Genomic DNA, 57671 nt, shown 5'->3' with positions numbered 1-57671 from the left:
GCAATATTCCATGCGGTTGGAGATTGTATAATGCCTAGAGAGGGTGTTTTTACAGAAGTAATAGTAGGCGGAGAAATAAAAGTTGGAGATGAAGTTGAAGTGATTGAAGCAGATCCAAACAGACCGCTTACAGCAGCGGTAATAACAGTTAGCGACAAGGGGTCAGTTGGATTGAGAAAAGACGAAAGTGGACCTATTATCACTAAGGGTCTTGAAGAACAGGGTTTCCTTGTAAAAGAGGAAATTATTGTTCCAGACGAACAAAATAAGATTGAACAGCAGTTGATTAGACTAGCAGACCAGAGGCAGATAAATCTGATTATAACGACTGGTGGAACAGGTTTTGCTTTTAGAGATGTGACTCCTGAGGCTACAAATGCTGTATGTAATAAGATGGCAAACGGAATAGCGGAGGCTATTAGAGCCTACTCAATGCAGTATACAAAAAGAGCCATGTTTTCTAGGGCTGTTAGCGGCATAAGAAATTCTACTCTAATAATAAATCTGCCAGGTAGCCCAAAGGCTGTTAGTGAAGCGTTAGAATTTCTTTTGCCAAATCTGAACCACGGTTTAGAGATTTTAAAGGGAACGGCTAGAGAATGTGCTAGAAAGTAAAAAATAGTGAAAAAGAGATATTAATTTTATAATACAAAACGAAAAGTATAAGTATTTAATTAAATTGGTGAAATAAATAAAAAATACTTTGTATAATAGGGGAGGTAAAAATGAGAGAAAATTCAATAAAAAGGTTGTCAGTAATTTGCTTATTATTATCAGTATGTATGTTTGTTGCTACAGCAATGACAGCATGCTCAAAAAAAGAGGCTAAAGAAGAAAATTCTGTTAAAAAATCGGAAAAACAAGAAATTAATTTATTTATTGCAGCTAGTTTAACAGATTCAGTAGGTGAAATAGTTAAGGATTTTGAAGCGAAAAATCCAAATGTAAAAGTAGTCATAAATGCTGATTCTTCTGGAAAGCTAAAGAGTCAGATATTAGAAGGTTTTGACTGTGATATATTTTTAAGTGCTTCACCTAAGGAAGTTGATGAATTGAAAGGTAAAGGCTTAATAATAGATAATTCAACTAAAGATCTTTTGGAAAATCAATTAGCAGTTATTGCAGCCAAGGATTATTCTGGCCCAGTAAAAGGATTAGAAAATATTAAAGAGGCCAAGTCTATAGCACTTCCATATGCGAGTGTTCCAGCTGGATTTTATGCTAGAAAAGCTTTGATACACGATAAACTTATTAATGTACAAATGAAGGAAAATGCTACAAAAGATGAAGAAAAGGCAATTATAAAAGCAATTGAAGGAAAGACTATTTCAAATGATTTAGGTGGTGTGGTAATAAGTGAAAAGGATAATGTAAGTTCAGCTTTAAGTGCAGTAGCCGAAAAATCAACAGAAGTAGGATTTACATATGTAAGTGATGCCAAGAGAAATGATGGTGTAAAGATTATATCTGAAATCGGAATAGATAAAACAGGAAAAATAAAATATCCAATAGCAAAAATTAAGTCTAAAAAGTCTAACAAGGATAAGGAAGAAATAATAGAAAAATTATATAAAGCATTGATAAGTGATAATGCTAAGAAAGTATATGCAAAATATGGATTCAAGACTAATTAATTGAGGAGCGGTTTAACATTGGAGAAATTATTTGAAATATTTACAAACTTAGATTGGAGTCCATTAATAATATCTATAAAGACAGCAATCGTTGCGACAATAATTTCTTTCTTCATTGGAGTGCATCTCGCTAAGAAAGCCATGTCTTTTAGTAAAAAAAGAAAGGCTTTTTTAGATGGGATAATGTCTTTACCTATAGTATTGCCACCAACTGTAGCAGGTTTTATATTGCTGATTATATTTAGTAAAAGAAGATTTTTGGGAAGTTTTTTGTTGGAAAACTTTGATATAAGTGTATTGCAAACATGGTTAGGTTGTATACTGGCTGCTACAGTAATAGCATTACCTTTAATGTACCAAAATGCAAGGGCTGCTTTTGAACAGGTAGATCAAAACTTAATTTATGCAGCTAGGACACTAGGGATAAGCGAGAAAAAAATTTTTTATAAAGTTTTACTTCCAGTAGCAGGTCCTGGATTAATAGCAGGTTCTATCTTATGTTTTGCGAGAGCTATGGGAGAATATGGTGCAACTTCAATGGTTGCAGGTAATATACAAGGAAAGACAGGAACTGTATCTCAAACAATAGCTATGGTAATAAATGATGGAGATTATTTAAAAGCAGGAGCATGGGTAATAATTGTGTTGATTATATCCTTTGTAATAATTTATATGACAAATATTGTATTAAATAAAAAATAATATGGGTGGAAAGAAAAATGATGGACTTATCAATTGATATAAAATCAAAATTACATAGTTACAATATGGATATTTCATTAAAAACAAGTGCAAAAAGAGTTGGTATTCTCGGAGAATCTGGTGCGGGAAAGAGCATGTTACTTAAGTATATATCAGGTATAATAAGTCCAGATGTTGGTATTATCAAGATTAATGACATAATTGCTTTTGATTCAACTAAAAAAAATAATATAAAACCACAAAAAAGAGATGTAGCTTATATGTTTCAAAATTACGCTCTTTTTCCAAATATGAATGTGAGAGAAAATATTGAGATAGTCTTGAAGGGAAATAAGGAATTTAAAAAAAATAAGGCTTTTGAATATATGAAAAAGTTTCATATAAGTGACTTGGCTGATAAAATGCCAAAAGATTTATCTGGAGGGCAGCAACAGAGAGTAGCGTTGGCAAGAATTATGGCATATGAACCCCAAATTATTCTATTGGATGAACCATTTTCAGCCTTGGACAATGACCTAAAAGATAAGTTACAAATTGAACTCGAAGAGATGCTTTCTGATTTTGATGGTATGGTCATAATGGTATCGCATAGCAGGGAGGAGATTTATAGATTTAGTGATGAACTTGTCATAATTGAAAATGGAAAAGTAGTAGAACAAGGTCCTACAAAAAAAGTATTTAATAAACCAAAAACTTTAGCCGGAGCTAAAATGGTTGGAGTAAATAATATTATCTCAGCATATGTAGATGATGATTGCGACATTACTATTCCTGATTTTGATATAAAAATTGAGCGTGAAAATATTAGCAATGATATTAAATATATAGGAATAAGAGATACAGATTTCAAATTATTATCAAAAGATAAAATTGATAATAATACTATAGATGGAAAAGTTGAAAAAATTTATAGAGGCTTAGAAAGCACGATGATATATTTTTCTGTGATAAGAAAATCTAAAAATTATGAAGAAACTAAAATTTCAGAAAAAAATTATTGTATAAAATTAAACAATTTAGAAGCGGAAAAATACCTAGAGAATAATTCGGATTTGAAAATTTCAATGGATAGAGAAAAAATAGTTTATATCGAAAGTTGAAAATAAAACTATTTAATTTTAAAATTAAACAATTATCATGATACAGAAAATTACTTTTTTAAAGAATGTAATTGTAATATTCACACAATTATTATATAATTAAAGTGAAATCTATGCACAAATTCATTTTTATGAAATAGTATTTCGTTCAGAATGCGAAAGCGTAAATTAAAAGGGAGGCTTAAAGAATGAATATTTTAAGTAATTTTCAGTATCATGCACCTAAAACTAAGGCAGAAGTTTTAGACTTGCTGGCAGATATTGGCGACAAATCAAAGATGCTTGCTGGGGGCACTGATTTAGTTATTATGCTAAAGGAGAAAATGATTCAGACGGAAAACGTTATCAACATCGCGGACGTTAAGGAATTATCAGGCATTAAATTTACTGATAATGGGGTAGAAATCGGAGCATGTACAACTATCTCTGAAATCGAAAACTCTAAAGAACTTGTTGAAAAGTATGGTGCATTAGTTTATGCAGCTAGTCAGTTAGGTTCTTATCAGGTAAGAACAATGGCAACTATAGGTGGAAATATTTCTCACTCATCACCATGTGGAGAAACACCAGCACCTTTATCAGCTTTGAATGCTACAGTTGTGATTGAAAGCAAGAGAGGGGAAAGAACTGTAAAGCCTGAAGATTTTATACTTGGTAATCGTCAAAATATATTAGAAAAAGATGAGATGGTAACAAAATTTATAATACCAGAACCTGTAGCTCATTCAGCTGCTACTTATGGTAATATAGGTTTAAGAAACGCTATGGAAATAGATGCCGTAAATATGGCTGTAAATATAGAATTAGAAGATGATAAGAAGACTATTAAAAGTGCAAAACTTATAATGGGATCAGTAGCACCAAAGCCTATTGTTTCTGAAGGAGTTCCATCATTACTTGTTGGAAAAGAATTAAACGATGAGTTGATTGAAAAAGTTGGAGAAGCAGCTATGAGCGAAGCTACACCAATTTCTGATGTTAGAGCATCTGCTGAATACAGAAAAGATGTTGTAGGAGCTTTAGCTAGAAGATTGACTAAAGAAGCATATAATAAGGCAATGGAGGCGTAGAAATGAAACAATTAATCACTTTGAATATTAATAATCAGAACTATGATGTAATAGTTACTCCAATGGATCTTTTGGTTGATGTAATCAGGAAAGCGATTGGTTTAACTGGTACAAAGAAAGGTTGTGGTCAGGGAGACTGTGGAGCATGTACAGTCTTGATAGATGGACAGCCTAAACTATCTTGTTTAACACTAGCTATTACATGTGCAGATAAGAAAATAATAACAATTGAAGGAATTGCTAATGAAGATGGAACTTTACATCCAATTCAGGATGCTTTCCTTGATCATGGTGCAGTACAGTGCGGTTTTTGTACACCAGGCATGATATTATCAGCTAAAGCATTAATAGATAGAAATCCAAATCCTTCTCAGAAGGAGATTAAGACAGCTATTTCAGGAAATACTTGTAGATGTACTGGATATATTAATATCGTTTCCGCTATAGAGTCTTATGCAAATTTAGTTGCAGAAAAGGGGGCTAAATAAGATGGGAAAGATGTATGAAGTATCAAATAGATATAATAATTATAGAGACTATACAAAAGAATTTACTGAAGTAGGAAGAAGTATACGTAGACCAGATGGTGCAGATAAAGTAAAGGGAAAAGTTCAGTATACTGATGATTTGACTTTACCAAGAATGGTATATGGTAAGCTACTTAGAAGTAAGCATGCACATGCTAATATAGTAAAAATTGACTATAGCAAGGCTATGGAATTAGAAGGTGTACTTGGTGTTATCACTGGAGAAGACTGTCCAATACCTTATGGTATAGTACCTCACAATGCCAATGAACATGCACTAGCTGTAGGAAAAGTAAGAAACTGGGGAGAACCAGTAGCAGCAGTAGCAGCAGTAACTGAAGAAATTGCTGAAAAAGCCCTAGAATTAATAGAAGTTGAATATGATGTTCTAGAAGCTATTGTTGACCCAAGAGAAGCAGTAAAGAGAGATGATCTAAGAATACATGAAGATGCTCCAAACAATATCTCTTATGAAGGAATCCAGGTTTATGGAGATCCAGACAAAGCATTAGCAGAATCTGACTATGTATTAGAACAAGATTACTATTCTTCATATGTAAATCATGGATTTATAGAGCCACAGTCTGCACTTGCAGATTTTGATGTTGCAACAGGAAAGCTACATCTTTATGCAACTTGTCAGGTTCCTCACTATACTCATCAGCAGTTAGCTAAGGTTCTTGAAATGCCTTTAAGCAAAATAAGAATAACAGTTCCACTAATAGGTGGTGGATTTGGTGGTAAGGGTGTTGCTTCTCAAGCAGATTTCTGTTCAGCACTTTTATCTAGAAAAGTTGGTAGACCAGTAAAGATAACTTACGAAAGAAGTGACGTATTCGCTACTAACAATGGTAGACATCCTTGCTATATGAAGATGAAGCTTGGTTTTGACAAAACTGGTAAAATAACAGCCTGTGATTTCACAAACTTAATGGATGGTGGAGCATATGCTGGTTGGGGTATTGTTGTTTTATTCTATACAGCATCAATGGTACATATACCATACATGATACCAAATGTAAGATTTGACGGTAAGAGAGTATATACTAACAAACCTACATGTGGAGCATTTAGAGGTCTAGGTGGAGTACAGCCAAGATTCGCTATGGAACAGATGTTAGATCAAGCTGCAGCACACTTCGGTATGGATCCATATGAAATAAGAATGTTAAATGCTGCTGAATCAGGATATACTGCAATGAGTAAAATGTATGTACCTCATACAGAATACAAAAAATGTTTAACAGAATGTGTTGAAAAATCAGGATATAAAGAAAAACATGGAAAATTACCATTTGGTAAAGGTATTGGTCTTTCTGGTGGATACTATATTTCAGGAACATCTTATACATTATACTTATCATACAAGCCACATACAGTAGCAACTATAAAAGTTGATGAAGAAAATGATGTAACTGTATACTGTGGAGCTACTGATATAGGTCAGGGTGTAGATATGGTAATGGCTCAGATGGCTGCTGAAACTCTAGGTGTACATACAGAAGATGTTACAGTAATACCAAGAGATACAAAAATATCAACATTTGACTTGGGAACATTTGCCAGCCGTCTAACATTTGCTACAGGTTGGGCAATTAGACAGGCAGCGGAAAAAATAAATGCTGAACTTAAGCCAGTAGCTGCTGGAATGCTAGGAATACGTGGTGACGAAGTAGAAGTTCAAGGTGGAGAATTCTATAATATCTACAAACCAAATAAGAGAGTACCTTGGAGAGATGTAGTATCTTCTTACATACAGACAAATGGACCTCTTACTAAGACAGGACAGTTCACGCCTCCAAGAAGAAAGGGTATCCAGCAAGGTGGTAACATCGGACACTCTCCATCATTTGGATTTAGTGCACAGATAGCAGAGGTAGATATAGATCTTGAAACAGGTAAGGTAAATGTAGTAAAGATTACTGAAGCAGGAGACTGTGGTGTAGCTATCAACCCACAAAGTGTAGAAGGTCAGGTACATGGATCTATAGGAATGGGTCTAGGACAGGCTCTATATGAAGAAATGAAGATTGCTCCAGATGGAACTTTCTGTAATCCTTCATTCCATGACTACAAGGTACCAACAGCTCTAGATATGCCAGAAATAGATGCAAATATAGTAGATGCTTATGACCCATCAGCTCCATACGGTGCTAAAGAATCAGGTGAAGGTCCAATTCAGCCAACAATACCTGCTATATTCAATGCTGTATATGATGCTATCGGTGTTAGATTTACTGAAATGCCTTTAACTCCTGAAAAGGTATTAAATGCTATTAAGGAACAAAAAGCTAAAGGTGTATTTTAAGTAATATAAGAAAAATATATAGAAAATATAAAATAATTAATCTGTATCGGTGTCGCTATATTGGTGGCACCGGTATATATTAAGTGGGGGGAAATAAATGCGTGAAATAAAATTTAGAGCATGGGATGATGAAAATAAAATAATGTATTCTCCAGAAGAATTAGAACAAGAGGGTGCATCAGAATTAGAAAAAACAATATATGGATACCTTTCATTTGGTGCTGTATTGATTTATGATTTTAAGAATCCTGAAGAACCAATAGAATTACTTCCACTTCAGAGTACAGGTTGGTATGACAATGAACAAAGAGAAATTTACGAAGGTGATGTTGTAGTAAATGACACTGGAGTTTATCAGATTATGTGGAGTGAAGAAGTAGCAGGATTTATATTAATAGGCAATGATGGATCAATGTCAATGGGAGGTCCATATATGTCAGATACATTTAAATTAAAAGGAAATATCTATCAGAATCCAGAATTGTTGGATTTTGACGTAAGATAAAGAGAAGTTATGATGTTAGATTTAAAAGATAATGAATTTTTTATAAAAGCAGATACTATGTCTGTGGATTTCTATCTTGAAGATGATATGTTTGAGATAGAAGGTAAATTTTCGGTAGAAGGTGATGATGCATATATTATAGTAATAGATGCAGTAAGTCATATGTTAAAAATTGCTGGAAATAAATTAAAAATTGGAAAGAAATACGGAAGGTTTACAGCTTCTAGAGTAGAAGATGGTAAAACTTTCGATTTAGAGATAAATAGAGTTTTTATACCATTAGAAAATCCGAGTGTGGAAGATTTTCAAAAAGAATTTGATAAAGGTACAAAACAATTTTTTAATAAGATGGATGACACACTTATTTGGTATGACATTGAAACAGAAAAATGGAATATTGAAGTCAATAAGATAAATATGTTCTGCAGTGGAGATAGATATCAATATGATACCATAGGTCAGATGTTTGAAGATAAAAAAGATTATTTGGCTGGTAAATGGCAGTGCATATATTTTAGTGCCGAAGTTGAAGAAGATGAAGAGGAGTTTTAACATGGGTAAGCATATTATAGAAAAAGACTACCATCGTTTGGATCCAGTGGGTCAAAGTGATATGTGTGCAGATTGTTCAGCAGGGTGTAAAATTAGCTGTAGTAGAAAAATGGCACATAATATGGGTAATGATGTTTCTTATATTATAGACGATTCTGTTGAAAAAGAAGTAAAAATAGACAGACTTTATGATGTAATAGTAAAGGATGTAGATAGTATACCTTGCGACTTGAAAACTCAAAAGCTAGTTTATGATGTAAATGGAAAGTTAATTGAAGGTGAGTTGAAGACTCCTTGGCCGATGAATTGGATATATGAAGTTGTATCTAACTTTTTAGCAGAAGATGATCATTTATCAGGAACTAAAAGTGTTAGGTTTGTAAATCCAGAAGAAAAAGATCAACTATTAATCTGTGATGTAGTAAGTTATGTCCAAAGACGCTAAAATAGAAAAGGTAATGAATAATGAAAAAAGAGATTTCTTTTTCTAAAGAATACTGTCCATCAAAGAGCGAATGTCTAGATATATTAGAGAAATATGGCACACCAAAGCACGTACAAGAACACTGTATTGCAGTTAGCGAAGTTTCTAGTACTATTGCTAATGAGCTAAAAGAAAAAGGTTTAGATATAAATGTAGAACTAGTAAAATCAGCAGGATATCTACACGATATTGCTAGAGTACATAAGATTCACGAAAAAGTGGGATCGGAATATTTAAAATCAATAGGCCTAGAAGACGTGGCAGAAGTGATAAAAGACCACACAAAACACAAAATAAATTCAGATATTAGAATGCTGGATGAAGAAGATATTTTGTGTATAGGAGATAGGTTGGTAATTGAAAATAAATATGTCGGATCTGAGAAAAGAATGGAATATATTATGTCCAAGGCTATATTGAAATATGGTGAGGACAGCAAAGATAGACTCGATAAGATTAAAGATAATTTTGTGGGATTTGTAAGAGGATTGGAAGATTTTATTGGGGAAGATATTGGGGATATAGTTCCGGATGAAATTAGATAAGTTAATGTAGCGATTTTTTTCATATACCGTGATATAGTCCATTATAATATAAATAATTTATTGTAATGGGCTTTTATATAAATTCTTAAACTATTCTAAATATTATGTCCAATATATTGAAATCAATCAAAATCAGGTATACACTTAAAATTGTAAAGTATGTAATGATTTGCATATAGGGGGATTTATTATGAATGAAAGTAAGAGCAATTTATTAAAGTTTTTTCTTGTAGCTTATGGATTACCAATTTTGTTGACACCTTTTTTGTATATTGCGAATAAAAAAGGTGTGAGCACAGAAACATTTCCACTTGCTTGGATGTTTTTTCCAGCCTGTGGTGTTGTAATTGGTAAATTGAGTTATAAGTCAGTAGAATTAAAAAAATGGACTAAAATTTTCTTTATCTGTTTTGTAGTTACCACATTTTTAATGGCTTTATTTGCGATTTTAAGTGCTTTTTTGAATGCTAAGTTTTTTATTTATGGACAAAATATTTTATTAATTTCTATGAGTTTACTTGCTTTTGCTTTTATTTTATATATGAATGTAGAAGAAAGAGAAAGTAATGGTTTAGGATTTAATATAAATTTTAAAATAGCCATAAAATTTATATTAATATATATTATAATGTATATTTTTACTATAATAGTTTCATCTAAAATAACAGGAGATAATTTGCCAAAAATTCAAAATATTAATTTCTTGTTAATAATATACTTGCCAATTCAATTTATTTTGACATCGATGTTATTTTTTGGAGAAGAATATGGTTGGAGGTATTATCTACAGCCTATTATGCAGAAAAAATTCGGTTTGAGATTAGGAGTAATTTTTTTTGGGATAATATGGGGTCTATGGCATGCACCTTTAGATTTTTTCTTCTACAGTTCAAGTACAGGTATCCAAACCTTGGTCAATCAAATAATTTTATGTATTGCTTTAGGTATATTTTTTGCATGGGCTTATATGAAAACAAAAAATATTTGGTTAGTAGCATTCATGCATTGTTTACACAATAATATGTATGGTTTATTTACTAATGGAGAGTTAGAAGGTATACAAAATTTGACTTGGAAAGATGTATTAATAAGCGCTTTAATTATGTCTGTAATATATTTACCAATATTACTTACTAAAGAATTTAGAAAAAGTAATAGCAAAGTTGTATAATAAATCAATATTACATATTTGGAAGATGAATTTGTTAATCTTAGAATGAAGTTAGAATTAAAGAAATGATATTAATTTTATTGGGTATTTATTTTCTATAAGTAGAAAAGAGGTATGCTATGAATTATTTGTTTTTAATTATAGGTTTTGTATTATTAATAGCAATAATATTTGATGTAATTTGGACAACTCTCTGGGTTGATGGAGGTGGAGGACCACTAAGCAACTTGGTTGCCGATTTTATATGGTATATTTTTGGAAAATTAGACAAAAAGGGAACTGGTTTTAAAAAGTTTGTAGGACCTGTTGTCCTTATGCTTGTTTTGGTATTTTGGATAAGTGTATTATGGATAGCCTGGACATTAATTTTTGCTTCTTTTAAAGGAGGCGTAGAAAATACAGCTAGAAATGACGCAATTACAATGGTAGATTATTTATATTATGCAGGCTATGTCTTATTTACTCTAGGAAATGGAGAAATAACACCTACCAACGGTACAGTTCAATTACTTACATCTTTGGCATCGGCTTCTGGGATGCTCAATTTATCCTTGGCAGTTTCCTACATACTTTCTATGATTAGCGGAGTAATAAAAAGGAGATCTTTTGCTACTACTATTTCAGGAATGGCAAAATCACCTGAAGAATTAGTATTAAATATGTGGGATGGAGAAAAGTTCTATAATTGTGATATGATTTTTCATACACTAGCAGACCAACTTAGTGAGATATCTTTTGAGCAAAGAGCTTTTCCATTGCTTAATTATTACCATTCATCAGACAAATATAAGTCTATAGCATATACAATGCCGATTTTATACGATTCACTCAATATACTTGAGTATGGAGTAAAATCAAAGGAAGTAATCAATCCACTAATACTTAAAAATATTAGATCTACTATAATAGATTTTCTAGAATCATTTGTAAAATTTACTGAAAAAGAAGATAAGGACTCTGTATTTATAACATTTCCAAAGCTCAATTTATTAAAAGAAGCTGGTATTGAAGTAGTTAGTGAACAAGAATTTGAAATGAAGCTAAAGGAATTAAAAAGATGCAGAAAGCAAATATCACATATTTATTGGGATAATTGGTCAGGATTAAAACCTTATGAGAGTGATCATACTACAGAAACTATTTAGGGCTCTTTGTCAAATAACGTTGATGAAGAATCACTAAAAAAATTATGCGGCGGAATCCGACACATTTGATGTGTTGATTCCGCTGTTTTTAGCTATTTTATATATATTTCTTAATAATAGTCTATTTCTCATGTTTTTGAAGCTCTTGAATCCGTAGGATACTCTTTTAAAGGATTTAATTAAATTGTTTTCTCCTGTCGGAGACAATATCATATATTTTATCAGTGTCTATATCAGTTAAATTAACACTTATAGAAGCATCCACCCTTACTGTAGATTTGAACTTTTATGAATACCTATTGTGGGTATGTCTATAGCAAGTTTTTCAGGTAGATAAAATTTATTTATTTTGATTTTTGCTGAACTTAGTATTTTTATCACTGTTTTCAGTAAGTTCAGACTTAGCTATGAAGGTTTTATTACAGTGTTTACAATAAAATATTTGATTTTTAATACTTAGAAAAGCAGGACTATTACTTATTCTGTTTATAAGTATTTTTACAATTTGGCTTCCATTTTTACTATTGAATAGTCTTCGTTTACGCAACCACAATGAGGACAGCAGTCTGGAATATAGGTTAAAATTGCGTGAATCACTTTATATTATATATTTTTTATTACCTTAGAAGAAATTTTTCCAGTTAATTTAGTTTTTGTCCCTAATTACTAAAAGATTTGTTATACTATTACTTAAAAAATGTTCATTCCTCCTTTAAATATTGTTTTGTGGTGATTCAATTTTACAACGGGTTTGACATGTTTTTAATTATTTTACAAAAAATAATAACGCTGACAGTAATATTTCAATTTTCGTCTAACGACGATTATGGATTTTTTATTACCATCAACGTTATAAATTATATAGCCTTCATTTATCTTATCTTTTAATGGCAGTTGCATCTTGAAGTTTAAAATATTGACCGTCTTTTATAGTTGCCATTCGATTATCTGTAAAGCAATCATTATTAACAATTGTATTATTATCGCTAGGTGAGGTACTTACCTCAAAATATGCATTTTCATTGTTAGCAGTAATATTATACTCTCCCGCAGGTATATCAAATCCTACTTTATATTGGCCATCTTTATATTCCTTGCCATCAAATTTTTTAGCTTTTGATGCTGGAACAGCATAACAATTATCTAATTTAACATATTGACCATCTTTTGCAAATATATATGAAAAAGTTTTTGGGAGATAATTATATATAATGCTGTCAGATTTTCCTTTAATATCTTTGGTTATTTCCATATAAGCGTTTTCATTTTCAGCGAAAATTTTGTATTCCCCAGCTTTCATATCTTTTCCGACTTGATAATGACCAGACATTATTGTACCATCAATTACTTTTTTGAAATCTTCAGGAATTGAATTTTTATCATCATTATTGGAATGAATATTACTATCTGTAACAGTAGTGACACTAGTAGTTTGATTATATGGTTTTAAAGTATTAACCAAAATTAATACAATAACTATTGCTATAAATCCTAAGCAACCAATCTTTATTATACCAAAATTATTAGGTATTTTTTTCTTAGCTGAATCACTAGAAAAAGAAATTGGTTTATAATTTATACTATATATTGATGATGTACTTGAATTTTCTCTTAATAAATCCTCTTTTTTTCTATTGAATTCTTCTTGTGTTATTATACCATCATCTAATAAACCTTTTAATTTTCTTAATTCATTTTCATTGAGTTTACTCATAAAAATACTCCTATTATTTAGTTTTTAGCTCTTCTGTATCCTGCATTTATTGCATCTTGTTCACTATCAAAGTAAACAACATTGTTTTCACTAATCTTATTCTAAGATCTTCCACCCGGTACATGATAAATCATAGAGCTTGAATTGCCTTTGATTTTACCTTGTGTAGTATCCGCAGTATACTGGTGTCCAAAAGCTTCTTCTGTTGCTGTACTTTGTGAAGTTGCATTTTGGTTTGAAGAATCAACATTATTTATTTCTTGGTAAGTTGTTTTTGAATTGAATTCTGTTTCAGCTGTTTGATTCCATAAACCTAATGATTTGCTTTGGGCTTCATTTTGCAGACTAGCAAAAATAGAGCTGTATTTACTATCTGGTTGATAAGTTGATGCATGTGCATATCCTTCTTTTACAAGTTTTGCATTATACATACTTGTTATGATTTCCTCTTGGCTTGGTTCATTACTTGATGGTCTAGCTATCCATACATATCTTAATAATCTCCCATATTTATCCGTATCTGATACATCTTTTTGTAAATATACTGTTTTGTCTGAAAGATTATTTTTTGTAAAGTCGCTTGCTTCTTTTCCATAGAATTGAACTGATTTGCTTGGATGAAATGTTTCTGGTGTATCAATACCTATCATTCTTAGCTTATAAGTTTGATTATTAACTAAAACTTCAATGGTATCTCCGTCCACAACTTTAGACACTTTCGCTTCAACAAAAGTGTTGTTTTCTTTTTTTTCTACTTTCTTTTCTTCTACTTTTGTCGTTTGATTTTCAACTTTGCTAATCTCTTTTTGAGATGTAACTGGTTTGGCGGTTGCTCCAGCCCCAATAAAGGATACTAAAAAGACAACAGTAGTTGTAATAAATACTTTCTTTGCTTTTCCTTCTTGTAGAGGATTTTTTCGAGATTTTATAAGTTTAAACCCCGAGACAAAAAAATAAAGTAATGATAAAAACATAATAAGATTAAATATAACTGACATTTTATAACCCCCTTGTATATAATTAATTCAAGAATACCATCATGGGAAATTGTTTTCAAGAATTTATATAAATTTGTATATTATTTGTAATTTTTTGACTATAGTATTTATTAGAGTTTTTCAATTAAATCATTTATCAATGCTTTATATTCTTTAATAAATGATATTTAATAGCTATATTTTATAAAATTTCATATAAAAAATATTATAGGGTATTAATACAATTAAGTAATTTACAACTTTTTAATTTTTAAATTACACAATTGTATTAGTAAAGGAGATTATCATGAAAAAGAAAAGCTCAAGTATATCAATTATTTTGTTTATACTGACGATTTTAGCAAATTATGTTAGTGCGAAAGGTTTAATCCCAAATTCCTTGTCTCAGCAAGTTGTATCTGGTAAATATCCAACTCCAATTACACCAGCTGGATTTACATTTTCCATATGGGGAGTGATTTACTTATTTTTATTTGTTTCTCTAATATATTTTTTATTAAAATCTAGAAATAGTATTGACTATTATGATAGTGTAGAAAAGGCGAGTCCATTATTATGGATTGCACTTATTTCAAATATAATTTGGAATTTTGTCTTTGGTATGCAATACATTATTCTGTCTGTTGTCGTAATTTTTGTATATACTATATCTTTGATATTGTTCACAAGAAATATTTCAAAAATAGAGAATAAAATAAATGAATTTGTAAAATTAGCTTTTGGTATACACTGTGGGTGGATGATAGTAGCTTCTTTGGTAAATATATATGCTTGTTTTTATAGCTTGGATAAAAATATATTTTCAAATCCTATTATATTTGTGATAGTAGCATTGGCTTTGGTTTTCTTTATGACTATATTAGTTATGAAATTTACAAATAACGAATACATACCTCTAGCTGTAATTTGGGCTTTTTGGGGAATAAAAAATAATGCTTATTTAAGTTCTAGTAATTATAGTTTAATAAATATATTATTATTGCTTATATCTATTTTATTAGCTATATATATGATAAAAGTATTATTAGATTACAAAAAATCAAGAAAAAATTAATAGTAAGTGGAAAAAGTTTAATAATAAATTATAATATGGAAAAACGACCTCCAATGGTTAGATTTTTAGATCTAGCTTTTGGGGGTCGATAAATTTTAAAAGATTTTTATATTTGTAAATTTTATGTTTTATATAAACTTAAATAATATTTAAATAATAATTAGAATAATTATAGTTTTAGAATTAACTTTTTTATATCATATATATAGAAATAATAAAATAAAAAACAAAAACAGTATTGATAATCATAATCAAATAGTGTATAATAAATTTTGTGTTTGAGAACACAAATCAATTAAAATTATTTCAACAGAATTAATTCTAATGATTCATATTTGATGAAAGGAGAAGTTTTATGGTATTAATTATCGGCATGATATTTACGCTAGCACTTATTTGGTTTAGTAAAGACTTAATTAAGAAATATCCAAAGACATCATATCTTATTTCATTTATAGTAGCTTTAGCAGTTGTTTATATATACTATACTGGTATGAATAAAACCTTGCCAAAGGAATTTGTTAAGTATTTTTTAAATATATTTAAGCGTGGAATATTTGCTACCACTATATTCATTGTTGTCATGTACTTGGGCTGCTTTACTAAGCATAATTACGTAAGCAAGAAACTCATGGTAATTAGAGGTGAGATATCTATAATAGCTTGTATATTTGCTCTTACTCACAATATAATTTATGGTAAGAAGTATTTCGTATGGTTATTGTTTGATAGATCAAAGCTAAATACAAATCAGTTTATAGCTGTAATAATCTCATTAATTATGATTGCATTGATGATTATATTGATGGTTACATCTTTTAAGTGTGTTAGAAAGAAAATGTCAGGACTTACATGGAAAAGAGTTCAAAGGTTGGCATATCCTTTTTTCCTATTAATATATGTACATGTAATGGCCTTATATGTGGCTAAATACAACAAAAAAGTACTAGATATGATAATATATACGCTAATTTTTGGATTATATGTATTCTTTAGACTAAGAAAGCAGAGTTTAAAGAAAAGACAAAGATTGGCTATAAATAAATAGTAAAAAATAAAATTATAAATTTGAAAGTTATTATAATAAAATTTCAAATTTATAATATTTGCAGACTCTAATTCACTTTGGTGTATTAGAGTCTTTTTTTAAAAAAATTTAATTTTTTTATGCAGGCTAAAAGTGTTGAAAAATAAGCGATTTTTATCAATTGATTATTGACATATATCCATATTCTAATTGTAAATTTTCTAATTATTGTGATTTTTATTAATTAGTGGGCATAATATATGTATAAGTATTATAAATTTATAAGTTTTTTTTGAATGATATCATTTTAATTCTATATAAGTATAAGAATTAGTATATAGTAAATATGAAAATAAGATGAATTAATATAATAATTAATAGTTGAATTGCAGGAGGCATATTATGGAAGTTGTAAAGAAGAAATTTGAAGAGTTGAGTTCAGAAGAGTTGTTCGATATATTTAAATTACGTGAGTCGGTTTTTGTAGTAGAGCAGGAATGTCCTTATCCTGAGATTGACGATTTGGATAAGATAGCTATGCATGTATATTTAAAAGAAAATGATGAAATATTAGCTTATATAAGAGTTTTACCTCAGAATACTTCCTTTGAAGAAGCTGGATTAGGTAGAGTCATTGCAGCTAAGCGTAAGCATGGTTATGGAGCACAGATAGTGAAGATTGGAATAGATGTAGCCAAGGAATATTTTGGTGCTGATGCAATAGTATTAGATGCAGAAGAGTATGCAAAAGGATTTTATGAAAAGGAAGGTTTTGTGCCAATTTCTGAAAGATTTATAGATTATGGTATACCTCATGTTAGAATGAGACTTAATTAAATATAGTTCATAAAGTAATAGTCCACAATATGTGGACTATTACTTTTTATATAGATTAGTTTATAGCACTAAAAGATTATATTTCTTTATATTAACATTTTTAATAATTAAAGATTTATATATATTTTCCTTCTAATACATCATATAGACCATTACTAGTAATTCTGATTTCTGGAATTACGGGAAGAGCTAGAAAAGATAGTGTAATAAAGGGTTCTATGCCTTTATTTACACCCATTTGATAGGATTTTTTTATCATGTTATGTAATTTTTGATTCATATCTTTGCTGTTTAAAGTCGAGATTAATCCCATTACAGGAAGGGGTAGATAATCAAATATTTTTCCATTATTAACTAAGACATATCCACCTTTAATATCTTTTATTTTTTCTATGGCAAGCATTATATCTTCGTCATTATCGCCTACTACGATTATATTATGGGAATCGTGAGCAACACTAGAAGCTATTGCTCCATTTTTTATACCATAATTTAATACATTAGCTAAACCATACTTACCGGTATTGTGATGTCTCTCAATTGATACTACTTTATTTATATTTTCAGTAGAAGTATTTTTTTCTTTAAGTTTGATTTTTTTAGTAAGAAGCTGTCCAGGAGTTAGGGCTATTGCATAATCACTCATCTTACCTTTTAACATATCTTTAGTAAACCAATCAATATTAACAGTATTTAATAAATCTTGATACTCACTATCTAAAATTTCATGATTTTTATTATAGGATTGATGAATCTTCTTTCCCATATAATATACTGAATCTATTTCTACATTTTCCATATCATTTAGTATTACTAGATTTGCTTTTTTGCCAGGGGCTATGTAGCCAATATCTCTTAAAGAATAACAGGTAGCTGGGTTAAAAGTAGCCATTTTGTATGCTTTTATTGGTTCTAATCCTAGTTTAATTGCTTTTCTGATATTATAGCTTATATGACCATCATTTATTATATCTTCTATATGTTTATCATCAGTACAAAAAGTGAACATTGATATATCTGAATCATTTTTTACTATTTCTGTAACTATTGCTTCGAGATTTTTTGCAGCGGATCCTTCTCTGATATGGACATATATGCCATTTCTTATTTTTTGCATAGCATAATAATAAGAAGTGCTTTCGTGATCCGTATTTATATTTGCCATAGCATATGCTGATAGATCTTTGTCCTCTATAGATATTATATGACCATCTTTTATCTTATTTTCATACATAGATAATTTGTCCATCATAGATGGTTTTCTGTTTAGAACAGCGTCAGTATCCATGACTTCTCCTAAACCTAATATTCTATTTTCATTAAATAGCTTTTCCATTTCTTTTGCTTCAAGTATATAGCCTGAATCTTCATAATCCATACAAGGAACACATGAAGGCATCATGAGATATACATCAGCAAAAGATGAAGAAGTCTCATTTAATATATATTTTATTCCCTTTAAACCAGATACATTTGCGGTTTCATGTGGGTCAGCTATAAATGTAGTTGTACCGCTTAATGAAGCATAGTGTACTAGCTCATGAGGATTTGCCATTGTAGATTCAAAATGTAGGTGTGAGTCTATAAAGCCTGGTGATATATATTTATTTTTACAATCTAATTCTTTTTTTCCATTATATTCGCCTATACCTATTATGTATCCGTCTTGTACGGCTATATCTGTCTTAATAATTTCTCCAGATTGAACAAAAATTACATTGGCATTCTTGAATACCAAGTCTGGTATTTTTTTTCCTAATGTATAATCTACTAGTTTCTGATAATTATATGTATCCAAGTTGCACCCCGTTTCTATAAAAGTATATTGTTGCTATTATATATTTTAATAATTTAATTTGCAATAGTATAATTAATAAAAGTTATCAAAAAAACTAAAAATATTTTTTAACAATATTGAAAAAAATTTATCAAATACGCTAAAAGCGTGACCAAATCGATAGACAGTTTTATTATATGGTGCTAATATATAAAAATATTTAGTATACACTAAGTATTTTAAGCAAATAATAGAAAAAATAGTGAGGTATTATATTATGTTTAAGGAAAAATTAAATACATTGGATATAGTGCATTGTAGTCTATTTACAGCACTGATAGCAATAGGAGCTTTTATAAAAATAATGATTCCCTTGGGGGTTTTTGAAGTTACTTTTTCGCTTCAACTACTATTTTCCTTGTTAGCAGGAATTGTACTAGGATCTAAAAAGGGATTTATTAGTGTATTAATCTATTTAACTATTGGTTTAATAGGTATACCAATATTTGCTCATGGAGGAGGATTAGCTTATATATTAAGACCAACATTTGGATTTTTAATTGGTTTTGCTTTTTCTGCATTATTGGCAGGTAGATTTAGAGAAAAATTTGGAAAGGCCACTTTCACAAAGCTACTCTTTGCTTGTTTTATAGGTGAAATGGCTTATTATCTATGTGGTCTAGTTTATTATTTTGTAAGTTTTAATTACATACTATCAAATGGAATGAGTATAGGATTAGTAGAACTAATCAGCGTGTGGTTTTTATCAACTGTTGGTCCAGACTTTATTTTATGTATAATAGCTGCTAATATAGGAAATAGATTATTACCTATATTAAATAAAATTAAATGTAACAAGGGTGAATAAAAATTTTATAGTAATTTTTGTATTTGTTGCCAATAATGTTATAATATAATATATAAATTATAAAATTGGTGAGGAGTTACTATGAACGATAAAAAAGAAGAATTATATTCAAAATATGAAGTCGGGGGACCATTTTTAATACATTTATTATTCGAAGAAGAATGTGCAATGCCTAATCCTGAACTGATTGAAGAAACTATGAATCAGCATTTAGGACAGATTGCATTTTTCCATCATGATAAAGATATGGCACACTTTGAAGCTAATGAATATGTTGCATATTATGAAAATGAAAATGGACCACACGAATTTGCATCACAGCTAATGATTAATGGGGTTGTACCTGTTGACAGCGATATGAAAAGAAGATTAGAAAAAACATACATGTGGAATTGCTCTGGTATTAATGATGTTACTGAAGTAGCTAAGTATCAAGTAATAGCAAATGACTTTTTAGCAGGAGAGTTAGATCCAATGACAAGAGCAAACTTGGATATGGATTTTGTAGAAGCATTGGTGGATTTATATCCTACTTGCATTGGTGTATGGTTTGCTAGTTGTGGTAAATTATTCTCAAGAAAACAGATTGCAGAACATAAATTATCTCAAAGAGATAGATTTATATACTTTGCTGTAAATGTTAGATTATTTAATTTAAAGGATAGTTCAGATGTACTGATTGATACAGTGGGGATGAGCACTCTAAAGTTGCCAGATTTACAATACTATTTTAAGAAGATGGATCCAAATTGGGTTTCAAATCATGCGCATAATATATTGTTAGAGATGCTTGAAAATAACTCTGCTTGTGATAATAATCACGAATTTGGTGGTATGGTCAATGGAAAGATGAATGACAACTTTAAATGGACTTCAGAATATGCAGAAGCTCTAGCAAAGCCAGATAGAGTAGTGATTAATATAAATATGGGAGAATACTCAGCTAAAAAATAATATTAAAAAAATAAGATAATATTAAAAATTAACTTAAAAATTTTAAAGTATGTAAAATTAATATTTAAAAAAATAAATATTTACCTTTACAAATTTAAAAAAATATTATATAATATAAATTGTAGTAAATATTTATTAAAAGAATTAGAATTTTATTGTGACATTTAAAACTTAACTCTCTTTTTAAAACATTGCGACACAAAATAATGGCCGATATGGCTTAGGTAGTTTCTTAAATGAAACAGAAGGAGATTTAACATGAATAATGGAACAGTAAAATGGTTTAACGACACTAAGGGATTTGGATTTATTACAGGAGAAGACGGAAAAGATTTATTCGTACATCAAACTGCTATCCAGGGATCAGGATTTAGAAGCTTAGAAGAAGGACAGAAAGTATCTTATGATATAGAATCTGACCAAAGAGGAAGCAAGGCAGTAAACGTAATAAAGTTATAGTACAAAATTGCTTATACAGACCTAGTCTTAATTGACTGGGTCTTTTTTATATATGAAAGCTACTATTTAAGGAGATATACTTTTTGAAAAATCTTATTTTTATGTGTTAAATTCTAATCTTGTCCTAGCACCTATAATAGTATTTTCGTTATATATATTTTCAAGAATTAATTTTCCATTATATTTTTTTGCTATTTGGTCAACTATATGTAGTCCTAAGCCATGTGTTTGCCCAACATATTTTTTAGAAGTATAGTACTTAGATTTTGCATTTTTTAAATCCACTTGACTAAATCCAGGCCCTCGATCTTCAATATAAATTGAATAAGTATTTTTTTTATTTTCAAAAGATAAATAAATATCTTTATTATTTGATGAATTCTCTATACTATTAATTAGTAAATTTTCTAAAGTTCTGTATAAATCTTCTTTTAATATTAGTAGCTGTGAGTTATCTTTTTTTAATACTATTAAATTATAGTTGTTAAATTTAGCTGTAGAATTAAGGCTACTTATCAAGTTTTCAATAACATTTTTATCACTAAGTGTCATTTTTTCGTTTGAATCGTGTACATCATCTTCTTCACTATGCAAGTTAAAATTAATTGACTTTAGTTTTTCTATATATTTTTCCAATCTTTGAATGCCAATCTGTATATTGGTAATTTTTTCATTTATAGTATTAGAATTAAATTGCATTGAATCTTCTTCAAGTAATTCTAGATTACCCTTTATTAGTGTTATAGGCGTCCTTATATCATGACTAAGAGATTCTATCATACTTTTTTCTTTTTCTTGTCTAGTCCAGAGTTCATTTAGCGTCTTTTTTAGCTCTAAACTCATTGAATTCAAAGAACTTAATATATAATCAGTTTCTTTATAATCACTATTTAAAACAGGATAATCTAAATCTAAATTTCTTATGTATAGATTGGTTTGGTTAATTTTATTTAGTTCCTTGCGTATAATAGAGATTGATCTATATATTAATAGAGAAAAACCTAGTACCCAAAGAATAAAGAAAGTTCCCATATATATTAGTTCAAAATTTGGAAAAATACTATATAGTTCCTTGGAGTTTGGAATAGCAGCTACTTTATAGGAAACAACCATATCTATGTTATTGTTTTTTATATGCACAAAAACTCTAGGATATATAAGTGTATCAGTTTTAGATTTACCATTATTGATGGCTTTTGAAATTAGCTCCTTGTATTTTTCATCAATATTTTGTGTTTTATGTATGTTTTCTTCTTTGCTTGATATTACTTTATACTGATAGTAGAAAGGTAAATCGCTAATTTTCCAATCAGATTTTTTAGTTTTTTCTACAATTTTAGGTAGTTGATTTTCTGCATAGTTTGCAGGATAGATATTTCCATTTATCATTAATAATCTAAGTATGAAAAATGATACGAGAATAATTATAAAACTATAAAATAATTCAAGCAATGAATACTTTACTAATGTTTTTGCTAAAGATTTTCTATTTCCCATTTATAACCTATCCCCCAAACTGTTTTAATAGGATTAACTCCATATTTTTCAAATTTTGATCTAATATTTTTTACTCTTTCAGTAATACTAGATTTACTATCTCCTATAGCATCATATCCATATACAGATGTGTAAATATTTTCCTTTGAAAATGTATTAGATTTATGCTTTAATAATAACTTACATATTTCATATTCAGAAGATGTCAGAGGAACATTATTATTTCCTACATAAAATGACATTTCGATAAGATCACAATAAATATTTTTGTCAGATAAACGATTTGTCTTTTTCCTGTGTTCTCTTCTAATATGTGCATCAACTCTAGCACGAAGTTCTTTTATTGAAAATGGCTTTGTAATATAGTCATCTCCTCCTGAAGCAAATCCCTCTAATCTATCATCCTCAAAATCTTTAGCGGTTAAAAATATTACAGGTGAATCTATTTGAAATCTATGTTTTCTTAAAAAATCAAATCCACTCATATTTGGCATCATAACGTCCAGTATTATTAAATCATATCGATTTAGCTTTTCGATATTAATACTGTTAATGTCGTTTTCTATATCTACTTGGTATGATTTAATTAGAGTATTTTTAATTAAATTTAATAAGTCTTGATCATCATCTATTGCCAATATTTTCATTTTATTCCTCCAAGCTTGAAGATCCTTCCCATTTTTCAAACCAAATACTTTGAATTGTTAACAAGAAAATACTAAATAAAAAGGACTTTATTAATATGTATGTTATTTCATTTATTTGATTATATTCTAGCATAAAAGAACTGTCTCTTAAAGGAGAAGTAAATTCAAAAAATAATCTTACAGGCCAAATCCAAGGAAGTATTTTCCATAAGTTTCCACCTAGCCCTGTAGTTCCCATTAATATTGCAGATAGCACGAAAACAACAGCAAGTAACAAAGTTCCAGTATAATTATACTTTATAGCTGTAAACTGATAAAATACAATAATTGGGCTAGCTGATATTATAAGAATGAAAATATATTTTGCTAACAATAAAATATTTATAGAAAATTGATTAAATAATAAATTAAATAAACTAAAACTTCCTATGCCTACAGAAACTATAATTAAAAGCAATAATTGTATGAATAGAAACTTTGATATAAATATTTTTTTTCTATTGATTCCCGATCTAGTTTCAATAGCATAATTTCCAGCAGCTTTGTCAACTGAATAAATCATTGGTATATAAAATCCTAGACAAAAAACCATACATATAGAAAAAAGCAGACAATAAATCCTCAACGTATCACCAAAATTGTATTTTCCCAGTATTTGCAAATATATAAACATCACAAGTGAATATATTAATGGTAGTATGAGTGTAATTAGCCTTATATATGTTCTTTTTGTCTTTAGATAATTTGCGTAAATTAAATTAAGCATTTTCTTTCCTTTCTATAAAAATTTGTATTACTGTTAGAATTGCATATATTGAAATTGATAGTATTAATCCAATTGTTATAACATTAGTATTATACAGTGGATTAGGCCTTACTAAAATAGTTCCGTTGGGATGTATTCCTAGTATTGGAGCTATCATTCTTAAATTGTATCCCCAAGGGAAAATCCACCAGTAATCTTTAGTAGCTATAATAGCACTAGGAAAGCTTACGATAAAGTTTATTAAGATTAGTACGACTCTATTTGTAAATTTTGAAATAAAAAAACTAAAAGATATTATAGGCAATATACCAAAAAATAAACAAAAATTCGCAAAAATAACATTAGGAAATGCAATATTTTCACCATTAACTAATATTGACAAAATTAAAAATCCTATCGTTGAAACACATATTATTATGAAAAAATCAAATAGTACTACGGCATTCTTTGCTATAAATAAATTCGATGTATCTAAACCTAAACTTTTATAAAAAGATTGATTATATGATTTTTCTTTTTTTACTATATTTGACACATATAAAGATATAACAACAGGTAGTATAAGTAGGGGGTACCAGTTGTAAGCTGCAGATATCAAGAAGCTCTTGCCATAAGAATTACCACCCATCATCATAGACATAATATATGTAAAGATAACAAATATTATAGGAACTATAAAAAGCATTTTTCTATTTGCAGATCTTTTTTCTTTTAAAAATTCTACTTTTATTTGTTTTATTAACATTTTAATTATCTCCTTTTTCTTTTGATTATTTCCAAGAATAATTCTTCAAGATCTTTGCTATTTTTGTCATTAACATTTTCATAACACAACATACCTTGATAAATTATTCCAATTGTATCAGCTACTTGCTGAATTTCATTTAGTATGTGACTAGATATAATAATGGTTATTCCTTTAGCAGATAGGGATTTAATTAACTCTCTCATTTCTTGAATGCCTAGAGGATCAAGTCCATTTGTAGGTTCGTCTAATATCAATAGTTGAGGATTATTTATAAGAGCCATTGCTATACCGAGCCTTTGCTTCATACCCATAGAAAAATTTTTTACTATTTTTTTCCCAGTATTTTCAAGATTTACTAATTTAAGTGACTCATCAATTTTACTTTTATCTAAATCGAGCATAGTAGTTAGTATTTGTAAATTTTCACGTGCTGTTAGATTTGGATAAATTGATGGATACTCAATTATAGAGCCAATATGTTTTAAATCGTATTTTGAAAATTTATGACCGTCAAAAATTATAGAACCCTCACTGGCTTTTAATGATCCACAAAGTATTTTTAATAAAGTAGATTTACCTGCTCCATTTGGACCCAAAAGACCATATACACTTCCTTTTTTCACACTGATAGATACATTTTCTAGTATACTTGAATTTTTAAATTTTTTACTTATTCCTTTTGTTTCAATAATATTTTTCATAATAATTACCTCCATGATTAGAGAATAATATAAAATTATAACTGAATTATAACTATCTTCATTTTTTATCATCTATTAACTATAATAATATTTATAGGAGAATTACTTATAATACAGATATTAAGTTATATTTGGTTGGTATATTCTTATTTAAAAATATTATAAATAAATTAAAATTAAAGTGAAAAAATATGTGTATTATATGATATATTTAGATTAATATAATAGTCATATATTTATGGGAGGTAAAAATGAATAAAAAAATTATATTTTCTATATTATTTGTGCTTTTTCTATCAGGAGCGCTGTTTTTAGATTTCTATTTACTACCACAGATGATAGAAAGTGGTAAGTCATCTAGTAATATATCTTCAATCGTGATTTATAGTATTGTATTTATGAATATTTTATATTTTATAATAGGTTATTTCTTGTCAAAGGTTGTGGCAAGTGCTTGTAGACCACATAAGATATATTATTTAGTCAAGATACTAGTGTTGGCAGTTTTAATAATTTTCACAATAGAAATTGGCGCTATAGTTCTAGGCTTACCTAGAATAGGAATATTCCCAGAACATTTTTTAACTTGGTTGGTACAAAATTCAGATAGGCCGCAAGCTTTGTGTACAATATGTGGTATTTTATTTGGAATAAAGCCCATGAAGAGGGAAAATTTTAAGAAGAGCAGGAGGAAATAGCAATTTTACATACTATCGAGCCAACATATAATTCCGAATCAAAGATACTGATTTTGGGTTCATTCCCGTCAGTAAAATCTAGAGAGTGTGGATATTTTTATGGTCATCCTCAAAATAGATTTTGGAAAGTGATGAATGCATTATTTGATGAAGAAATAAAAAATGAAATAGAAGATAAAAAGAATTTTTTATTAAAGCATAAGATTGCACTATGGGATGTAATAGCATCATGTGATATTGTTGGATCATCGGATTCATCAATAACAAATGTAGTGGCAAATGATATATCTAATATTTTGAAAGAATCATCTGTTGAAAAAATATTTGTTAATGGAAGAAAGTCACAGGAATTATATAAAAAATATATAGAAAAACAAGTCGGTATAAAGGCAGAATACCTGCCATCTACTAGTCCCGCTAACGCAAGATGGACTGTAGAAAAGCTGTTAAGAGAGTGGAAAACTATTAAAGATTTTTTGTAGCTTTATACATTAATAAGATATTCATGCTATAATAAATATATTGAAATTATACTAGTTTGAGATTAAATTTTCTGCAAACTAAATATATAAATTTATAGGGGTATTTTATGTTTAAGCAAAATGTTGACAAAATAATAGAGTCTAATGATAGTGAACTTAGAAAATTACAAATGGTTATTCTTGAAATTTTGAAGGTTATCGACAAAATATGCAAGGAAAATAATATTAATTATTGGATTGATGCGGGAACACTTTTGGGTGCAAAAAGACATGGGGGTTTTATACCATGGGATGACGATTGTGATATATGTATGATGAGAGAAGATTATAACAAATTTCAGAAGGTTATAAAAAATGAACTTCCAGAGGGGTTGATTTTTGAAAATAAAAATTGTAAAAATTGGTCACAAAAAGATGTTGATATACAGCCTTCTTTCTTAAAAATATTTTATTTAGATCACTTTAAAGGATTTGAAAGGGCATCAGGACTGGCTTGTAGAGGAACCTTTGTAGATATATTTCCAATGGATCCTGTAAATGTAGATATAATTGATTCTAAGTTAGGAAAGATTTTAAATAAAGTGGCATATTTTAGAAAATCAAAACCACAAAAATTTAGAGATTATTTTAAGATTTTTTTGCAGAAATTAAGTATAGAAGAGTTATGGATTAATAAATGCTCAAAATTAGATAAGTATGGAAAAGCAGATTATATAGTTTATGGAGTGGATACGCCATTTCTGGATAGAAAATATATGCAAAAAAAAGATACAATTTTTCCACTATCAAACATAGCATTTGAAGGAATACAGGTATCTTGCCCAAATAAAGTTGAGGATTACTTAGAAAAAATGTATGGAGATTATATGAAACTTCCAAGTCAAGAGGAGAGAATACCTCATATTTTGAATCTCAGAATATAAAAATATCCAGTTTAAAAATTGAACATGTTCAATAAAAACCTATCTTATTTAATAAGATAGGTTTTTATTTTGTGTAAATTATATATTATATACGTTAAAAATTCATTTAATAATCACTTGACATAGAGTGTATATAGGGCATATACTAAAGGTGTTCATAAGTTGAACTGCTTTTTTATATGTAAAAACTTGGGAGGTATCTATGAGTAAGTTATTTGATATACTTTTATTGATAAATAACAATGATAAAGTAACACAAAGATTTTTAGCTGATGAATCAGGAATATCCTTGGGAGGAGTAAATTCTATAGTAAAAAATTTAGAAGAACAAAATTATATCAAAAAAAATCAGATTAGTAAATCTGACTATAGCCTTACAAATCAAGGTATGGAAGTATTGGAAAGATTTGTAATAGAAAATCAAAATAGAAGGATTAGATTGGAAGATTCTAGTAAATCTCAGGTTGTAAGTCAGGCTGTAATACTTGCTGCTGGTGAAACTGTTTTCGGAAAACCTGCTGGTTTTCTAAAGATGGACCAAGAAAGCGTTATTGGTAGGATGATTTCTATTTTAGAAGAGAGACAGATAGATGATATAATTATTGTTGCTGGTTATAAAAAGGAGTATTATTTAGAATTAGCTAAAACTAATCCTAAAGTAAGAGTTGTTGTAAATGACAGATACAAGCATACTGGCACAATGTATTCAATTTTCTTGTGTAAAGATTTTATAAAAAATGATTTTATTTTGCTGAAAGATAATCTTATTTATCAAGATAGAGCTGTAAGAAAACTTATAGCTCACGATGAACATACCTCAATGCTTATTACTTCCGAAAGTGGTTCTGGACAGGAAGCTTTTGTAGAAATTAGAGATAATAGAGTATATAAATTAGCAAAAGATAGGCACCAATTCAATAAAATTGATGGTGAGTTGGTAGGACTTACAAAAATATCTTTTTATTACTTTAATAAGATGCTAAAACAATTTGAATATAATAAGAATCCATACATAAATTATGAATATACACTTATGGATGTAGGTAGAGAATATAAGGTTGGTTATATAAAATTAGATGATTTAGTATGGTATGAGATTGCCACACATAAAAATTTGAAGAAGGCTAGAGGACAGATATATTCTTCTATACTTAGAAGAGACGATCTTAAAAAACAAGATAAATTGAAGGATGAATTAGTCAGAGAGTTAGATATTAATAAAGATGATATTAAATCTATAGAATCTGCAGGTGGAATGACAAATAAAAATTACAAGGTTGACATAAATGGAGAGATGTTTATTCTCAGAATAGCAGGGGCAGGAACTGAGAAGATGATTAGTAGAATTAATGAGAAAAATAACTCTATAATAGGAAGCATTTTAGGTTTAAATACTGATACATTGTATTTTAATGAAGAGACGGGTGTAAAGGTGAGTAAGTTTATAGAAAATGCAGAAACTTTAAATCCTACTACAGCAAAAAAAGAGAATAATATGGAGATTGTTGCTAGTCTACTTAAAAAACTGCATTTTTCATGTGTCGATTTTGACAATGAGTTTAATGTATTTAGAGAAATTGAAAAATATGAAGCTTTAATAAAAGAAGTAAATGGAAGGTACTATGATGAAGATGAGTATCCAATTATAAGGGAAAAAGTAATGGCTTTAGAAGATGAATTAGAAAAAATTGGTAAAGACTATTATACTTGTCATAATGATACTGTTGCGGAAAATTTTATAAAGGGTGACGATAGAAATTATCTAATAGATTGGGAATATGCTGGAATGAATGATCCTATGTGGGACATTGCAGGTCATATCATTGAATGTGATTTTAATGAAGATGAGGAGGAATTATTTAAAAATAAATATTTTAGCATAGATTACGATCTAAAAAAGGGTAGTGAAAAACCTAGTCAGGTTCAAGAAGAAAAGATATTGCTATTTAAAATATGCCAAGACTTCCTATGGGCTATTTGGACCGTATATAAAGAAGCAAGGGGTGTTCATTTTGGAGACTATGGTCTTATGAGATATGAAAGATCCAAGAATAACTTAGAAAAGTTTTACAATAAGTATATGTAAAAACTATAAATTGATTTTTTAACGATTATTTTATGGAGATGTGTAATGAAAAAAAATTATAGAAACAATATAAAATTTGGAGTAACATCAGGTTTATCTTCTGGTATACTCTGGGGGCTAGATACTGTGATAACAGGTATTATTTTAACAATGTATTCTTTTGTATCAGATGTCCAGGTAATAGCAATTGCTCCGATTGTAGCTGCATTTTTACATGACTTGTCCTCAGCATTTTGGATGACTTTAGTGTCAGTGTTTAAGAAAGATTTTTTTAATACAATTAAGTTAATAAAGACTAGAAGCGGAAGATTCGTTGCCTTGGCAGCAATATTTGGTGGTCCAGTTGGCATGATGGCATATATGTTTGCTATCTCAAACATAGGTCCCGGATATACTGCTGCAATTTCAGCTGTATATCCAGCTGCAGGAGCATTTTTTGGATATATATTTTTAAAAGATAAACTATCAATTAAAGGATGGATTGGTCTTTCCATGAGTATTTTATCAATAATAATTTTAGGTTATAGTCCAGGAGATGCCGATGTTAAAAATTTTGCTTTCGGTTTTATAGCGGCCTTAATAACTATTTTAGGATGGTCTTTGGAAAGTGTTATTTGTGCATATGGTATGAAAGATGATATAATGCCTATGGAAGCATTAACTATAAGACAGGTTACTTCAGCATTGATATACTTGGTAATTGTGGTTGTATTTATAAAAGGTGGGAGTCTATCTTATCATGTATTAACTACAAAAACTATGCTATATATTTTGATAACTGCATTAATAGGAACTTGTTCTTATATTTTTTATTACAGTGCAATTGATTCAATTGGGCCGGTTAAAGCCACTGGATTAAATATCACTTATTCTATTTGGGCAATAATTTTCTCATTGGTGATATTTGGTGGAGATTTGAGTTTTAAATTGGTATTTTGCTCAATATTGATTATAATTGGCTCTGTATTGGTATCAAAAGACCAAGCACAATAAATAAAGTTGGGAGCAAGATGTATATGAAAGCAATCATATTAGCAGCAGGTATGGGTACAAGACTTAGACCCTTAACAGAAGATAGACCAAAATCTCTTGTAGAGGTTTCAGGTGAGGCTATGACAGAAAGGCAAATTAGATTTTTAAAAGAAAAAGGAATCCATGATATAACTCTAGTAGTTGGTTACAAGAAGGAGTATTTTGATTATTTGGTGGAAAAATATGGTGTAAAGACAGTTTTTAATGATAAATTTGATATTTACAATAATATTTACTCAATGTATTTAGTAAGAGATATATTACCTGAATCTTACGTATTAGAAGGTGATGTATACATGAACGAAAATATAATTGATGAAAATGTAAATCGTTCAACATATTTTTCATCATATAAAGATAATTTTCAAAATGAATGGAAATTGGTGATCAATGATAATCATAAACTTGAAAGAATAGATATATGTGATGGTCATGGTTATATTATGTGTGGAGTTTCTTATTGGGCTGAAAATGAAGGAAAATATATAAAAAATGAGTTAGATAAGCTTGAAAGTATAAAAGACTTTGAAAATATGTATTGGGACGATATAGTTAGGAATAATGTGAATCAATTAGATATACATATTAAAGCCTTAAATGAAAATGATCTTATGGAGATTGATAGTATAAGTGATTTAGAAAAAGTAGAAGCTTTCTTAGAAAAAAATAAATAATACATTAAAAAAATATAAAAACACTGCTTATATATTTTAATATAAGCAGTGCTTTTATTATTAGTGGTTTCTATATAAGTTATATCTAAAAGACTATTATCATAATCGTGAAGTGTGCGCACAGAAAGCCCTGATAATTTTGAAGCTTCTTTAATTAAAAACATGTTACTTACCTCCTATGACTAGAGTATAATCTATGACGTAAGGTAATAGTCAACACAAAATATAAATAATTTATAAAAATTTTCAATATGTGATTAAGAATAAATATCAATAGGGTATATTAATTTATATTGTAATTTTATTTTAAGCAGGAGGCACAATAATGAAAGATAATTTTTCTGTTAAGTTAATAGATATAATTGATGAAGGAAACAAAAGAGCTACTTATATATTCGACAAACCTAGTGATTTTAATTGGGATGAAGGAAGCCATATCTCTCTCGGTTTAGAAGATTGTTTTATAGATGGAAAGAGAAATAAAGCTAGGGTTAGAGAATTTTCTATTGCAACTACTATTGATGAAGATAAGGTTGTAATATCTACTAGATTAGATAGTAGTGAATCTGAATACAAGAAACTTTTATCACAGATGAAAATAGGGGATTCTTGCAGTATTTTTGGATGTGGTTCAAGGATGAAGTTGAGAAGAGAGAATAAAAATGTTGTTCTTATTTCTATGGGTGTAGGAATGGCGACAATGAGACCCTTAATAACATCTTATTTAAAAAATCAAGAAGGAATAGGATCTATGACAAATATTGTGGTGAATAAATCAAATGATTATTTATATAAGAAGGAACTCTTGGACTCTCCAAAAAAGAATTTTAAAAACATATGTTATACAGGCAGACAACAGTATAAAGAAAATTTAATGAAAGATGATTTTGGACAGGCAGTTTATTATATTGTAGGAAGTAACGCATTTTTAAAAGATAGTGTAAATCTACTTCGAGAAAAGGGAGTAGCTGTTGAAGATATTATGATAGACAAAGAAAGAACAAAGCTTGAATCATACTATGATGCAAATAGCTATGAAAATATGCAAGTGAAAAATTATAGTGCAACATCAGCATCATTTATACCATTGGCGTTTGCTATGGGTGGTTGCTCGTGTGGTGGAAATTGTACATGTAAATAATTGAATAATTTTTTTAAACCTAGCATAAATTTATTTTTTGTTAGGTTTTTTAAAATTTTGTTTTATATAATGTAAAATTTTTTGAAAAATCCGAAATAGATGATATAATTACTATACTAAGAAAATAAATATTAATAAATTTATTTTAGAATTTATTTATTAATGTTAAATATAGGTGTATTTGATACACTAATTTATATAAATAAAAACTAATGATTTAAGAGTATTAATTTTATTTAAATGGTTTATAAGTATTTTTAAGTTCAATAGATATATTTAAATAGATGGACTGATATATGAAAGAGGGGTTATTATGCTACAGAAAATAGAAATAATGTTATATGTAAATAGTGTGGAAAAGGCAGCTCAATTTTGGAAAGATGCATTTGGAGCAGTAGAAACAGATTATCAGACTATGCCAGATAATTCTATTAGTATAAGTTTGAAGATTACAAATGACCTAGATATGAGAATTTTTGATAAAAATTTTGTTGTAAAATATTCGCCCGAGATTAGTGTTGCAACTCCATCATTAATGTTATATACAGATGGAATTAATTTACTTCACGAGAGAATATCTAGAATGGGTGTGGCAATCAGTCCTATACAGGACTTTGATGGAGTATTACAGTTTAATTTTTCAGACTATGAAGAAAATTATTTTGCAGTTAGTGAATTATAAAAAGGTGGTAAATTAATGGGAATTATAATTTCATATATATTTATATCAGTATCCGCTGTTATACTTACTATTTTAGGTATATTAGCTCTTAATATGAGGCTTCCAATAGAATTTATAGCATTTTTTAGCAAATCAAATTACTCAATAATGGAAGTAAAGCCTTTTAGTAAAGAGCATGGTATTGTTTGGATTTTATCTTCAATGCCTTTATGGATATCATTATTTTTAATTGAAAATTATTTAAATGTTGCATTTATAACATTATTGCTAACTATTAATATTGGTATTCCGCTAAATATTCTTGCATATTCAAAAATAAGAAAGAAATATAGTAGAGAGTCTAATATATTCGGAAGAAAGATATATAATTAGTAAAATATTTAATAATAAATAATAACAAGACATAAAGTGAGAGGTAGGTACTATGTATAAAGGTATTATAATTTATAAATCAAAATATGGAGCCAGCAAAAAATATGCAAATTGGATTGCTGAAGAAACAAATCTTAAAGTAAAAGAAATTGAAGATGTAACTGTTTTTGATATAGAAAAAAATGATATAATTATATTAGTTGGTGGAGTGTATGCATCAGTATTTGCCTGTTACAGTTTTATGAAGAAACATATAGATGTCTTGAGATTCAAAAAACTAGCAATATTTTGTGTAGGAGCTGCAGATTCTGATGATTCATATAAGGATGCACTGATGGATGATAGTAATATATTAAAAATAGGAGAATTTTTCTATGGTCGAGGATCAATGGACATAAAAAACATGACCTTTAGAGATAAAACAATAATGAAACTTGTGAGAAAGGCTTTGTTAAGGAAAAAGAAGCATGAAGATTTGTCTATTGATGAAGGAAAATTAAATGCAGATGATATGTTGGATATGATAGATAATAGCTCAGATTGGACTGATAAATCTTATATAGTTCCGCTTGTAAGTTGGTTTAATGAGAATAATAAATAAGGAAAAGGAAACTTTTGCAATTACAGCAAAGGTTTCTTTTTTAGTTGAAAAATAAAACATTACAGCGAGCTATCGGCAGGAAAAAGACAAAAAGTAGTAATATATCTAGAACCTGTACTAATATTAGCAAATGAACTTACAGTTAGTCTAGCTATTAAAGTGGTAAAATTATTGACGTTTAAAAATTTTTGAATTATAATATGTAATACAAAGAATGCAAAAATAAACATTTATGTATAGATATTTTTATATATTTTATACAATCTCAGTCAATAAATGGAAAGGTAAATTTTATGAAAAATATTGAAGAAATAAAACTTGATAATAAATCAATAAAAGAGTTTATAAAACTTTTGGAGCTAAGATTCTTAGAAAATATGCATCGTCATCCACAAATAGACTGGGTAAATGTGGAAAATAGACTAGAAAAAAATAGAAACTTAGTAGAAATTATTTACAGGATGGAGAAAACTGGTGGGGAACCAGATTTAATAGAATATGACGAGCACAATGATAAATATATTTTTTGTGATTTTTCTATAGAAAGTCCATCGGGTAGGAGAAGTCTTTGCTATGATTTACAAGCTTGGGAAAAAAGGAAGAAAAATAAGCCAATAAGCGATGCTCATACAGTAGCAGAAAAAATTGGCATAGAAATTTTAGATGAAAATTGGTATAGAAAATTGCAAAGTCTAGGAGATTTTGATTTTAAATCTTCAAGTTGGATAGAAACACCAAATTCTATGAGAAAACTTGGAGGAGGACTGTTTGGAGATAAAAGATATAATAGAACTTTTATTTATCATAATGGTGTGGAATCCTATTATGCTTCGAGAGGTTTTAGGGGTTTGTTAAGAGTATAAACAAAAATACTACATATTTTATTTATAGTAGTTATAGTTATATTTATATAATTTTTAATTATATTTAAAATGTATTTATTAGTTTGGAGATGACTTTAATGAAGTTAATAGAGCTTGAAAATGTTAGTAAATCATTTGGAAGGTATAAGGCTTTGGATAATATTAATTTAAGCCTTGATAACGGTGAGGTTTTAGGATTTATTGGTCCAAACGGATCTGGAAAAACCACTACACTTAGAATTATTCTAGGTATGCTAAAATCAAAAGGTTCAGCTAGAGTTTTTGGTATGGATGCTTGGAAAGATGCTGTCTCTATACATAGAAATCTTTCCTATGTTCCTGGAGATGTAAATTTATGGCCAAATATGACAGGCGGAGAAGTCATAGATTTATTTTTGAGAATAAAGGATAGTAGGGAGAAAAAATACAGAGATGATTTAATGGAAGAATTTGAATTAGATCCTAGAAAAAAATGTAGGACATATTCTAAGGGAAATAGGCAAAAAGTAGCCTTAATAGCAGCTCTTTGTTCAGATGTAGATTTATATATATTTGATGAACCTACATCAGGTTTAGATCCGCTTATGGAAAGTATATTTCAAAAACAAGTGAAGAAATTAAAGAATCAAGGAAAAAGTATTTTATTATCTTCACATATTTTAACTGAAGTAGAAAGCTTGTGTGATTCTATAAGTATAATAAAGTATGGAAAAATAATAGAATCAGGTAAATTAAATGATATAAAACATTTAAATACTAGTAATTTTATTATAGAAACTCAAAAACCAGTTATTAAATTACTAACACCAGTTAAAAATATTTCTATTATTGGAAATAGATTGGAGTTAAGTGTGGATAAAGAAAATATAGGTTTATTGATTAATGAACTGAACTCATATAACATTAAATCTATTGAAAGTAAAAGTCAAACATTGGAAGAATTGTTTATGAGTCATTATAGGTAGGTGTTGAATATGAGTAAATTATTTAGAAATACGGGATCTTTGGCGTTTTTTACCTTAAAAAGAGAAAGAATAAAACTTCCTTTGTGGATAATTTTCATATGCGCATTTTTAGTGTTATTAGTTCCTGTATATGATGATTTAATTAAGACAACCTCTAATATCAAGTCATTGGTAGATACTATGAAAAATCCAGCAATGATAGCAATTGTTGGACCTGTTTTTGAAAAAAAGGAATTTACATTAGGTTCAATGTATGCAAATTATATGTTGTTATATTCTATAGTTATGATTGCTATCTACAATATATTTTTAATAAGTGCAAATACTAGAAAAGATGAAGAAGATGGAAGATTAGAGTTATTAAAATCGCTACCGCTTGGTAGGCTTTCAAGTATTAGTTCTATTAGTATAATACTAGTTCTATCAAATTTGATTGTGGCCATAATAACTTGTATAGGTTTATATTATATTAGTCCAAAGTTAGCATTTTTGGGATGTTTGAATTTTTCATTAGCTATATTTGTAAGTGGAGTTTTATTTGGAGCAATAAGTATATTTTTCTCTCAAATTTGTGTAAATAATAGAAGTGCAATGGGATTTTCATTTTTAATATTATTGGCTTTATATTTTATGAGGGCTATAGGAGATTTATCCAATGAAACTCTATCATTGATATCGCCTTTGGGATTAATACTTAGAACTGAGAATTTTGTGAACAATTATTTTTGGCCTATAGCTATAATAGTATTAGAAATATTAGTAATACTATGTATTTCATTCATTATAGCCTTAAAAAGAGATATAGGAACTGGTCTAATTCCTCAATTCAAAGGTAAAAAACACGCAGGTTATATACTAAGAGGAATTAGGACTTTTTCTATTAAACTAACTTATAAAACTCTGGTATTATGGGTAGCTTTGATATTTTCTTTAGCAGCGATATATGGTTCTGTATTTGGGGATATGGAATCATATATAAATTCATCCGATATGATGAAAGCTATGTTTTATGGTGCAGGTAGTGGTAAACTTGTAGAACAATTTATATCAATGTTTATGTATATAATGTCAATAATAGCATGTATTCCAGTATTAGTGATTATTAATAGAACTATATATGAAGAAAAAAGTAAAAGAATAGATGAGATACTTACCAAGGCTGTATCTAGGAATCAGTACCTAAATTCATATTTATGGATATGTATTTTAGCGATTATATTATTTCAATTGCAGATATCAGTTGTTTTTTGGGCAGTGGGAAAACAATATCTGGGTTCTATACCAGATTTAGATGTGTTTTTAAAGGCATCATTATTATTTGTACCGGCTAATTTCTTAATGCTGGGAATAAACGTTTTTTTAATAGGGGCTTTACCTAAATTTGCAAAATTGAATTATATATATCTTACTTATTCCTTTTTTGTAATGTATTTAGGAAAGTTGCTAGACTTGGATAATATTTTTAAGAGTATTGTACCATATGGATACGTAGTTCAGTATCCTATAGAAAAAATAGATTTATGGCCTTCAATTGTAATGGTTCTTGTGGGATATTTACTTATTAAATTAGGTTATATAGCATATAATATGAGAGATATACAATAACAAAAATAGCTTTATTTTATGCAATAAAAGCATAAAATAAAGCTATTTATTAATTTTGAGCTTTTCTATATCCAGCATCTTTCGCATCTTTTTCACTATCAAAATATATAGTATTGGATTCTTTTATAGTGTTGTAAGATCTACTCCCTGGTATATGATAAACTTTTGAATTTTTATTTCCCTTTATTTTTTTATTGTTGTTATTTGTTGAATCATTTATATTTTCTTTTGAGTTCTTATTATTTTCTACATTTTTTTTGAGGTTTTTTTTAGTTGTTAGTCTTGAATTCTCCTCTTTTGTTTGGCTAGGGTCTGACCATAATCCTATTTTTCCTTCTCTTGCATCAGCTTGTAGTTGTCTAAATAAGTCATTATATCTGATATCTGGCTGATAAGTGTATACATATGCGTATCCTTCTTTTACAAGAATTGCATTGTACATTTTGTTTTTAATCTCGTCATTGCTTGGGTTATCGTTTTGTGGTTTTTCTAACCAAATGTATCTCAATAATCTACCATACTTATCTGTATCAGAGACATCTTTTTGAAGGTATATAGTTTTTCCAGCCAATTGTTTTTTTGTAAAATTACTAGCCTCTTTTCCATAGTATTCTACGGGTTTATTGGGATGAACAGTTTCTGGTGTATCTACACCAACCATTCTAATCTTATAATCGCCACCATTTATATTAACACTAATGGTATCACCATCTGTGACTCTAGTGACTCTAGCCTTTGTAAAAGTAGCATCACTATCGTCTTTAGCATTTTTGGTACATGCAGATAGAGTGGAAACTAGACAAAATACTATAATAGAACTTAGAATCAACTTAAAAATCTTGTTAATTTTTTTCAATTTACTACCTCCATTTCACATATTACTATTATAGCAAAAATGTCGATTAAGTAAATGATTATTACTAATGTATATCAGTATAAAAATAACTCTTATAAATAAATATTTAAATTTTGTTACTAAGAATGTATATTTATAAGAATAATGAAATTGCACAATAAGCTAATAGAATTGACATTACAATATTTGTTATTTTGGCATGTTCAGAGAATAGTGATTTAAATACTGAACCAAATAATGCCCAACAAAGTGTAAAAATGAATCCAATAGTTGCTAGCAAGAAAGAAAATCCTAGTAAAATAGGAGTATTACCTTGATAAAAAGGCAATATATAAGCCTCCATTGAAACTATACAATAAATATATTTTTATTATGCATAATTTTGATACAATATATTGCACTTTAATTACAATATATTGTCAATGAAAATGTAATAAATTATAATAAAATAACAATATATTGTACTGGACAGTTTTTATGTATTATAATTAAACTGTGTAAAAAATGGTATAATATATTTAACTTTATGGGTAGGTGGTAAAAAAATGAGTATTAATGTAAGAATAGCAAATAATGTGAAAAAAATAAGAGAAGAAAAACATATAACATTGGATAAAGCTGCTGCATTGACAGGAGTTTCTAGAAGTATGCTTTCTCAGATAGAAAAAGGAGATGTAAACCCAACTATTTCAGTAATTTGGAAAATAGCAAATGGTTTTAAAGTATCATTTACTTCAATAATGGAAGAGGATAATTTGGAAAGTGTAGTAGTAAAAGAGGTGCAACCACTTATTAATGATGAACATCAAAAATACCTAAATTATCCTACTTTTACTTTCGATGATAAAAAACATTTTGAGATGTATAGAATTCTTATAGAAGAAGGAGGAATATTAAATGCTGAGCCACATTTAGTAAAATCAGAAGAATATATAACTATTTTTGATGGAAGGGCTGAAATTTCTGTAGGCGAAGAAAAGTTTATATTAGAAAAAGGTGATTCGTTAAAATTTGCAGCAGATCAAAAACACTTTTATAAAAATGCTGGTGAAGGAACTTGTGCAATAAGTATGTTAATTTATTATTCATAAACAAGAAATATAATTTTATTATCCATATAAAAAATTTGATTAGCCTTTAACAAAAAATTAATAATAACATATAAAAAAGAAAATATTTGGGTAAATAATAAATTATAAGTAAAAAGCTATAAAAATTCATTGACTATTTAATAAAATAAATATAGAATATGAAGGTAATTATTAAAAGGCTGCATTTTAGTGCTTTTATAGATTGGAGGATTGTATATGGAAATTAAAGATTGCGCAGTAATTTCAAGAGAGAGAAAGATACCACAGGTCGAGAGTAAATTAAGACATAATATACTTACAATGCCCGTTGAAGTAAGAAAAGCTAGCGGTATAATGATATATGGTAGAAGAATTAAAAGCTTAATATTTACGACTGATTTGGCAATTATTAGGAATTGTGATGCCGACGCTGTATTTGCTGTGTATCCTTTTACACCTCAACAAGCTATTAGTGATGCTATTATAAAAGCTTCATATATTCCAGTATTCTGTGGAGTAGGTGGAGGTCTTACAAAGGGGCTTAGAACTATAGGGCTTGCTAAGGATGTGGAAAGCCAAGGTGCTATGGGAGTAGTTTTGAATGCACCAATTAGTAATATGAACTTACTAGGAGTATCAAAGGCGGTAGATATTCCAATAGTAGTAACGGTAGTAGATGACAAAACGAACATACAAGAAAGAATTGATTCTGGAGCTTCAATAATCAATGTTGCTGGTGCGGCTAAAACACCTGATATTGTAAGAAAAATAAGAGCTGAATTTCCAGATTTACCAATAATAGCATCAGGTGGAAATACAGATGAAAGTATTAAAGCTACAATAGAAGCGGGTGCAAATGCTATAACATTTACACCGCCATCAACTCACACACTTTTCCAAGATACGATGAATAAGTATAGAAGTGAGACAGATTAATAATTAAGAAAATATAAAAATAAATATGTGTAAGACTTCGACATAGATGTGTATAATAGTTAATATAATCTATTTTGAGGTCTTATTTTTATTATAAGATTAAAAAATAAAACTTGGAGGAGGACAAAATGATTAGAGAAAATGCTTGGAAGTCATATACTTCAAAAGAATTGTCAGAGATGGATGTATTAATTGATAGATATAAAAAATGCATTGATATGGGGAAGACAGAAAGAGAATGCGTAAAAATAGCCCAAAATATGGCTGAAAATATGGGATATAAAAACTTAAGTAAAATTATAGAAGAAAAATCTGTTTTAAAAGCAGGAGATAAAGTTTATTCTGTTATGATGGAGAAATCTATAGTACTTTTTAATATTGGAGCGGAAGATTTTGAAAAAGGAATGAATATTTTAGGAGCTCACATAGATTCACCTAGAATAGATATAAAGCAAAATCCTCTTTATGAAAATAGTGATCTTGCTTATTTAGACACTCATTACTATGGTGGAATAAAAAAATATCAATGGGTTACTATTCCACTTGCCATTCATGGAGTAGTAGCAAAAAAGAATGGTAATCTGGTCGATATAGTAATTGGAGAAGAAGATAGTGATCCGGTTTTAGTTATAAGTGATTTATTGGTTCATCTGGCACAAGATCAAACACAGAAAAAAGCTAGCATAGTAATTGAAGGTGAGAATATGGATGTTTTAGTAGGTAGCAAGCCATTATTAAATTCAGATGATAAAGATTTAGTAAAAGCTAATATACTTTATATACTAAAAGAAAAATATGGAATAGATGAAGAAGATTTTTTGTCTGCAGAACTAGAAATAGTTCCTGCTGGTAAAGCGAGGGATTGCGGTTTAGATAGGTCTATGGTTATGGCGTATGGGCAGGATGATAGGGTTTGTGCTTTTACATCTCTTTTTGCAATGTTAGAAGGTAAAAATACAAATAGAACCACTTGTTGTATTTTGGTAGATAAAGAAGAAATAGGTAGCACTGGAGCTACTGGAATGCAGTCTATGTTTTTTGAAGATATTGTATCAGAAATTGCCAATATACTTCAGCCGGATGTTCCATTAGCTGCCAGAAGAGCTCTTAGAAACTCAGCTATGTTATCATCAGATGTAAGCGCAGCATATGATCCACTATATTCTAGTGTATTTGAAAAAAGAAATTCAGCATATTTTGGAAGAGGTATAGTTTTTAATAAATATACAGGAAGTAGAGGGAAATCAGGAACAAATGATGCGAATGCTGAATATATTGCATCACTGAGGAAAATAATGGACGACAATAAAATATTTTTCCAAACAGCTGAACTTGGCAAAGTAGATCAAGGCGGAGGAGGAACTATAGCCCATATATTGGCAAGACAAGGTATGAGGGTAATAGATAGCGGTGTAGCTGTAATGTCTATGCATGCTCCGTATGAAATTACCAGTAAGGCGGATATTTATGAAGCATATAAAGCTTATAAAGCATTTTTGTTAGATATGAAATAATAGTATTAATTAAGAGAGTTGGATAGAAAATATATGAATAATTATATTAGCGTTAGAGACATATTAAAAACTCCAGACTTTAAAAATTTTGAAGTACTTGCGGGAAATAGTGCTTTGGATAATGAAGTGACTTCTATAACAATTATGGACTCACCAGATCCATTTCCTTGGTCTAAAGGTGGCGAAATAGTATTATCAAGTGGATATGTATTCAAAAAATACGAAGATGAATTTGATGATTTATTGGTAAAAATGAAAGATGCAGGTATAGTAGCTCTATTTATAAAAGTAGAGAGGTATTTTAAGAATATACCTATGCATATTTTAGAATTAGCTGATCAAATAGGTTTCGTAATAGTTAATGTTCCAATAGAGATGGCATTTAAGGATGTAATAAATCCTACTTTATCAAGAATAGTAGATATACAGTCTGAGGCTATAAAAATATCTGAGAGAGTTCACGATAACTTTACACAATTGGTAATAAATGGTGATGATACTAGTACAATAGTAGATGTGATAGGTCAAATATTCAAGGAAAATATATGTTATTACGATCAATATTTTGACAAATTGTATTATAAAAATAAAGTCATTTTATGTGATAATAAAGAAAAATTAAAAGAGATAAACATATTGCTAGGAGAAAAATCTACTTATAAGATTGGACCTAATAGAAAAATATATGGTTATATAATATTCTTGGACATAGATAAAGATATAGAAGTGGAAGATCTTTACAATACATTATCACATGCAAATACAGCTTTGATTTTGGACACTCAAAAGAAAATATCAAGTATGCAGATTGAAGATAGGCACAAGAATGAATTCATTCACGATATTATAATGAATAATATTAAATCACAAGTAGAAGTAGAAGCTAGAGCAAAGGTATTTGGCTGGATGTTTACAAATAACATTAGAGCCATGGTTATAGACATAGATGATTTTAAAGAACAATATTTAAAAATTTATAAAAACGATCAAAGTGCACAGGTATTAAATGATGAATTAGAAAATATAAGAGAGCATATGCTTAATGATGTGATTAGAATAGTCAAATCTTATTATATAAGCTCTGTTTATGCAATTCTTAGCGATTCTATAATTTTTTTACTTCAAAGTGATAGGGAAGAAGATAGAGAAAAAAGTCATCTATTAGCATGTGGCAAGGAAGTTAGAAAGTCTACAAGAGAAAATTATGATTTTACTGTAACAATTGGAGTAGGTGAAGAGAAAACTTCTATAGTAGATGTACATGAGAGTTACAAGGAAGCACAGATGTCAATAAAAATAGCTAGAGTTATTTTTAAGAAAAATGCTTATATGTTATATAGTGAACTTGGAGTATATAGGGTTTTATACTCTATATACGAAAATGAGGATGTTAAGAGTTTTTGTGATTCTAAAATAGGAAGCATAGTTGATTATGATCGAAAATATGATTCGGATTTATTAGATACTCTAATTAATATCGCTGAAAATGATTGGAATCTTAAAACTACAGCAGAGAAAATGTATATGCACTACAATACAATTAAATATAGATATAAGAAAATTTGCTCAATCTTAGCTGAAGATTTAAGCCATTCAGAAGCAAGGCTAAGTATAGGTTTGGCTTTAAAAATATATCAAATGAACCTCTAATTATAATAATAATTAGCAATTTTTATATTTATACATTATATAATAATTATAAAATAGTAAGTTTTATTAAATATAATTAATAATAATTGTTAGAAATCAAATCCATGTTTGTATCTTTAGGATAATAAATATGGATTTTTTTGTATCTTTAGCACATTGAAAACACTTTCTAAAATGTTAAAATCTTTTCAAGAAGAGAAATTTATTTAATAAAATTTATAGAAAGGCAATTATAGTAGGAGGTTTTTAATGAAGAAAGATTTAGTAGGAACAAAGGAAGAACAAATCAAAAAAGTAGAAAGCTATAGATGGGTAGTATGGTCAGTACTTGCTGTCATGTATATATTTGTTACTTTCCACAGAATGGGAGTTGGAGTCGTAAAAAATGATTTACAACAAGCTTTTAATATAGGTGCAGCACAATTTGCAAATATTGGGTCAATGTATTTTTACGCTTACTTTATTATGCAGATTCCATCAGGAATTTTGGCAGACAAGTTAGGTCCTAAAAAGACAGTGTTCTCATTTTCGCTATTAGCAGCAGTTGCTTCAATAGTATTTGGACTAGCTCCAAGTATTGGAGTTGCTTATGCTTCGAGATTTTTTGTTGGTATAGGTGTATCAGTAGTATTTATTTGTCTAATAAAAATTCAGTCAAGATGGTTTTACTCAAAGAACTTTGCATTAATGATAGGATTTGCAGGTATAGCAGCTAACTTGGGAGCAGTTATAGCACAGAGTCCGTTGGTTATAGCTGTAAATATGTTTGGATGGAGAAATACTTTTGTATATATGGGTGTAGGAATGGTATTCTTCGCTATATTAGTATTATTATTGGTTAAAGATGATCCATCAGATATGGGACTTCCAGGTATGGATGAATTAGAAAATAGACCTCAGTCAGTGGCTAACATAAAAGTTGGACAGGCGTTAAAGTCAGTTATGACAAATAAATGGACTTGGATAATTTCAATACCTTATATTGGTTTATATACGGGATACGTAGTATTATTTGGAACATTTGGTGTTTCATTCATAATGGCGACATATGGAGTAAGTAAAATTTCAGCAGCTAACTACGTGATAGCAGCAGTTATAGGTTCAGCAGTAAGTGGTTTAGTAATTGGTTATTTATCAGATAAATTCAAAAATAGAAAATTGCCTTTAATATTATGTTCAGTATTGACATTAATAGGTTGGGTAGTATTTATATTTGTTAAATTGCCACTTGCATTACTTACACCATTCTTGTTTGTATTCGGTTTTGTAATGTCAGTATTCACAATGTGTTGGACATTAGGTAACGAAGTAAATGATAGAAATCTTTCTGGTATAGCTACTGGAGTAGTTAACTGTGTTGGATTCTTGGGTGCAGCTATAGTTCCTGTTGTTATGGGTTCAATATTAGATACATACAAGGCAATGCCAATGTTGGGATATCAAAAGGCATTTACAGTATTAATTGCATTAGTAGCTGTTGGTGCGGTAGCTTCATTCTTTACAAAAGAAACAAATGGAGTAAATATTTACAAAGCTAAGTAATAAAAAATAAAAAATGATGATATTAAAAAAACTATAAATGAAAGAATATAATATAAATATACTGTTTTAAATTAAGTAATAAAAAAGAAAAGAGAGAATGTAAACTTTATATAGAAAGGGTTGATAATATGATGTTAGATAAGGCAAAAGAAGTAGAAGATTTTATTATAAAAATTAGAAGACAAATACATGAAAATCCCGAACTAAGTGGAGAAGAGTACGAAACACAGGCTACAATTTTATCTGAATTAGAAAAATTGGATTTAGAAATAGAAAAAGTAGGTAATACTTCAATAATAGCTAGATTAGTAGGAGAAAAGCCAGGAAAGACAGTTGCTCTTAGAGCTGATATGGACGCACTTCCAATAATAGAACAAGCTGATATTGACTTTAAGTCAAAAAATCAGGGAGTAATGCATGCTTGCGGTCATGATGCGCATGCTTCTATGCTTTTAGGCGCAGCAAAAATATTATCGACAATGAAAAAAGATATAAAGGGTGAAATAAGATTTTTCTTCCAAGAAGGTGAAGAGAATTTCTCAGGAGCTAAAAAGATTATAGCAGCTGGCGGTATGGAAGGCGTGGATGGATGTTTTGGAATGCACGGACTACCAGGAATGGATGCTGGATATGCTCACATAGAATCAGGATATGTATTGACTGGTTGTGATACAATATTCGTGAAATTTGAAGGTGTGTCTGGTCATGGTTCAGCACCACATCTTGCTAAGGATACAATTCATCCAGCTTGCATGTTTGTAACAGATATACAATCAATCGTTACAAAAAATGTAGACCCTCAGGAGCCAATCGTTGTAACAGTAGGTAAGTTCAATGGAGGAACAAAGCCAAATATTATTTCCAAGTTTACTGATATTGAGATGTCAATGAGGTACTTTGATCCAGAAGCTAGAAAAACAGTTCATGAAGCTATAATCAGACATGCAAAGGCTATAGCTGATGCATATGAAATATCTGTAGATGTTCAGATTGAAGAGAGTACTTTAAGTCTTAGAAATGATGAAGATATGACAGAATTAGCTGAAAAAACTTGTGAAAAGGTGATGGGTCAAGGAAAGAATGTTCCAATGAAGAGAATAATGGCTTCAGAAGATATGTCTTACTACATGCAACATGCAAAGGGCGTATACATAAATATGGGCTATAGAAATGTAGATAAGGGAGCTGTATACTTTCCACATCATGAAAAGTTCAAAATAGATGAAGATTATATGAAATACGGAGCAGCTATGTTCGCCCAGTTTGCTTTAGATTTTTTAGATAGTGATTTATAAAAGTTAATAATATTAATTGAAAATAGACCTTAGGGTCTATTTTTTTATAGAAAAATTATCTATAAAAATAAAAAATATGTAAATGAGCTACTTTTGTCACAGTATATTTTATATTTTATTTACAAAACAATAAAAAAATCTTTCTTTATGAATAATTAATTGAGAAAATACATTATAAAAATGTATTTTTTATAAAAAATTATTAATTTATTAAGGTAGCTATGTTAAAATTTAAATATAAATATTTGTAATTATAAAATTTAATCTGGAGGTATAACATGGAGAAGGCAATTTTAGTTAAATCAGAGGAGTTAAGAGACTATTGTCAAAGAGCCTTTGTTAAATTTGGTTTTGATAACGAAGATGCTAAGACAATTACAGATGTATTGATGGCAGCGGATATGTATGGAATCGACACACATGGATCTCAAAGATTAGAAATGTATAGACAGCATATTAATAAGGGCTTTGTAAAAGTTGGGAATAAACCTAGTGTAGCACATGAAACAGGAATATCAGCTGTAGTAGATGGAAATCAAGCTATGGGTCAAGTAGTGAGTAAATATGCTATGGATTTGGCTATTGAGAAAGCTAAAAAATCTGGAGTGGGAATGGTAACTGTAAGAAATTCGAATCATTATGGTATAGCGGGTTATTACAGTCAGTTGGCTAGTAAAGAAGGCCTAATAGGTATTTCGGCGACAAATTCATTTAGAGTAGTAGTTCCAACCTTTGGAAAAAAACCGATGATGGGCACTAATCCGATAGCTATATCTATACCAGCAGAGCCAACAGAATTTTTCTTTGACATAGCGACATCTGTAGTTGCATGCGGTAAGGTAGAGGTTAGAAATAAAAAAGGAATAAACCTACCAGTAGGTTGGGGAATAAATGAAGAAGGTAAGGATGAAGTAAATCCTCAGCATCTTTTCGATAATATAATGAATAGAGAAGGAGGCCTATATCCAGTGGGTGGATCAAGCCAGCTATTTGGTAGTCACAAGGGATTTGGTTTCTCTTTATTGGTCGAATTTTTAACTGGAGTATTATCTGATGGGACTACTTCAAATCACACTGAAGAAGATGGTATGATGGGAATTTGCCATTATTTCATGGCCATAGACCCGAATTTATTTGGAGATCCTAAAAAGATTACTAAGAAATGGAGTACTTATCTACAGGAAGTTAGAGATAGTGAAAAAGCCTATGGTCAGGAAAGAATATACACACATGGGGAAAAAGAAAAAGAAACATATCAAGAAAGAATTAAATCAGGAATTCCAATTCTTCCAAAGACGATAGAAGAAATGAAAAGTTTAGCCAAAGAACTGAATATGGAATTTGGAATTAATATTTAGCCCTCATTTTAAAATCAAGATACTTTAATAGAAGAGTCTAGTATTATTTTTTACTGGCTCTTTTATTATATTATAAAAATAGAAAATATCTATAATATGCATAAAAACAAATAGTAAAAATGAATAATTATTGTTGATAAAAGAATTCATTTGATTCAAAATTTATGATATATTTTTAAATGAACAAATAAAATGAAGGGGGTTATTATGAATATTGGATTTATGTTTTGGGGGTTTCTGATCATTTATGGAATAATAATGATGTTCTTGTCTCCAAAGACTACGACAGTTGGAGGTTTTTTCAAAGGAGAGGATAAAGAAGGTAAACCTGCTAGTACTTTTATGTTGACAGCGAGTATTTTTATTAGTTGGATTTTTGCTAAGTCAGTAACAAATGCTGCCAACCTGGGAGCTAAGTATGGTATAGTCGGGGGTATTGCCTATGCAACTTATTGGCTATGTATACCCTTAGCTGGCTTCGTAATCTATAGATTACGTAGAAAGTTTGGTGCGACGGGTATAGTTAGTTTCATTACCAATAATTATGGCAAAGGTGCTGCAATTGCCTTTGCAGCAGCAATCTTGATTAGGTTATTTAATGAGGTTTGGAGTAACACTTCAGTAGTTGGTGGATATTATGGAAAATCTACAAGTAAAGAATTTATATTTGCGGCTTTAGTATTCACAATTATTACTCTTGTATACTCTATGAAAGGTGGACTTAGAAGTTCTATATTTACAGATGCTATACAAGCGATAATATTTGTATTTTTCGTGGTGTGGATAATTGGATTAATAATACCAAAACACTCTATTGGAGATTTTGTTTATAGTGGCAACTGGAAATTAGATGCAGGTGTAGATATGCTTTTAGTTTCATGTTTGCAAATTTTTTCTTATCCGTTCCATGATCCTGTATTGACTGATAGAGGATTTATTTCTGAAGAAAAGACCATGCTAAAAGCCTTTGTTGTATCAGGTGTTTTGGGATTTATAGCTATTTTAGTATTTAGCTTTATTGGAATACATGCAAAGTTAGTAGCATTACCACTTTCAGATAATGTTCCTGCTGACTTAGGAAGGACAATGGGTGTAACTGCATATTTATTAATGATAATGGTAATGGTATCTGCAGCTGGTTCAACATTAGATTCAACTTTTTCAAGTATTGCAAAACTAACTGCCTATGATCTTCCCAATATGGCAGGAAAAAATTTGGGTAAAAAAGCTATTACCATGGGTATGATAATAATGGTTGTTATGGCAATTATTGGTAACTTGCCTATGATAATAGGAACAAATATCTTAAAAGCTACAACAATAAGTGGAACAATGGTTATTGGACTTGCACCTATATTTATATTGCATGGTATAGTAAAACCAACCAAGCTAGGATTCCATTTAAGTTTTTGGTGTGGAATAATTTTAGGGTTTGCACTAACTTTAAATATAATTCCATCAATTTTTGCTATTGGCAATGGAGAAAATGCAATGTTGCTAGGAGTAAATTTATATGGTTTAATATTATGTAATATAGGATATATTATTCCTGGTTTGTTGAGTAAATATAAAATATAAAAACTATTATGGAGATGATAAAATGAATATTCCTGGTAGATCTTGTCCTTTAGACTATAATATTGATCAGAGCCTTTTTGCTAAGAAAGAAAATGATATAATTTGTGATACTGTATATATAGTAGGTGGTTTATATGGTAATTATCAAGCTCTAGAAGAAATTGATAAAATAGTTAAATCAGAAAAAAGTGATTGTATAATAATATTTAATGGAGATATACATTGGTTTGATAAAGATTATGAGGATTTTGTAAGAATAGAAAATTTTGTTAGGACTCATATACCTTTATTAGGAAATGTTGAATCAGAGCTGATAAGAGATAAGGATATTAATGTTGGATGTGGATGTTCTTATCCAGGATGTGTAGATGATGATGTGGTTAAGAGATCCAATATTATACACCAAGAAATGAAAGATATGGTAGATATAAATAGCAAAATTAAAGATGAAATTAAAAAAAGACAAAAAATATGTATAGTCAAAGTTGGTGATAAAAGAATCGCCATAACTCATGGAGATGAAAAATCCTTAGCAGGGTGGGAGTGCTCTAGAGAAAACTTATTAGATATAAATAGACAAAATGAACTTATTTCTTGGTTTAAAGATAATGATATTGATGTTATTGCATCTACTCATACCTGTGCTCCAGTAGCTTTAAAGTTGGAAAATTTTGCGGTAATTAATAATGGTGCTAGTGGTATGCCGAATTTTAAGGATAAACACTATGGAATAATTACTAGAATATCAAAATGTAAGTCTGAAAAAGCCATTTATAGTAGTAAAATAGATTATATTTATATAGAAGCTTTGGCTGTAAATTATAATATAAATGAATTTGTAGATTGGTTTGATAATGTATGGCCTAATAATTCGCCAGCGTCTATTTCTTATAGAGAAAGAATAATAAAAGGAACTGCAGATAATATTGAAGATGCGATATTATCTGGCTTTGAAATAAATTAGAGCTTAAGATTTATAAGAATTTTAAATATATTATTCTAAAATTAAAAGCAACTAGAATTTTTAATTCTAGTTGCTTTTAAAATACGAAAATTTGTGCAAAAAAAATAAAAAATGTACGAAAATAATTGACTAACCATATTCTATATGAGATAATAATATAAAATTAAATAGCGAACATTTATAAATTAAGTAATGAAAATGTGCGTGATTTGTATGTGTTTTGAACATAAGGCTAATATTGTATTCACAGGAGGATAAAATGAATAAAATTTATACAGGTAAGACCAAAGATGTTTATGAAATTGATGAAAAGAATGTATTATTAAAGTTCAAAGATGATGTTACAGGCAAAGATGGAGTATTTGATCCAGGTGAAAATCAGGTAGGGCTTCAAATAGAAGGCGCAGGACGTTCAGCAGTGGCGATGACAAAGTTTTTCTATGAAAAATTAAATGCTATGGGTCTTAATACACATTATGTGTCAGCAAATGTAGACAAGAATGAAGCTGTAGTTAAAAAAGCTAAAGTTTTCGGTCAAGGTGTAGAAGTGATTGTTCGTTATAGAGCAGTGGGTTCATTTATTAGAAGATATGGAAGCTATATTGAATCAGGTACCAAAATTCCTCCATATGTAGAAGTAACATTAAAAGACGATGATAAAAATGATCCTTTAATAACAAAAGATGCTCTAGCAATATTAAATATAATGACAGAAGAGGAATATGAAGAACTTGCAAAATTAGCTCTTCAAATAGGTGAAGTAGTTAAAAATGAATTAGCAAAAAAGGAATTGGAATTATATGATATTAAATTTGAATTCGGTATGGTAGATGGAAAAGTAGCTCTAATAGACGAAATATCTGGTGGTAACATGAGAGCGTACAAGGGTGAAGAATATATAGAACCATTAAAGCTAGAAAAGATAATGTTAGGATAATAATGTCAAATAAATAAGTTATAAATATATATAAATTTACATAAAAAGTTGTAATAAATTTTTGTTAGGAAATTTTATAGTGGTATTGGATGTTTTAATTGTCTAATACCACTATTTTTTATGTTTAGATAAACTATTTAAAATACAAAACTAATGTACAAATTTAATACAATTTATATATGATCGAGTGAAAAGAAGTAAATAAATATGTATTTATCCAAAATATATTATAGAAAAAAACATTAGAGGAATATATTTAAAATTAAATAAACAATTGGTTTAAAATATAAAAATATATTGAGTATATGTGCAAATAAATATATTAATTAATTATATAATGAAAAGTATTTGAATAAATAAAATAATAAGTGATAATTAATTTAAAAAATATAAAAAACAGCAATATCAACATATGAGAATATATAGATAAAAACTATAATAGCAAGTTAAAAATAATATAGTAAAAGTTAATAAAATATATTGATATTTTATTAATTAATGTTGTACAATAAAATTACAAAATTAGTTTGAATTGTACTAAAAATTGACAATATTATAATAATCGGAAGAAGATTCTATGAGAGAGCTAATAGCCACCGAAGGGACAAGTGATATTCAGTCAAAAATATTATGAAATTCTCAGGTAAAAATAGTAGAATTGGACGTATCTCTGAAAAAAATGACAGAGGGAATAAAGACATCTTTATTCCCTTTTTTATTTATAATTTTATTTGAAAATATTTTATTTAGATAAATATATTTTTTGAATAGCAGGAAAACATTTGTTTAGATGTTTTTAGCCATAATAAAAGTTTACAATATGGGGTGTAATAATGATACTGGTGACAAATAATAAAAGTTTTCTAGAAAGAAAAGATTATCTAAAGTCAAATGGCTTCAGATTAGTTCTATTTGAGGAAAAAGACTATATTGAAATATTGGAATATTCAAGGAATTTGATTCATAAGGGATATGAATTATTAACTCATCCACTTTATGGAAGTATTAAACCAAATGAAACAATATATAGGTCAATAGTTTTAAAGGAGAATACTGTAGTTGATTTTAATTCAGTAACTTTGATAGAGGATGCTATAAGCACAGCGATAAAATTTGCTAAAAATAAGCAAAGACCTATATGGACTGAAAAAATTAAAGATGATTTTAGGGTAATAGACATGGATTTAATATCTAAAACTGTTGATAGAATTATTATTTAGAGTAATTAAGTAGTTTATAGAATTATCAACTATATAAAAGTATTTTTAGTAAGGAAACTAGAAAGTTATAATATTAGCAAAAAGTAAGTTAAAAAAATCACATTATCTTATATATTTTTGGAGGTGCAAAATGGAAAACATTTATGATTTAGTGATTATAGGTGGTGGTCCAGCCGGCTTATCTGCTGGTTTATATGGAGCTAGAGGTAAATTGAAAACACTTATATTAGAAAAAGAAAAAAACGGTGGACAGATAGTTATCACTCATCAGGTTGATAATTATCCAGGATCATTAGAAAATGCTACAGGTCCATCACTTACAGCAAGAATGGTACAACAAGCCAAAGCTTTTGGATGTGAAATTCAAAGGGGTGAAGTAGTATCTTTTGATTTTCAAAGTGATATAAAGACTATCAGGACTAAGGATGCTGAATATAGAACAAAGTCTGTAATAATAGCATCAGGTGCTAACCCAAGAAAAATGTCTTGTCCAGGAGAAGACAAATTAATAGGAAAGGGCGTTTCATATTGTGCAACTTGTGATGCAGATTTCTTCGAAGACTTTGAAGTATTTGTAATAGGCGGGGGGGATTCAGCTATAGAAGAAGCTCAATATCTTACGAAATTTGCTAGAAAAGTAACTATAGTTCACAGAAGGCAAGGTTTTAGATGTGCTCCTATAGCACTTGACAAGGCTAAAGAAAATCCAAAGATAGAGTTTTTATTGGATACAGTAGTAGAAGAGGTAAAGGGAGATGGAATACTTGAGTCTATAGTATTCAAAAATAAAATTACTGGTGAAGTTACAGAATATTTTGCAGATGAAGAAGATGGTACATTTGGATGCTTTGTATTTATAGGATATGTACCAGAAACTGAAATCTATAGAGGTGTACTAGATTGTGATGAAGTTGGATATTTTGTAGCTGGAGACTCTACAGAAACAAAAATACCAGGAGTGTTTGTAGCAGGTGATTGTAGACAAAAACCAGTTAGACAGGTAGTCACAGCTACAAGTGATGGAGCAGTAGCTGCTGTAATGGCTGAAAGATACATAGCATCAAAGTTTGATTAATAAAAGTATAAAAATAGCTTATAAAACGGTGAAAATCCGTACAAGTTTACGCTTTGTTCTTAACTCACTATAAATTTGTACGGATTCACATAAATTAAAATTTTCAGGAGGTTGCAAAATGTTAGAACTTACAAAGGACAATTTTGAAAGTGAAGTATTAGAAGGTCAAGGATATATATTTGTTGATTTTTGGAGTCAGGGTTGCGAACCTTGTAAAGCTTTAATGCCAGATGTACATGCATTAGCTGACAAATATGGCGATAAGATAAAATTCTGTTCAATGGATATTACAAAAGCGAGAAGATTAGCAATAAAGCAGAAGGTTCTTGGGCTTCCAACAATGACTATCTACAAAGATGGAGAAAAAGTTGAAGAAATAACTAAGGATGATGCAAATATAGAAAATATAGAAACTATGTTAAAAAAGTTTTATTAAAAATTTTAATATAAATATTTATTAGGAGGTAAGCCATGCGTCTTGAAGTAGGCAAAATCTTCATAAAGGATATCCAATTTGGTGATCAAACGAAGATTGAAAAAGGTGTTTTATTTGTAAACAAAGAAGAACTAGTAAAAGCAATATGGGATGATGAGCATATAGCATCAGTTGATTTAGATATTGCTAGACCAGGCGAAAGTGTAAGAATAACACCTGTGAAGGATGTTATTGAACCAAGAGTAAAGGTTGAAGGCAAGGGTGGAATATTCCCAGGCATACTTTCAAAAGTTGAAACAGTTGGTGAGGGTAGAACTTATGTATTAAAAGGAATGGCTGTAGTAACTACTGGAAAAATAGTCGGTTTCCAAGAAGGGATTATAGATATGACTGGATTAGGAGCTCAATATACTCCATTTTCTAAGACAGTAAATCTAGTGGTAATTGCTGAACCGGCTGAAGGTGTAAAACAACATGAACATGAAAAGGCAGTAAGATTTTTAGGATTCAAGGCTGCTCAATATCTTGGAGAATTAGCGAGAGACTTAGAAGCTGAAGAAGTAAATGTATATGAAACTAAGCCATTACTTGAACAGATTGCGCAGTATCCTGACCTTCCAAAAGTAGGATATGTATATATGTTACAAACTCAAGGGTTATTACACGATACATATGTGTATGGTGTAGATGCAAAGCAGATAGTTCCTACAATACTTTATCCTACAGAGATAATGGATGGAGCTATAGTATCTGGTAACTGTGTATCAGCTTGTGATAAAAATCCTTCATATGTTCATTTAAACAATGGTGTAATAGAAGAACTATATGCAAAACATGGTAAGGAAATAAACTTCTTAGGTGTTATTATAACAAACGAAAATGTTTATTTAGCAGATAAGGAAAGATCTTCTAACTGGTCTTCTAAGCTTTGCAAGTACTTAGGATTAGATGCAGTTATAGTTTCTCAAGAAGGTTTTGGAAATCCTGATACAGACTTAATTATGAACTGTAAAAAGATTGAAGATCAAGGTGTAAAAACTGTAATAGTAACAGATGAATATGCTGGTAGAGATGGTGCATCTCAGTCTTTAGCAGATGCTGATCCAAAGGCAGATGCAGTTGTTACTGGAGGTAATGCAAATCAGTATGTAGTATTACCAAAGATGGATAGAATAATAGGTCATATAGAAGTTGTAAATGTAATTGCTGGTGGTAATGAACACTCACTTAGAGAAGATGGATCAATAGAATGCGAAATTCAGTGTATTACTGGAGCAACTAATGAAACAGGATTTGGTTATTTAACAGCAAAAACCTATTAATAATATCTACAATAAAAAAATTATATGCAAAGATTATAAAAAATCAACTAAATAGATACTAAAAATACGTAAAATACATAAAATAATAGCCATAAGCATTGACTATATAAATGCAAAATTAAGATAAAATACTTAAAAATAAATAATATTATAATTATAAATTGTATGAAGGCATAGTGCGAAAATGCCATAAAAAAATAAAGGAGAAAGATTATGACAACTTTAAAGAATAAAAAAGTAATAATAATCGGTGACAGAGACGGTATACCTGGACCTGCTATCGAAGAATGCGTAAAGACTGTCGATGGTGCTGAAGTAGTATTCTCATCTACTGAATGCTTCGTCTGAACAGCTGCTGGGGCTATGGACCTTGAAAACCAGAACAGAGTAAAAAATGCTGCCGAAAAATTTGGCAACGAAAATGTTGTGGTTTTACTAGGTGCCGCTGAAGCCGAAGCTGCAGGTCTTGCAGCCGAAACAGTAACAGCAGGAGATCCAACTTTTGCTGGACCACTTGCAGGTGTTGAACTTGGGCTAAGTGTATACCATGTGGTAGAAGAAGAAATGAAAGAACAATTCAATGAAGAGGTTTATGAAGAACAAATTGGAATGATGGAAATGGTTCTAGAATGCGATGAAATTGCTGAAGAAATGTCTGAAATAAGAGACGAATTCTGCAAGTATCTATAAAATCCAATAGGAGGTAAAATAATGTCAAAGATTAGAGTAGTTCATTATATTAACCAATTCTTTGCTGGAATAGGTGGAGAAGAAAAAGCAGACGTTGAACCACAAATATTAGAAGAACTTCCTCCAGTAAGTAAGCAATTAGAACAAAAACTAGGAGAAGAATTTGAAATTGTAGCTACAATCGTATGCGGAGACAGTTATTTTAATGAAAATATAGATAAGGCAAGTAGAGAAGTACTTGAAATGATCAAGAAATTTAATCCACAAGTATTTATAGCAGGACCAGCATTTAATGCAGGTAGATATGGTGTAGCTTGTGGTACAATTACTAGCGTAGTACAAAAAGAATTGGATATTGTTTGCTTAACAGGTATGTATATAGAAAATCCTGGGGCAGATATGTTTAAAAAAGAATTATACATTGTTGAAACATCTAATTCAGCTGCAGGTATGAGAAAGGCCTTACCAAAGATAGCAAAGCTTGCTATAAAATTGGCTAAAAATGAAGAAATAGCGTCTCCAAAAGAAGATGGTTATATTGAAAGAGGAGTAAGAGTTAACTTTTTTGCAGAAGAAAGAGGATCAAAAAGAGCTGTAGATATGCTTGTTAAAAAAATTAATGGTGAAGAATTTGAAACAGAATATCCGATGCCAAGTTTTGATAGAGTAGATCCAAATCCAGCAGTAAAAGACTTATCACAGTGTAAAATAGCTCTTTGTACATCAGGTGGTATAGTACCAAAGGGAAATCCAGATAGAATAGAATCTTCAAGTGCGACAAAATATGGAGAATATGATATTACGGGTATTGATGATCTTACTGAAGAAGGTTGGGAAACCGCTCATGGTGGATATGATCCCTCGTATGCAAACCAAGATTCTGATAGAGTATTACCTGTAGATGTTCTTAGAGATATGGAAAAAGAAGGGCTGATAGGAGAATTACACAACAAATTCTATACAACAGTAGGTAATGGTACAGCAGTTGCTTCGGCTAAAATATATGCAGCCGAAATAGCACAGAAAATGCTGGCAGATGGTGTGGATGCAGTTGTTTTAACATCTACGTGAGGAACTTGTACTCGTTGCGGTGCAACGATGGTAAAAGAAATAGAGAGAGCTGGTTTACCGGTAGTACATATGTGTACAGTAGTTCCTATTTCTCTGACAGTTGGTGCAAATAGAATAGTTCCAACAATAGCTATACCTCATCCTCTTGGAAATCCTGCCTTAGAACATGCAGAAGAAAAAGCATTGAGGAGAGGATTAGTTGAAAAGGCATTAAAGGCATTAACTGTGGAAGTTGATGGACAA

General features: G+C 29.3%; 58 protein-coding genes and 1 riboswitch (2 of these 59 cut by a window edge). Of the genes, 49 read left to right on the top strand and 9 right to left on the bottom strand.

The genetic code is table 11. The features are described 5' to 3' along the window. The 13 genes from O0R46_RS08265 to O0R46_RS08205 form a co-directional block, all read left to right on the top strand. A protein-coding gene (locus tag O0R46_RS08265; RefSeq protein ID WP_269311282.1) for an MOSC domain-containing protein crosses the window boundary here: on the top strand, positions 1-615 show its 3' portion. Its footprint begins 321 nt before the window's first position; the window shows 615 of its 936 coding nt (coding positions 322-936); its start codon lies beyond the left edge, outside the window; its stop codon occupies positions 613-615. A gap of 110 nt (positions 616-725) precedes the next feature. Beyond that, positions 726-1634, top strand: coding sequence for a molybdate ABC transporter substrate-binding protein (modA, locus tag O0R46_RS08260; protein ID WP_269311281.1), 909 nt, complete (start codon positions 726-728; stop codon positions 1632-1634). Between the two features lie 18 nt (positions 1635-1652). Further along, positions 1653-2336 (top strand): molybdate ABC transporter permease subunit, encoded by a 684-nt coding sequence (modB, locus tag O0R46_RS08255; protein ID WP_269311280.1) that lies wholly within the window; start codon positions 1653-1655, stop codon positions 2334-2336. 20 nt (positions 2337-2356) lie between these two features. Next, positions 2357-3436: a sulfate/molybdate ABC transporter ATP-binding protein gene (locus tag O0R46_RS08250; protein WP_269311279.1), complete on the top strand. Its 1080-nt coding sequence runs from the start codon at positions 2357-2359 to the stop codon at positions 3434-3436. 188 nt (positions 3437-3624) lie between these two features. Continuing rightward, complete coding sequence (locus O0R46_RS08245; protein ID WP_269311278.1) at positions 3625-4506, top strand: FAD binding domain-containing protein; 882 nt, start codon at positions 3625-3627, stop codon at positions 4504-4506. A gap of 2 nt (positions 4507-4508) precedes the next feature. Further along, the gene (locus O0R46_RS08240) at positions 4509-4994 is read left to right on the top strand and encodes a (2Fe-2S)-binding protein (RefSeq protein ID WP_269311277.1); all 486 of its coding nucleotides are present in this window, start codon (positions 4509-4511) and stop codon (positions 4992-4994) included. A 1-nt stretch (position 4995) separates the two neighbouring features. Beyond that, positions 4996-7341 carry a xanthine dehydrogenase family protein molybdopterin-binding subunit gene (locus O0R46_RS08235; RefSeq protein WP_269311276.1) on the top strand — a complete coding sequence of 782 codons (2346 nt, stop codon included), beginning with the start codon at positions 4996-4998 and terminating at the stop codon, positions 7339-7341. Between the two features lie 97 nt (positions 7342-7438). Continuing rightward, the gene (locus O0R46_RS08230) at positions 7439-7846 is read left to right on the top strand and encodes a YopX family protein (RefSeq protein WP_269311275.1); all 408 of its coding nucleotides are present in this window, start codon (positions 7439-7441) and stop codon (positions 7844-7846) included. A 12-nt stretch (positions 7847-7858) separates the two neighbouring features. Further along, positions 7859-8398, top strand: coding sequence for a hypothetical protein (locus O0R46_RS08225; protein WP_269311274.1), 540 nt, complete (start codon positions 7859-7861; stop codon positions 8396-8398). A gap of 1 nt (position 8399) precedes the next feature. Continuing rightward, the gene (locus O0R46_RS08220) at positions 8400-8843 is read left to right on the top strand and encodes a hypothetical protein (protein WP_269311273.1); all 444 of its coding nucleotides are present in this window, start codon (positions 8400-8402) and stop codon (positions 8841-8843) included. A 20-nt stretch (positions 8844-8863) separates the two neighbouring features. Beyond that, on the top strand, positions 8864-9427 hold the full coding sequence (locus tag O0R46_RS08215; protein WP_269311272.1) for an HD domain-containing protein: 564 nt from the start codon (positions 8864-8866) through the stop codon (positions 9425-9427). Between the two features lie 190 nt (positions 9428-9617). Further along, positions 9618-10598, top strand: coding sequence for a CPBP family intramembrane glutamic endopeptidase (locus O0R46_RS08210; RefSeq protein ID WP_269311271.1), 981 nt, complete (start codon positions 9618-9620; stop codon positions 10596-10598). 119 nt (positions 10599-10717) lie between these two features. Next, positions 10718-11743 carry an ion channel gene (locus O0R46_RS08205; RefSeq protein ID WP_269311270.1) on the top strand — a complete coding sequence of 342 codons (1026 nt, stop codon included), beginning with the start codon at positions 10718-10720 and terminating at the stop codon, positions 11741-11743. Positions 11744-12620: 877 nt separating this feature from the next. Here the strand turns inward: O0R46_RS08205 and O0R46_RS08200 are convergent. Further along, a complete protein-coding gene (locus tag O0R46_RS08200; protein ID WP_269311269.1) occupies positions 12621-13457 on the bottom strand; it encodes an SHOCT domain-containing protein in 837 nt (278 codons plus the stop codon). A 101-nt stretch (positions 13458-13558) separates the two neighbouring features. Next, positions 13559-14455 (bottom strand): thermonuclease family protein, encoded by an 897-nt coding sequence (locus O0R46_RS08195; RefSeq protein ID WP_269311268.1) that lies wholly within the window; start codon positions 14453-14455, stop codon positions 13559-13561. Positions 14456-14741: 286 nt separating this feature from the next. Between O0R46_RS08195 and O0R46_RS08190 the strand changes: the two genes are divergently transcribed. The 3 genes from O0R46_RS08190 (at position 14742) to O0R46_RS08180 (ending at position 17373) form a co-directional block, all read left to right on the top strand. Next, positions 14742-15509, top strand: a complete 768-nt coding sequence (locus O0R46_RS08190) for a hypothetical protein (protein ID WP_269311267.1) — start codon at positions 14742-14744, stop codon at positions 15507-15509. Between the two features lie 355 nt (positions 15510-15864). Then, complete coding sequence (locus tag O0R46_RS08185) at positions 15865-16557, top strand: ferric reductase-like transmembrane domain-containing protein (RefSeq protein WP_269311266.1); 693 nt, start codon at positions 15865-15867, stop codon at positions 16555-16557. Positions 16558-16938: 381 nt separating this feature from the next. Beyond that, positions 16939-17373, top strand: a complete 435-nt coding sequence (locus O0R46_RS08180) for a GNAT family N-acetyltransferase (RefSeq protein WP_269311265.1) — start codon at positions 16939-16941, stop codon at positions 17371-17373. A 115-nt stretch (positions 17374-17488) separates the two neighbouring features. On the opposite strand, the gene ade is transcribed toward O0R46_RS08180, so the two are convergent. Further along, positions 17489-19171, bottom strand: coding sequence for an adenine deaminase (gene ade / locus O0R46_RS08175; protein ID WP_269311264.1), 1683 nt, complete (start codon positions 19169-19171; stop codon positions 17489-17491). Between the two features lie 256 nt (positions 19172-19427). On the opposite strand from ade, the gene O0R46_RS08170 reads away from it, so the two are divergent. The 3 genes from O0R46_RS08170 to O0R46_RS08160 all read left to right on the top strand — a co-directional run bounded on the left by O0R46_RS08170 (position 19428) and on the right by O0R46_RS08160 (position 21431). Then, complete coding sequence (locus O0R46_RS08170; protein WP_269311263.1) at positions 19428-20018, top strand: biotin transporter BioY; 591 nt, start codon at positions 19428-19430, stop codon at positions 20016-20018. A gap of 81 nt (positions 20019-20099) precedes the next feature. Then, positions 20100-20972, top strand: a complete 873-nt coding sequence (locus O0R46_RS08165) for a DUF4261 domain-containing protein (RefSeq protein ID WP_269311262.1) — start codon at positions 20100-20102, stop codon at positions 20970-20972. A 258-nt stretch (positions 20973-21230) separates the two neighbouring features. Continuing rightward, positions 21231-21431, top strand: a complete 201-nt coding sequence (locus O0R46_RS08160; RefSeq protein WP_269311261.1) for a cold-shock protein — start codon at positions 21231-21233, stop codon at positions 21429-21431. A 99-nt stretch (positions 21432-21530) separates the two neighbouring features. Here O0R46_RS08160 and O0R46_RS08155 read toward each other — a convergent pair whose 3' ends face one another. From O0R46_RS08155 to O0R46_RS08135, 5 genes are all read right to left on the bottom strand, one after another. Further along, on the bottom strand, positions 21531-22928 hold the full coding sequence (locus tag O0R46_RS08155; protein ID WP_269311260.1) for a sensor histidine kinase: 1398 nt from the start codon (positions 22926-22928) through the stop codon (positions 21531-21533). Then, positions 22907-23575: a response regulator transcription factor gene (locus tag O0R46_RS08150; RefSeq protein WP_269311259.1), complete on the bottom strand. Its 669-nt coding sequence runs from the start codon at positions 23573-23575 to the stop codon at positions 22907-22909. The genes O0R46_RS08155 and O0R46_RS08150 overlap by 22 nt, the downstream gene beginning before the upstream one ends. Position 23576: 1 nt before the next feature. After that, entirely contained in the window at positions 23577-24167 is a 591-nt protein-coding gene (locus tag O0R46_RS08145; protein ID WP_269311258.1) for an ABC-2 family transporter permease, read from the bottom strand. A gap of 166 nt (positions 24168-24333) precedes the next feature. Then, complete coding sequence (locus O0R46_RS08140) at positions 24334-25086, bottom strand: lantibiotic immunity ABC transporter MutE/EpiE family permease subunit (RefSeq protein ID WP_269311257.1); 753 nt, start codon at positions 25084-25086, stop codon at positions 24334-24336. A gap of 5 nt (positions 25087-25091) precedes the next feature. Further along, positions 25092-25790 carry a lantibiotic protection ABC transporter ATP-binding subunit gene (locus tag O0R46_RS08135; protein ID WP_331275586.1) on the bottom strand — a complete coding sequence of 233 codons (699 nt, stop codon included), beginning with the start codon at positions 25788-25790 and terminating at the stop codon, positions 25092-25094. Between the two features lie 251 nt (positions 25791-26041). Here O0R46_RS08135 and O0R46_RS08130 point away from each other — a divergent pair, with 251 nt between their 5' ends. The 13 genes from O0R46_RS08130 (at position 26042) to O0R46_RS08070 (ending at position 37914) form a co-directional block, all read left to right on the top strand. Further along, positions 26042-26488 carry a hypothetical protein gene (locus tag O0R46_RS08130; RefSeq protein WP_269311256.1) on the top strand — a complete coding sequence of 149 codons (447 nt, stop codon included), beginning with the start codon at positions 26042-26044 and terminating at the stop codon, positions 26486-26488. Between the two features lie 53 nt (positions 26489-26541). Next, positions 26542-26970: a DNA-deoxyinosine glycosylase gene (locus tag O0R46_RS08125; protein WP_331275585.1), complete on the top strand. Its 429-nt coding sequence runs from the start codon at positions 26542-26544 to the stop codon at positions 26968-26970. 107 nt (positions 26971-27077) lie between these two features. Beyond that, a complete protein-coding gene (locus tag O0R46_RS08120) occupies positions 27078-27893 on the top strand; it encodes a LicD family protein (protein ID WP_269311255.1) in 816 nt (271 codons plus the stop codon). 202 nt (positions 27894-28095) lie between these two features. After that, on the top strand, positions 28096-29979 hold the full coding sequence (locus O0R46_RS08115) for a phosphocholine cytidylyltransferase/choline kinase family protein (protein ID WP_269311254.1): 1884 nt from the start codon (positions 28096-28098) through the stop codon (positions 29977-29979). Between the two features lie 45 nt (positions 29980-30024). After that, on the top strand, positions 30025-30972 hold the full coding sequence (locus tag O0R46_RS08110; protein WP_269311253.1) for a DMT family transporter: 948 nt from the start codon (positions 30025-30027) through the stop codon (positions 30970-30972). 23 nt (positions 30973-30995) lie between these two features. Then, the gene (locus O0R46_RS08105) at positions 30996-31685 is read left to right on the top strand and encodes a sugar phosphate nucleotidyltransferase (RefSeq protein ID WP_269311252.1); all 690 of its coding nucleotides are present in this window, start codon (positions 30996-30998) and stop codon (positions 31683-31685) included. A 325-nt stretch (positions 31686-32010) separates the two neighbouring features. After that, complete coding sequence (locus O0R46_RS08100; protein ID WP_269311251.1) at positions 32011-32826, top strand: FAD-dependent oxidoreductase; 816 nt, start codon at positions 32011-32013, stop codon at positions 32824-32826. Between the two features lie 313 nt (positions 32827-33139). Then, a complete protein-coding gene (locus O0R46_RS08095) occupies positions 33140-33508 on the top strand; it encodes a VOC family protein (RefSeq protein ID WP_269311250.1) in 369 nt (122 codons plus the stop codon). A gap of 15 nt (positions 33509-33523) precedes the next feature. Beyond that, complete coding sequence (locus tag O0R46_RS08090) at positions 33524-33880, top strand: hypothetical protein (RefSeq protein ID WP_269311249.1); 357 nt, start codon at positions 33524-33526, stop codon at positions 33878-33880. 52 nt (positions 33881-33932) lie between these two features. Beyond that, positions 33933-34481 (top strand): flavodoxin domain-containing protein, encoded by a 549-nt coding sequence (locus tag O0R46_RS08085; RefSeq protein ID WP_269311248.1) that lies wholly within the window; start codon positions 33933-33935, stop codon positions 34479-34481. A gap of 293 nt (positions 34482-34774) precedes the next feature. Then, positions 34775-35344, top strand: coding sequence for a DUF4256 domain-containing protein (locus tag O0R46_RS08080; protein WP_269311247.1), 570 nt, complete (start codon positions 34775-34777; stop codon positions 35342-35344). A 98-nt stretch (positions 35345-35442) separates the two neighbouring features. After that, complete coding sequence (locus O0R46_RS08075; RefSeq protein WP_269311246.1) at positions 35443-36309, top strand: ABC transporter ATP-binding protein; 867 nt, start codon at positions 35443-35445, stop codon at positions 36307-36309. 9 nt (positions 36310-36318) lie between these two features. Beyond that, positions 36319-37914 carry an ABC transporter permease gene (locus O0R46_RS08070; protein WP_269311245.1) on the top strand — a complete coding sequence of 532 codons (1596 nt, stop codon included), beginning with the start codon at positions 36319-36321 and terminating at the stop codon, positions 37912-37914. A gap of 49 nt (positions 37915-37963) precedes the next feature. On the opposite strand, the gene O0R46_RS08065 is transcribed toward O0R46_RS08070, so the two are convergent. Beyond that, positions 37964-38770 carry a thermonuclease family protein gene (locus O0R46_RS08065; protein ID WP_269311244.1) on the bottom strand — a complete coding sequence of 269 codons (807 nt, stop codon included), beginning with the start codon at positions 38768-38770 and terminating at the stop codon, positions 37964-37966. Between the two features lie 194 nt (positions 38771-38964). Between O0R46_RS08065 and O0R46_RS08060 the strand changes: the two genes are divergently transcribed. From O0R46_RS08060 to grdB, 17 genes are all read left to right on the top strand, one after another. After that, positions 38965-39087: a hypothetical protein gene (locus O0R46_RS08060; RefSeq protein ID WP_269311243.1), complete on the top strand. Its 123-nt coding sequence runs from the start codon at positions 38965-38967 to the stop codon at positions 39085-39087. A gap of 228 nt (positions 39088-39315) precedes the next feature. Beyond that, positions 39316-39861, top strand: a complete 546-nt coding sequence (locus tag O0R46_RS08055) for a helix-turn-helix domain-containing protein (RefSeq protein WP_269311242.1) — start codon at positions 39316-39318, stop codon at positions 39859-39861. Between the two features lie 216 nt (positions 39862-40077). After that, positions 40078-40776 carry a beta/alpha barrel domain-containing protein gene (locus O0R46_RS08050; RefSeq protein ID WP_269311241.1) on the top strand — a complete coding sequence of 233 codons (699 nt, stop codon included), beginning with the start codon at positions 40078-40080 and terminating at the stop codon, positions 40774-40776. Between the two features lie 128 nt (positions 40777-40904). After that, positions 40905-42290 (top strand): aminopeptidase, encoded by a 1386-nt coding sequence (locus O0R46_RS08045; RefSeq protein WP_269311240.1) that lies wholly within the window; start codon positions 40905-40907, stop codon positions 42288-42290. Positions 42291-42323: 33 nt separating this feature from the next. Further along, the gene (locus tag O0R46_RS08040) at positions 42324-43940 is read left to right on the top strand and encodes a PucR family transcriptional regulator (RefSeq protein WP_269311239.1); all 1617 of its coding nucleotides are present in this window, start codon (positions 42324-42326) and stop codon (positions 43938-43940) included. A gap of 249 nt (positions 43941-44189) precedes the next feature. Next, positions 44190-45482, top strand: a complete 1293-nt coding sequence (locus O0R46_RS08035; RefSeq protein ID WP_269311238.1) for an MFS transporter — start codon at positions 44190-44192, stop codon at positions 45480-45482. A 128-nt stretch (positions 45483-45610) separates the two neighbouring features. Further along, complete coding sequence (locus O0R46_RS08030; RefSeq protein WP_269311237.1) at positions 45611-46777, top strand: M20 metallopeptidase family protein; 1167 nt, start codon at positions 45611-45613, stop codon at positions 46775-46777. Positions 46778-47055: 278 nt separating this feature from the next. Then, positions 47056-48135, top strand: coding sequence for an Ldh family oxidoreductase (locus O0R46_RS08025; protein WP_269311236.1), 1080 nt, complete (start codon positions 47056-47058; stop codon positions 48133-48135). A gap of 207 nt (positions 48136-48342) precedes the next feature. After that, positions 48343-49713 (top strand): sodium:solute symporter family transporter, encoded by a 1371-nt coding sequence (locus O0R46_RS08020; RefSeq protein ID WP_269311235.1) that lies wholly within the window; start codon positions 48343-48345, stop codon positions 49711-49713. Positions 49714-49735: 22 nt separating this feature from the next. Further along, complete coding sequence (locus O0R46_RS08015) at positions 49736-50677, top strand: metallophosphoesterase (protein ID WP_269311234.1); 942 nt, start codon at positions 49736-49738, stop codon at positions 50675-50677. Between the two features lie 259 nt (positions 50678-50936). Continuing rightward, positions 50937-51614, top strand: coding sequence for a phosphoribosylaminoimidazolesuccinocarboxamide synthase (locus O0R46_RS08010; RefSeq protein ID WP_269311233.1), 678 nt, complete (start codon positions 50937-50939; stop codon positions 51612-51614). A gap of 566 nt (positions 51615-52180) precedes the next feature. Next, positions 52181-52279: riboswitch (glycine riboswitch) on the top strand. 168 nt (positions 52280-52447) lie between these two features. Next, the gene (locus O0R46_RS08005; protein WP_269311232.1) at positions 52448-52834 is read left to right on the top strand and encodes a GrdX family protein; all 387 of its coding nucleotides are present in this window, start codon (positions 52448-52450) and stop codon (positions 52832-52834) included. A 130-nt stretch (positions 52835-52964) separates the two neighbouring features. Then, positions 52965-53909 carry a thioredoxin-disulfide reductase gene (trxB, locus tag O0R46_RS08000; RefSeq protein WP_269311231.1) on the top strand — a complete coding sequence of 315 codons (945 nt, stop codon included), beginning with the start codon at positions 52965-52967 and terminating at the stop codon, positions 53907-53909. 118 nt (positions 53910-54027) lie between these two features. Beyond that, on the top strand, positions 54028-54345 hold the full coding sequence (gene trxA, locus O0R46_RS07995) for a thioredoxin TrxA (RefSeq protein ID WP_269311230.1): 318 nt from the start codon (positions 54028-54030) through the stop codon (positions 54343-54345). A gap of 35 nt (positions 54346-54380) precedes the next feature. Beyond that, positions 54381-55667, top strand: a complete 1287-nt coding sequence (locus tag O0R46_RS07990) for a glycine/sarcosine/betaine reductase component B subunit (protein ID WP_269311229.1) — start codon at positions 54381-54383, stop codon at positions 55665-55667. A gap of 213 nt (positions 55668-55880) precedes the next feature. Next, entirely contained in the window at positions 55881-56357 is a 477-nt protein-coding gene (gene grdA / locus O0R46_RS07985; protein WP_269311228.1) for a glycine/sarcosine/betaine reductase complex selenoprotein A, read from the top strand. Between the two features lie 21 nt (positions 56358-56378). After that, on the top strand, positions 56379-57671 hold the 5' portion of the coding sequence (gene grdB, locus O0R46_RS07980; RefSeq protein ID WP_269311227.1) for a glycine reductase complex selenoprotein B. It continues 18 nt past the right edge of the window; 1293 of the gene's 1311 nt are visible here — the first part of the coding sequence; the start codon lies at positions 56379-56381; the stop codon falls past the right edge of the window.

The organism is Peptostreptococcus equinus, assembly GCF_027125355.1.
Taxonomy (GTDB): domain Bacteria; phylum Bacillota; class Clostridia; order Peptostreptococcales; family Peptostreptococcaceae; genus Peptostreptococcus; species Peptostreptococcus equinus.
This window is presented reverse-complemented; position numbering and strand designations above follow the sequence as displayed.

Coding starts and splice junctions, on each gene's coding strand:
- modA (WP_269311281.1), top strand. CDS start 726: ATGAGAGAAAATTCAATAAAAAGGTTGTCAGTAATTTGCTTATTATTA.
- O0R46_RS08250 (WP_269311279.1), top strand. CDS start 2,357: ATGGACTTATCAATTGATATAAAATCAAAATTACATAGTTACAATATG.
- O0R46_RS08245 (WP_269311278.1), top strand. CDS start 3,625: ATGAATATTTTAAGTAATTTTCAGTATCATGCACCTAAAACTAAGGCA.
- O0R46_RS08240 (WP_269311277.1), top strand. CDS start 4,509: ATGAAACAATTAATCACTTTGAATATTAATAATCAGAACTATGATGTA.
- O0R46_RS08235 (WP_269311276.1), top strand. CDS start 4,996: ATGGGAAAGATGTATGAAGTATCAAATAGATATAATAATTATAGAGAC.
- O0R46_RS08230 (WP_269311275.1), top strand. CDS start 7,439: ATGCGTGAAATAAAATTTAGAGCATGGGATGATGAAAATAAAATAATG.
- O0R46_RS08225 (WP_269311274.1), top strand. CDS start 7,859: ATGTTAGATTTAAAAGATAATGAATTTTTTATAAAAGCAGATACTATG.
- O0R46_RS08220 (WP_269311273.1), top strand. CDS start 8,400: ATGGGTAAGCATATTATAGAAAAAGACTACCATCGTTTGGATCCAGTG.
- O0R46_RS08215 (WP_269311272.1), top strand. CDS start 8,864: ATGAAAAAAGAGATTTCTTTTTCTAAAGAATACTGTCCATCAAAGAGC.
- O0R46_RS08210 (WP_269311271.1), top strand. CDS start 9,618: ATGAATGAAAGTAAGAGCAATTTATTAAAGTTTTTTCTTGTAGCTTAT.
- O0R46_RS08205 (WP_269311270.1), top strand. CDS start 10,718: ATGAATTATTTGTTTTTAATTATAGGTTTTGTATTATTAATAGCAATA.
- O0R46_RS08200 (WP_269311269.1), bottom strand. CDS start 13,457: ATGAGTAAACTCAATGAAAATGAATTAAGAAAATTAAAAGGTTTATTA.
- O0R46_RS08195 (WP_269311268.1), bottom strand. CDS start 14,455: ATGTCAGTTATATTTAATCTTATTATGTTTTTATCATTACTTTATTTT.
- O0R46_RS08190 (WP_269311267.1), top strand. CDS start 14,742: ATGAAAAAGAAAAGCTCAAGTATATCAATTATTTTGTTTATACTGACG.
- O0R46_RS08185 (WP_269311266.1), top strand. CDS start 15,865: ATGGTATTAATTATCGGCATGATATTTACGCTAGCACTTATTTGGTTT.
- O0R46_RS08180 (WP_269311265.1), top strand. CDS start 16,939: ATGGAAGTTGTAAAGAAGAAATTTGAAGAGTTGAGTTCAGAAGAGTTG.
- O0R46_RS08170 (WP_269311263.1), top strand. CDS start 19,428: ATGTTTAAGGAAAAATTAAATACATTGGATATAGTGCATTGTAGTCTA.
- O0R46_RS08165 (WP_269311262.1), top strand. CDS start 20,100: ATGAACGATAAAAAAGAAGAATTATATTCAAAATATGAAGTCGGGGGA.
- O0R46_RS08160 (WP_269311261.1), top strand. CDS start 21,231: ATGAATAATGGAACAGTAAAATGGTTTAACGACACTAAGGGATTTGGA.
- O0R46_RS08155 (WP_269311260.1), bottom strand. CDS start 22,928: ATGGGAAATAGAAAATCTTTAGCAAAAACATTAGTAAAGTATTCATTG.
- O0R46_RS08150 (WP_269311259.1), bottom strand. CDS start 23,575: ATGAAAATATTGGCAATAGATGATGATCAAGACTTATTAAATTTAATT.
- O0R46_RS08145 (WP_269311258.1), bottom strand. CDS start 24,167: ATGGTTTTTTGTCTAGGATTTTATATACCAATGATTTATTCAGTTGAC.
- O0R46_RS08140 (WP_269311257.1), bottom strand. CDS start 25,086: ATGTTAATAAAACAAATAAAAGTAGAATTTTTAAAAGAAAAAAGATCT.
- O0R46_RS08135 (WP_331275586.1), bottom strand. CDS start 25,790: ATGAAAAATATTATTGAAACAAAAGGAATAAGTAAAAAATTTAAAAAT.
- O0R46_RS08130 (WP_269311256.1), top strand. CDS start 26,042: ATGAATAAAAAAATTATATTTTCTATATTATTTGTGCTTTTTCTATCA.
- O0R46_RS08120 (WP_269311255.1), top strand. CDS start 27,078: ATGTTTAAGCAAAATGTTGACAAAATAATAGAGTCTAATGATAGTGAA.
- O0R46_RS08115 (WP_269311254.1), top strand. CDS start 28,096: ATGAGTAAGTTATTTGATATACTTTTATTGATAAATAACAATGATAAA.
- O0R46_RS08110 (WP_269311253.1), top strand. CDS start 30,025: ATGAAAAAAAATTATAGAAACAATATAAAATTTGGAGTAACATCAGGT.
- O0R46_RS08105 (WP_269311252.1), top strand. CDS start 30,996: ATGAAAGCAATCATATTAGCAGCAGGTATGGGTACAAGACTTAGACCC.
- O0R46_RS08100 (WP_269311251.1), top strand. CDS start 32,011: ATGAAAGATAATTTTTCTGTTAAGTTAATAGATATAATTGATGAAGGA.
- O0R46_RS08095 (WP_269311250.1), top strand. CDS start 33,140: ATGCTACAGAAAATAGAAATAATGTTATATGTAAATAGTGTGGAAAAG.
- O0R46_RS08090 (WP_269311249.1), top strand. CDS start 33,524: ATGGGAATTATAATTTCATATATATTTATATCAGTATCCGCTGTTATA.
- O0R46_RS08085 (WP_269311248.1), top strand. CDS start 33,933: ATGTATAAAGGTATTATAATTTATAAATCAAAATATGGAGCCAGCAAA.
- O0R46_RS08080 (WP_269311247.1), top strand. CDS start 34,775: ATGAAAAATATTGAAGAAATAAAACTTGATAATAAATCAATAAAAGAG.
- O0R46_RS08075 (WP_269311246.1), top strand. CDS start 35,443: ATGAAGTTAATAGAGCTTGAAAATGTTAGTAAATCATTTGGAAGGTAT.
- O0R46_RS08070 (WP_269311245.1), top strand. CDS start 36,319: ATGAGTAAATTATTTAGAAATACGGGATCTTTGGCGTTTTTTACCTTA.
- O0R46_RS08055 (WP_269311242.1), top strand. CDS start 39,316: ATGAGTATTAATGTAAGAATAGCAAATAATGTGAAAAAAATAAGAGAA.
- O0R46_RS08050 (WP_269311241.1), top strand. CDS start 40,078: ATGGAAATTAAAGATTGCGCAGTAATTTCAAGAGAGAGAAAGATACCA.
- O0R46_RS08045 (WP_269311240.1), top strand. CDS start 40,905: ATGATTAGAGAAAATGCTTGGAAGTCATATACTTCAAAAGAATTGTCA.
- O0R46_RS08040 (WP_269311239.1), top strand. CDS start 42,324: ATGAATAATTATATTAGCGTTAGAGACATATTAAAAACTCCAGACTTT.
- O0R46_RS08035 (WP_269311238.1), top strand. CDS start 44,190: ATGAAGAAAGATTTAGTAGGAACAAAGGAAGAACAAATCAAAAAAGTA.
- O0R46_RS08030 (WP_269311237.1), top strand. CDS start 45,611: ATGATGTTAGATAAGGCAAAAGAAGTAGAAGATTTTATTATAAAAATT.
- O0R46_RS08025 (WP_269311236.1), top strand. CDS start 47,056: ATGGAGAAGGCAATTTTAGTTAAATCAGAGGAGTTAAGAGACTATTGT.
- O0R46_RS08020 (WP_269311235.1), top strand. CDS start 48,343: ATGAATATTGGATTTATGTTTTGGGGGTTTCTGATCATTTATGGAATA.
- O0R46_RS08015 (WP_269311234.1), top strand. CDS start 49,736: ATGAATATTCCTGGTAGATCTTGTCCTTTAGACTATAATATTGATCAG.
- O0R46_RS08010 (WP_269311233.1), top strand. CDS start 50,937: ATGAATAAAATTTATACAGGTAAGACCAAAGATGTTTATGAAATTGAT.
- O0R46_RS08005 (WP_269311232.1), top strand. CDS start 52,448: ATGATACTGGTGACAAATAATAAAAGTTTTCTAGAAAGAAAAGATTAT.
- trxB (WP_269311231.1), top strand. CDS start 52,965: ATGGAAAACATTTATGATTTAGTGATTATAGGTGGTGGTCCAGCCGGC.
- trxA (WP_269311230.1), top strand. CDS start 54,028: ATGTTAGAACTTACAAAGGACAATTTTGAAAGTGAAGTATTAGAAGGT.
- O0R46_RS07990 (WP_269311229.1), top strand. CDS start 54,381: ATGCGTCTTGAAGTAGGCAAAATCTTCATAAAGGATATCCAATTTGGT.